The following is a 57,671-nucleotide window of genomic DNA, read 5'->3' on the forward strand; positions in this document are numbered from 1 at the left end:
GTTACGCGGCGTGCCGGCGAAATCCACCGGTTGATTGAGCGGCGTGTCGATCCAGGTGCCCACCGGCGCCAGCAAGGCTGGCCAGTTGTAGGCGCGCAGCACCGGCAGCACGCGGGTATAGAAGCTGGCATAACCGTCATCGAAACTGAGCAGCACCGCTCTCGCCGGCAGCTCCGGGCCACCCTTGCGCGCAGCCATGATCTGGTCGACGGTCACTGGTTTGTAGCCGTTCTCGCGCAGCCAGGCGAGCTGCTCGATCATGCGCTCGGTGCGCACCGCCACCACGGCCTGATCGGGATCACGGTCTTCGACATCGTGGTAGGCAATGCCGAGCACATGGTTTTTTGGCCACGGTTGTTCACTGGCCGCGACCGGGCGCTCGGAGGGCGGCGCGAAGGCCGGGGCTTGCTGGGCGCAGGCGCTGATCAGCAGCGCTCCCAGCAGAAGGATGAAACGCGAGATAAAAGGCATCTTCAAACTCTTCTAGAAGCGGAAAGTGAGGTCGACGAGCAGACGCAGATCAGTTTCCCGATCACCGTCGTAAGGCCGGTTGATCACACTGAACATGCCGCCCACATCGAACACGTCGTTCCAGGCGTACCGTTGGCCGTAACCGAGCAATGCCATGCCGCCGGTGCCGTGGTCGCGCTGGCTATAGGTGCCCGCGCCGGCCTGGAATTGCTGGCTCCAGGAAGTCTCGTAGCGGTGGTAGAGCACGTGATTGACGTTGACCAGCGGCATCACGCTGAAGTCCGACTTGGGGTTGAAGTACGGCACGTCGTCGGATTTCGAGTTGTGGCTGGTGCCGACTTCCAGGCCGGCGTCGACCTGAATGTTCGGCGCGGTATAGATGCCCTCGCGCCCGGTCACCAAGGCTTCGACGCGGTTGTTGCCATCGCTGAAGTGCGACGGGCTGACCGACACTCGCCACTCGCGGCTTTCGTTGGCGCGCCAGCGCAGGAACGCACTGCCGCCATTGGCCTTGATATCGCTGTTGAGCGCGCGCAGCGGGGTTTCCGCCGAGAGGTATTCGAGGCTGCCGCCGTATTGCCAGTGATCGTTGATGTCGCGGGCAATCGCCAGGCGTGCGCCCTGTTTGTCACCGAAGCCGTAATCATGATTCGACACCTCGGCTTCGAGGGTCATGTCACGGGTGCGCCGTTCCAGGCCGACCCGCTGGAAGCGATGGTGACCGGTGCCTTCGGCGAAATCACCGGTGGCATAACCGGCGCCGGCGAACACGCGCCAGTCTTCGTTGATCGGTGGGCTGTAAAGGATGCTCTGGATACCGAAATCACGGCTGCCGCTGACCGCACCGGCATCGCCGCTGTCGCCACCGTTGGCCTTGCCGCCGTAGGCTTCGACACGCAGTTCGGCCATGTCATGCACTTCCCGTTCGCGAGCCAGGCGCTGCACCTGGCGGTTGTCCGGATAGCGCGCGACCACGTCGTCGACCAGCGCATCGTTCTGCCGCCACTCCTGCAACTCCATCGCGGTGCGCGCCTGAGCGACCTCCAGGCCGGCATCGCGCGGGGCCATGCTCTCGGTTTCCTTGAGCTGGTTTTCCGCGCGGCGCGGCATCTGGCGGGCGAGGTAGAGATCGGCCTGGGCCAGACGCAAGCCAAGGTTGCCCGGCGCCTGATCGACCAGCGTCTGCAAGCGCTCTTCGCCGTGCGGAAGATCGGAACCGTAGGTGCCGGCCTGGGCCGCGAGTTGCTGGGCGTCCATCCATTCGTCGTTGGGGTTGCCGATCGGCAAGCCCTTGAGCTCGACGCGCGGACGCTGGGCTTTCGCTGCGTCTTCGGCGACCTTGCGGGCTTCGTCGGCGCGGTCGCTTTCCAGCAGCGAGTAGTACAGCGCAGTGGTGTCTTCGAGGCGATCACCGACATCGGCGTCCGGCGCCGAAAGCACCTGGCGATACAGATCGGTGGCAATCTCAGGCTCGCGCTGATCCAGATAAGACGCCGCCACCCAGCGCAGCGCGTAGGTCGGAATCTCCACGCCTTCGGCTTGCAGTTTCTGGTATTCGCTGATGACGTCGGCGGTGCGCGCACGGGCCTTGAGCGCGCCCATGCGGTCGATGCGCCAGCGCGTCACGTCATCGTGGGCAGTGGCGTCGGGCGTCCAGGTCGCGAGCAATTTGTCGTAATCGGCCAGCGCGCGGTCGGCAATGACGTAGCGTTCCTTCTCGCTGCGGGTGGCCAGTTCGGCGAGGCGCACGCGTTCGGCGGCGAGATCGCCTTCCAGGCGGCGTAAGGTCACCGGATCAATCAGGCCGGGACGTTGACTGGCCAGACGCAGCGCCGGTTCAGGCAGGCGGGCCTTTTGCAGCGCGACCACGTACTCGCGGGCGACTTCCGGTTTGTTGCCGGCGCGGATGAAGGCTTGATCGAATTCAAACAGCGCATCGTATTGTTTGCCGGCGCGGCCGAGGGCATAGCCCAAGGCCAGGCGGCGTGACGGATCGTCGGGTTTGGCGGCGACCAGCGCCTGGGCGCGGGTGACGGCCTGATCGGGCTTGCCGGCATCGGCCTGAGTCAGCGCGAGGCCCAGTTGCAGGTCGGCGTTGTCCGGCTCCAGCGCCAGCGCCTTGTTGTAGACCTGGGTGGCCTGATCCCAGCGCTTGAGGTTGCGATAGGCACGCGCGGCGGCGGTCAGTGCCTGCACCGGCAGGACGCGGTCGCGACCTTGTGTTTCATAGACCTTGACCACTTCGGCATCGAGCCCGGCCCAACTGGCGATTTGCAGGTGATCGCTGACCTGGCCGTCGCTGGCCTGGCCCGGCGGCACCTGACGCAAAACCGTCAGCGCAGGCGTGTAATGCCCGGCGCGGGCATCGCGCACCATCTCGTCGTAGGGTGTGTCGGCCAACGCCAGCACTGGCCAGAGCAACTGGCTGCACAGGGCGAATCGGAACAAAGGGCGCAAACCACGATGTAATACAGGGCCATCAATACGCGGCATTTGTCAGCATCCTTACATGGCCAGCCGGGTCGCAATGCCCTCCTTGCCCATTCGTAACGGTGGCCGACGATGACAGCCCTCGGCCAAGCTTGGTGAGGCAGTCTGCACGCAAGCGTAGTCGAATTTTCACAACGCAATAATTGTTCAGAATCGTCCCGTCTGTACAAAACCCGTACAGCAAAACGCCCGGCGCCTGTTTACACAGGGGCCGGGCGTCTGGAGGGCACGCGGTTGGGTTATTGCTCTTGGGTGACGCCGGCAAACTTGCTCATCAGGAAGCCGATGAACTGCTCGACGGTCATCTTCTGGCCGTTGAATTCGACCTGATTGGCCGCGTAATGCAGTTTGGTCACCACGTTGGTGCCGTCGGCGACAGCCAATTGCGAGCCGACCGCCATGCCGGCGAACATGTCCGCCGCTTCCTTGGACTGATCGACGATGGCTTTGGCGTCAGTCTGGCCATCGAGTTGCGCCTGCACGCTGAGCAGATCGACGAGCATCGGCTTGGACACCTGAATGTTCAGGTCGAGCAGCGCGATCAGTTGCTTGCCGAGTTGATCCGGCGGCAGGTCCATCGATTGCGGCTTGGTCAGGTCGATCACCAGATTGGCGCGGCTTTCACCGTTGGCGGTGTTGAACGACAGATTCTCCAGCGCCAATTGCGGGCCGGCCGCCAGCAACTTCTGCAGATCGGCTTTGACCTGGGCGTTTTCCGCTTCGGTCAGATTCAGCTCCGGTGCCGGCAACCCCTGTGCGGCAGCTTCGGCGGCAGCTTTTTCGTACGGCTGCAGTTTGGTCTGGTAGATCTGCATCAGCGACATGGTCGACGGAATGTCGAGGTTCTTCAGGCTCATGGCCATGGCCGCCGAACCGACTTTCTTGTCGTTGAGCGTCACTTCGCCGATTTTGTAGTCGGCACGCCCCGAGGCGTTGCTGCCGCTTTCTTCGGTGCGGTTCTTCATTTCGAAGTTCTTCACGCCCAGCACCATCGGCTTGGCGCCGAAGGTGGTTTTGCTGCTGGTCACTTCCAGGGTGTTTTCCCCGGTGTAGTAGCCGTAGCTGCTCTTGGCGAGGTTGCTGGCCAGGGTCAGACCGTTGAGCTCGACCTGCACCGGCGCCTGGTCTTCCGACACGGTGACCAGTTTCAGATTGTCCATGTAACCGTCGGCCTTGACCTTCTGCGCCTGGGCGCTGGCGGCGATGTCCATGCTCAGACCGGAAAACTTCAGGCTCGACTGCTCATCCAGCGCAGTTTCGAACGGCACCAGATTCAGAGTGCTGGTGGTCGATTCGTCGTAACCGATGTTGGTCACGCCCTTGAGCGGCGCGGCGCCGTTGGTGGCGGCGAACCATTTTTCCGTGGACGGGCTCTTTTCCAGCTCGTAGTTGCTGGTGGCCATGACCGGCAGCCACTTCAGCGAAACCAGACGCGAGAACGGCAGCGGGCCGTGTTCGATGTGGTCGACGAACAGCAGCTCGACCGGCGCATCGCCGAACATCTCGCCCTCGCCCTTGAGACGATAGTGCGCGGTGCTGGTGAAGGTGTGGCGTTCCAGCGACACCAGTTCCAGCGACGCGGTGCCGTTGGAGCCGGCCATGGCGGTCTGCAACTCTTTGTTGGCATTGGTCACGGCGTTGTTCAGCACGCCTTCGATCTTGGTCCCGGTGTACCAGGCCCCGCCTGCGCTGATCGCGCCAATGGCAACAACAATTCCGAGAAGCACGCCTGCTGATTTATTCATGAATGACCTGATCGGTTTCCGTGGCTGTGGATGAAGTCGTCTTCCTTGAACCCGGGATCGGGTCGCGGCTCGACTGTGCTGAAGTGACGAGAAGGTTAGCATTGCAAAGTCACTTGTTGGCTTGCATTTTTATCCTAATCCAGATTTCGATACTCCAAAGTGGTCGCGACGCTCCCGGCGTAGAAATATTCGCTCCTTTTTCATAAGAATACGACTACAACAGCGCAGAACCGTAAGGTAAGATTCTGCCCCTATATCTCTCCAGACTTTTGCGCTCATAGGGGTTCTATGATGGGTATCATGAATCGCAAAGACCTAAGAACTCTAAAAAATGTATCAAACCATCCAAAGGTCGGAGTGCTCTGCGAAGATCGCGCAGCAATCTTAATTTCGCTGCACCCTAAACACTTAGAAAAAATAATGTTAGGTGTGAAGAAGCTTGAATTCCGCAGGCGTTGGACAAAAAGCGATGCTCGTAAGCTCGTGATATATGCGACAGCGCCAATTCAATCTATCACGATGATTGCGGACATAAAAAAAGTTCATTACTGCAGTATAGCTGAGCTCTGCAACTTAAGCGACGAGATTGGTGGCGGACTTACAAGAGATGATTTGCTTGAATACTTCAAAAATTGCGAGCATGGATACGCTATTGAGTTTGAAAACATACAGCAGCTCATCCCACAAGTTCACCCGAAATCGATTATAAGCACTTTCACCGCACCGCAATCCTTTATGTTTTTGGACAGATTGCACGTTGAGAAGCTCAACGAAGCGATCAACCGCAACCCTAGCTTAATTTTCGTCTCCGGAGCCCATGGGGTAGGAAAGTCTAATTTATGCCACAAGGCTTCGGTTGCTTTGGGAATAAGAAGCTTCAGCGCAAGCGCACTAATCAAATCATTTCCACAAGATGACAAAAGAACATTAGCAATTGCGGACAATCAAGAAATATTGCTTAAAAGCTTGAAGAAAACGAAGACGATCAGAGCACCCTTGATTTTGGATGGGCACTTTGCCCTAATCGACTCAGACAATAACGTAGTCAGAATCCCAATGCAAACTTTCTTAGATATTGCGCCGACGCAAATAATCTTAGTTATTGACAGCCCGGAAGCAATTTTTCAACGAAACCGCAACAGGGGCATCAACCACTTGCACATCGAGCTCATTAAAAAGCTACAAGAAGAAGAGATCGCATACGCACAACAAATTGCGAATAAGCTTGAAATACCTTTGGCATCCGTAAAATCGGGTAATGACATGGACTTTTTAGAAACTATTTCTAAATTCATATTTAACCAAGGATAGAGAATGCGTAGTTTTGCTTTATGGTACACATCCAAAGAGAATTTCACTGAGATCCAAACTGACGACGAGGGCGTTGTCGATCTCCATATAAACCTATGGAAAAAAACCACAAAAAAACGCGAAAACTATTGCTTTGATTTTGGGTTGCGCGTTAAAAACATATCGACCATCAAGAACATTAAGCTTTACTGCCCTTTCCCTTTCGAAAAAAGCAGTATTAGAGATCTTGGATCAGTAATATCTAACAACAAACTTACCAACGCAATTTTCAATGAAAGTTACAAAACTACGGAAGGCGACCCGAAACGGCTAAACGTAAAAAGCTCTGAAAACGAGTTCATTATCTACACGCTTGACACGGGGTCGCAGGTCGAATTGACCCCATGCAAGAGGAGCAATGATAAACCAGGCACGATTATAGATTTAAAAATCGACGACATCAGCGTTGGAGAAATTACTGACTACTACTTTCGTATAAGAGTAGAAATACCGTCATCAGAAGTTCATTTGATCAATGACGAGATCGACGGCATTAGTATTTTTAGCAACCAATTCACCAACACAGAAGTAATAGACTTTAGAATAAATGACATCCGCAGTTGCAGTGATAGCTTACGCGAACAATTTGAAAAAGGTCGCCCACTAAATTTCAGATCAATACACTACTTAATCTTGAGAAACGCGAGCGATCTAGCTATCTTCCACGGCAATAACCCAAGCAGCCGCATGCTTGAAAGCGATCTATGGAAGAACTATATAGATAACGAAAATCAAAACTTGATCGCATATCACTTTAAGAAAAAATGCATAAAAAATAACGTCTCAGGAGAGATAGAATATCTTTCAGATTTCTCTACGCTGGCGCGCTTTCAATACAAGAAAAAAACAGCTAAAATCATATCTGTCTATTTAATTATATTGTTGATATTGGGTGCAGCAGGCGGCGTGACCGGCAACTTTGCAACCAAATATATCGAAAAACTGACAAGTCCAGAAACTTGTTCTCAGTCAGTAGAGGAAAATTGAAAATGTCCAATCTTTTGAAGAGCACTCCATATAGACTTTCTCAGATTTCACCTGAAGAAATTCGAGAGTATCTTATCTATGAGGTTGGTGAAAAAGCGCAGCATAAAATTTATAATCAACTTGTCGACCTAAAGGAAAGTTATCCTGAGTTTGACAAATGGTTTCACAACACCGTCTATCCGGAACTTACCGCATCTCCAGAACAACGAGAAATTATAATCGTTATTAGCACCTTAGAAAAAAAGAAAGTATTGACCGGAATTGCGATACTTAAAAAAACAAGTACAGAGCGAAAAATTTGCACGATACGAATCCACGAGCACTTTCGCGGTAAAGGTATCGGCACAATGTTATTTGAAGAATGCTTTAGCTTTCTAGGAACTCGCCTCCCCGTAATCACGATTTCGGAAAATAGAGAGGCCGACTTTGTTAAACATATAAACAAATTTGGTTTCATTAAAACACAATCTTTGAAAGGGCTCTACAAGCCTGAATGCATTGAATTCATTTATAACGGTGCAATAGATACCTAGAACTCTTGCAAAATTTATAACTCAAATTCAGGAATATTGGACTTCAATTTCATCCAGCTGATGATCAAAGCTCTTCAGCCGCGCGGTCCAGGTATACACCAGCACTTCAAAGTCGCGATCGATCACCGCTCCGCCGGTGGTATCCGCTCGCACATCGCAGAAATCCAGCTGATAGCGTTCACGAGCCATGGCCGTGGCGACGTCGGACAGCTCGCGGGCGTTGTTCAGCCAGTGCCAGCCGTCATCGGCGATCTGCTTGTCGAGTTCCAGGCATTGCTTCTTCAGGGCTTCGAGGCTTTTTTCCAGCGGCGTGCCGGTGAGCTCGCCCATGACTTCGGCGAAGGTTCGCCCGGGCTGCCAGTAGCTGCCCCAGAAATAGCGGTCGAACACGGTTTCGACCCGGCGCAGGGCGACTTTGGTGTCCCAGATCAGCACGAGCATCCTGCCCCGTTCGAGCTGGCGCTTCTTGACCCGTTGCAGCTGAATCGAGGTCCACGCGACGACGACGATCGCCATCACCGCGATCAGCGCAACGGCGCTGTCGAGAAAAACCATCGCCGTATCGATCTGGTGGGCCAGCATGATCCCGTAGAAATACGTGGCCGAGAGCAGCACCAGTGCCACCAGAGCGCACCAGAAGCCGAGAGCGTAAGGGTTTTTCATTATTGGTTTCCCCTGGGCCAGCACGAGCAATGTGCATTGCAGGAGCGCTTGGCATGGGGCGCCCCTCCAACACTTCAAAGCATAGCAACGGCCTCAGGGTTTGCTGGCGCTCGAGGTGTTCGTTCGTCCGCTTTCCCAGCCACCGCCCAGGGCGAGGAACAAATCGATCTGGCTCATCGCGACCTGGGTGTTGGCGGCGGCCAGTTGCGCGGTGACATCGGTGTAGGTGCGGGTTGCTTGCAGGTCGGCAAGGAACGACTCGCGGCCGGCCTGGAAGAAGCGGTGCGTCTGCTCGGCGGCGAGCTTGGCCGACTGCTCGGCTTCGGCCAGCGCATCGCGGCGTTGCAGCAGCGCGCTGTACTGGGCCAGACCGGTCTGCGTTTCGCGGATGGCGTTGAGCACCACGCCGTCGAAATGCGCCAGCGCGCCTTGAGTGTTGGCCTCGGCTTCACGAATGCGCGCACGGGCGCCGTTGGTCGGTACTTTCCAGCTCAGCGACGGGCCAAAGCCCCAGCGGTTGGTCGACGGGTCGCCAAGGTCATCAATGATGCCGACGGTGCCGATGGTCGCGCCGATGCTGATATCCGGGTACAGCTCACCGGTGGCGATGCCGATGCCGGCGGTTGCCGCTGCAAGACGCCGCTCGGCCTGACGAATATCCGGGCGGCGCTTGAGCAGCGCAGCGCCGTCACCGACCGGCACCAGTTGCGCGATCTTCGGCAACTCGGCGCAACTGGCGGTACCTGCCGGCAACTGTTCGACCGGTTTGGCCAGCAGCATCGACAGACGAAACAGCCCGGCCTGACGCGCTGCTTCATAGCGCGGCAAGTCGGCGCGCAGGGATTTGAATTGGGTCTGCGAACGGGTGACCTGAGTCTCGTCACCACGCCCGGCGTCACGCAGACGCTGGATCAGCGTGGTGCTCTGCGATTGCAGTTCGAGAGAATGCTCGGCGATTTCCCGCTCTTCGTTGGCTGCGCAGACCTGGGTGTAAGCACGAACCACGTCCGCCACCAAGGTGATACGCGCCGTATCGGCTGCGGCCTGAGTCGCATCGGCATTGGCTTTGGCCGCTTCGATGCCGCGTTGCAGAGTCCCCCACAGGTCGAACTGGTACGAAGCGCTGATGCCGACATCAGCGATGTTCGCCACCGGGACTTTCTCCGGCAGCAGGAACGCCTGACCGGATTCCTGCAAACGTTGCGCGCCCATTTTCACCCCACCGCTCCAGCCACCAGCGGCCTCGGCTTCATCCACCTGAGCACGTGCCCGCGACAGGTTCGCCGCCGCTACACGCAAATCGGTGTTGGACGCCATGGCCTGCTGCACCAGTTGATCGAGGCGCGGGTCTTTATACAGCCGCCACCAGTCGGTCGGCACCGGCGCTGAGACCACCGGTTTGCCGGCGACTGCCAGCTCACCCTGAATATCCTTGCGCTGCACCGCCGCGTCGGCGGGCACCTGATAATCCGGGCCGACCATCTGACAGGCCGAGAGCATCACGCCCAACCCGGCGATCAACCAGGCCCTGCTCATGGCTGCGACTCCTCATGCTGGTCGTCGATGATCGACACGGTGGCGGTACGCCCGGCGATCATGCGGAAGTCGGCCGGCACCTCGTCAAAAGCGATGCGCACCGGAATCCGCTGCGCCAGGCGTACCCAACTGAACGCCGGGTTGACGTTGGGCAGCAGGTTGCTGCCGCTGGTGCGGTCGCGGTCTTCGATGCCGGCGACGATGCTTTCGACATGCCCGCGCAACCTGGCGCGGTCACCGATCACGCGAATATCCACCGATTGCCCGACATGGATGCCGTCGAGTTTGGTTTCTTCAAAATAGCCATCGATGTGGAAGGAGTTGCTGTCGACCACCGACAACACCGGGCGCCCGGCGGTGACGAATTCCTGCGGACGCGGCGCGCGGTCGTTGACGTAACCGTCGACCGGGCTGCGGATCACCGAGCGATCGAGGTTGAGCTGCGCACTATCGACCGCCACCAAGGCTTCGGCCAATGCCGACTGTGCACGGGCGACGCGCGACTGGCTTTCTTCCAGCTGTTCGGCCGGTACCAGATTGCCGAGGCCACGGTTACGCTTGGCTTCACGCTGCGCCTGGGCGAGGGTTTCCTGGCGATCGGCAACGGCGGCCTTGGCCTGGCGCAGGGCCAGTTTGAAGCGATCCTGGTCGATGCTGAACAGCACCTGGCCACGCTTGATCAACTGGTTGTCCTTTACCTCGACCTGCTGGATCAGCCCGGAAACGTCAGGGGCGATCTGGATGATGTCGGCGCGAATGTGGCCGTCGCGGGTCCACGGCGCGAACATGTAATACATCACCATGCGCCAGACGAGGACAACGGCAAAAGTCACGATCAGCAGGGTCAGGACCACGCGACCGATGGTCAGAAACGGTTTTTTCATGTCATCAGGTATCGACTGAGTGAGTCCACGCCGTACAGCAGCACGGCATAGAGCGCCACGTTGAACAATGCCCGGTGCCAGACCAGACGGTAAAAGTGCAGGCGTTGCAGCACGCCATGCACCAACAAAAACAGCACGTAAGTGATGCCCATCAGCACCAGCAGGGTCGGCAGGAAGATGCCGCTGATATCCAGATCACCGATCATAGGGGCGCTCCATCGGGCAGCGGTTCTTCGGGCTCGACGCTGGAGACGAACTCGACGCCGGGCAGCAAGGCCAGACGCAGACCGCTCAAGGCGTGCAACAGGTGTCGACGGGTTTCATCGTCGCCCTGTCCGTTCAGCGCTCGGCGGGTACGATCAAGGGTCATCAGCAGACCGCTCGGTGCCGGCAGGCGTTCGTCGGCTTTGAGGCACGCGCGAAAATACTCGCCAACCTCGCCCACCACTTGTCGCAACAGGGCGTTTGGCACGCCGCTGACGCGCGGGGTGTAAGCAAGCAAGTCGAGCATATTCAGACCGACGCGCACTTCGCGCATGGCAATGCCGGTGTCCTGACCGGTCAGGGCCAGACGCGGCAGGTGCTGCATCAGCCGATCGAGCAACTGCACGCCCAACTGCCGATGCTCGGCGAGGCTGGCCGGCTCGGTCATGCTGACGATGTCTTTCCAGCTGAACCGGGTCAGACGCTTGGCCGCCAGCTCGGCGCCGAACGGTCGCGCCACCAGCGTCCAGATGAAAGCGAACAACAGACCCAGCGGCCCGGCGAGGTTGGAGTTGGCGAAGGCGAAAAAATCCGCGTCGTAGGCACCCTGAATGCTGATAAACGACGAGGTATTGACCAGCGTCAGCAGCATGCCGAGGTAGAAACGCGGTTGCACCGTCAGCGTGCCGATGCAAATGAACGGCACGGCAAATGCCAGCACCAGCATCGGGAAATCGTGCAGGTTGGGCAGAATCAGAAACAGATAAAGGCTGGCGAACAGCACCGACATCCCGGTCCAGAAAAAGAACCGGTAAATCTGCGGCGCCGGGTCGTCCATCGAGGCGAAGAAGCTGCACGCCACCGCCGCCAGGATCACCGCACTGCCGCCATCCGGCCAGCCAAGCAGAATCCACAATACCGAAGCGACGATGATCGCCAGAATGGTCGAGGTCACCGAGTAGAGCATCAGCCCGCGATCGATGAACGGCGTCAACCGGCCGAGGCGCCAGTGCCGGTACACGGCGCGCCAGCTGTCCTGGCGCTCGCAGAGAATCGCATCCTGCAGACTGCGGCAGTCCTGCCACAGATCGATGAATTCACCGAGGCGGTAGATCGCGTTGGAGAACAGCAGCTGTTTGCGCTCCTCCAGCGCTGCGGCGCTTGGTTGCAACGCGTCGAGTTGATCGCGGAGTGCTTGCCAGCGCTCGAGGTTGGCGTCTGCGTGGCCCAGCCATTCACGGGTCGCGGTCAGCAGCGGCTGAAATTTTTCCACCAGTTCCGGCGTGCGGCGCTCGAGTGCATACAACGAATCCTCGAGCGCATCGATCACCGGCAACAGATGGATCATGCGCCCGCGCAATTCCTTGGTATTGCGCACGGTTTGTGGCCGCGCGCCTTCGTGGGGCAACTGGCCGATCATCAACTCGAGGCTGTTGAAGTTGGCGACCATGGCCATGCGCAGCGCGGTAACTTCTTCCGGCTGCACATCGCGGCTGAGAAACTTCAGGCTGTAGCTCGTCGCGTCGGCGAACCACTTGCTCACCGCATCGTTGAACACCGGCGCCAGCCGTCGCGGCCAGAACATCGCACCGACCACCGCAGCGACGGCGATGCCAAGGAAAATCTCTTCGGTACGCGCCTCGGCCACGTCCCACACCGCCAGCGGATTATCCACCACCGGCAGGGCAATCAGCGGCAAGGTGTAACCGGCCAGCATCAGCGCATAGCTGTTGGCGGTGCGCAGATGCAGCGACATGAACAGCAGAATGCCGGTCCACAACGCAATGACCACCACCAGCACATACGGGCTCTGCACGAACATCGGCACGAACAGCACCGCCGCCGCCGCGCCCAGGAAAGTGCCCGCCGCGCGGTATAGCGCTTTGGAACTGGTCGGGCCGAGAAACGGGCTGGAGACAATGTACACCGTGGCCATCGCCCAATACGGACGCGGCATTTGCATGAGCAAGGCGATGTACAACGCAATCATCGACGCTGCAAAGGTACGGACCCCGTAAAACCAGTCACGGGCCGGCGGCATGCCAGTGAAAAAACCGTTCAAGAATTGACCACCACAGGCGAACTCGCCGCCTCAAAAGCCCTCAGTACCCGAAGCGTAGCTTCCAGATCGCTGCGCTCGATGCCTTCCAGCACTTCGTGGCGCAGGCGCACCAGCTCGGCCTCCACCGCCTGCACCAGCTCGCGGCCGGTATCGGTCAGGCTCAGGCACTTGGCGCGGCGATCCTGAGCGTCTTCGGTGCGACAGACGTAACCGGCATGGCACAACTGATCGAGCAAGCGCACCAGCGAAGGACTCTCCATCCCCGCAGCTTGGGCGACTTGCACCTGACGCACGCCCTCACCCAAACGCCCGATCATCAACAAGGGCACGGCGCAGGCTTCGGAAATTCCATAGTTGACCAGCGTGGTCTGGCAGATCTTTCGCCAATGCCGGGCGGCCACCACCATGGCGCTGCTGATGTTCATCTGGAGACTGTCGAGGGAATCGGACACGGGATAACGGACACTGTTAGTTTGCTAACTATCAATATCGCATTAGAGGGGAATTTCAGTCAAGTTTTGAAACAAATCTCTCCGCTGAAGACCGTCCTATATTTCATCAATCTCGACAGGGCGACCAATTTCTCCTCGGCGCGCCTGAACAACACAAGCCAATTCGAGATCATCGATACGGTCCAGCAAATCCTTAAAATGCTTGGCTGATATCAGGATCGCGATTGCTTGACCCTGATGATCCTGAACGGAAATCGGCCCGAACTGAGCGGTTTCAATAATGGTCTCGGGGCAAACTGTCAGTTGCAAAAGACTCGTCGATTGGATTGGCAAAAAGGATTTCATGCTCAACTCTCCAGCTCTTAGAGCTGCGACACTACTGCAATGCGGTCTCTATCTCTCACACATTCTGTAAGTGGGGTTTGCCTTAGCTCGATGCACCGCGCCCCTTACGCAACATCACATTCAACTGATCCACCACTTCCGCCCAATCCGCATCATCCAGAATCTCCTCGCGCAGAAACTGCGCCTGACCTGCCGTCCAGAAAAACGCGTCAGCCAGATGCAAATCCGGCTTGAGCGGCGAATGGCTGGCGATGAATTGGTCGATGCCGGTCGGATCATCATCGAGGCCGAGTTGTTTGAACAGGGCCGGTAGGCTGTGCTGCGGATTTTCCATGATGCAACTCCTCTGCAATTCAGGTCCGGCGTTGCGCCGTTCGCTGCAGTGGAGTTGATCATAGCTGTCGCTGCGGGTTCAGGGTCTGGCGACGTCAAGTGAGCCTGCGGCCAGTTGCGCTGCCGGATAAACCGACTGCCATCCGCCGCCGAGCGCCTTGTACAACCCGACCATCGCCAGAGAGACGCCGGTCGAGCTTTCCACCCATTGCTCCTGCGTGGCGAGCAAGGCGCTCTGCACGGTGAGGACGTTGATGAAATCGACCACGCCTTCGACGTATTGCTGTTGCGCGGTGCGCAGGGCGATCTGGTTCTGACGCACGGCTTCGGCGAGGCTGTCGCGACGGCGCTGGCTGGCGTTGTACGCAGTCAGTTGATCGTCGATTTCATGCCAGGCGCGCAGCACGGTCTGCTGGTAGGCGATGGCCGCTTCCTGTTGTTGGGCTTCACGCAATTGGAGCATGCCGCGCAGGCGGCCGCCGTCGAACAACGGCAGGCTGAATTGCGGGCCGATGCCGAAGGCACGCGAGCCCCATGAACCGAAATCGCTCAGCTGCATGGCCTGTGAAGCGAGGTTGCCGGACAGGGTAATGCGCGGATAGAAGTCGCCCTTGGCCACGCCGATGTTGGCGGTGGCCGCATGCAGACGCGCTTCGGCCTGGCGGATATCCGGGCGGCGCTCGGCCAATTGCGACGGCAGGCCGATGGCGACTTGCAGTGGCGACTGCGGCACTGCCGCGTCTGTGGACAACTCGCGTGCGAGGGCCTGCGGCGGTTCGCCCATCAGCAGACTGATCGCGTTGATCAGTTGCGCCTGACGCTGCTCGAGCGCCGGCAGCCGTGCTTCGATGGCGGCGACTTGTGCGGCGGCTTCGGCGACGTCCAGGTCGGTGGCCACGCCATCGGCCAGCCGCAACTGCGAGAGTTTCAGGCTGTGGCGAGCGACGTCGAGGTTCTGCTCGGTGACAGCGCGGGTGTTCTGCACCCCGCGCAGCTGAATGTAGTTTTGCGCGGTGTCGGCGAGCACGGTCAGCAGCACACCGCGACGATCATTTTCTGCCACTTCGAGATTGGCATCAGCGGCTTCGGTTTCACGGCGCACGCGCCCCCAGAAATCCAGTTCCCATGACGCCGAGAAACCGGCATCCCACAGGTTGAACGCCTCGTCGCCGTTATTTCCCGATGGATCGTTCAAGCCTTTGCCACTGTTGCGTTTGCGCCCGTAGCTGCCGCTGGCGGTGCTGTTCGGATAACGCTCGGCGGTGATCACCTGACGCGCGGCGCGGCTTTGTTGCAGGCGGCTGCTGGCCAGTTGCAGGTCGAGGTTGCTGTTCAGCGCGCGCTGGGTGAGCGCGGAAAGCTGCGGGTCGTGGAAGATTTCCCACCAGCGTTCGTTCAGGGGTTCGCTGACGGCCTGGCTTGGGGCGGACCGGGCGGGTTTGGCCCAGTCGGCAGGCTGAGGGGCTTCGGGTTTCTGGAAGTCTGGGCCGACGGTGCAGGCGGTGAGACTCATTGTGAGCAAGGCACTGAAGGTTAGCTGCTGCCACTGGCTTTTTCGCGAGCAGGCTCGCTCCCACAGGGGGAACGCATTAAAAAATGTGGGAGCGAGCCTGCTCGCGAAGGCGACAGCCGATTCAACACCGATCATCGCTGCGTCACCTCGCGCCCGGACGCCTTTGAGCTGGCGGTATCAATACTCGCCTCGACGGACATCCCCACCCGCAACCGCTCGGCCAGTGGCTGGCCCGGTTCCAGCATGATCTTCACCGGAATCCGCTGCACAACCTTGGTGAAATTACCGGTGGCGTTATCCGGTTTCACCGCCGCAAAGGTCACGCCAGTTGCCGGCGCAATGCTCTCGACGCGGCCAGTCAGAGCTTCGCCACCGAGACTATCCACTCGGACTTGCACATCCTGCCCGGGCTGCACGTCGGTCAACTGGGTTTCCTGAAAATTGGCCACCACATAGGCCTGCTGCAACGGCACCACCGCCAACAGCTTGCTGCCCGGCGTGACGTAGGCGCCGACGCGCACCGCACGCTCGCCGATCATGCCGTCCTGCGGCGCAGTAATACGCGTGTAAGAGAGGTTGAAACTGGCAATCTCCAGCGCCGCCTGCGCGTGTTTCAAATTGCCTTCGGCGGCGTTGCGCTGGGCGGTGAGAATCTCGACCTGCTTGCGTTCGGCCGCCAGCTTCGCGGTCGCGGTGTCGAGGCGCGCCGAGGCCTGATCAATGCGCGTGCGCGCCTGCTGCGCGTTCTGCACGGTGCCGGCGCCGACACCGGCGAGGTGGTTGTAGCGGTTCAGTTCCTGTTGTGCGAAGGCCATTTCCGCTTTGGCCGAGACCACGGTGGCCTGCGCCTGAGCGATCAGCGAAGCCTGCCGCTCGAGAGTCGCGTTGGCGTTCTGCAACTGCGCCCGCGCGACCAGGGTTTGCGCGTCAGCCGCCTCCGCCGCTGCGCGCAAATCACGGTCATCGATCAGCGCCAGCAACTGCCCGGCCTTGACCTGTTGGTTGTCTTCGACCAGCACCTGCTTGATGAACCCGGCCACGCGCGGCACCACCAGCGTGTAGTCGGCGGAGACGAAGGCGTCGTTGGTGGTTTGCTCGGTGCGTTGGCCGAACAGCCCGGGCATTGCCAGGTACACCAGCACGCCCACCGCCAGCGCGGCAGCCACGGCCACCGCGAGTTTTTGCTTGGATTGAGTCATAAAAAACCTTCAGTTTCAGTACAGCGATCAGGTCGGCGCGCGCGGCGGATAAATCCGCGTCGGCAGCCAGAAAATCAGCAGGATCAACGCCACAGCGACGCCGGCCATGCACAGGTACAAATCGGACGAAGTCAGCACCACCGCCTGCTCATGCACGCGGTGAGCGAGGCCCGGATCGCTGTGATCGGCCAGCGGCGAATTGCCGAGGCTGTCGACCAACATGGTCGAATGGAAATGCAGGCGCGCGGTGGTCAGCGCTTCGATGACGCCGGTGGCAACCACGGCAGCCAGGCCTTTGACGGTGTTGAACCACGCCGACGCGAACGGTCCTTCCATCGGCGTGATGCTGCCGGTCGACAACATCAGCAGCGGCAACACCGCCATCGGCTGGCCGAAAATCTGCAGCCATTGCAGGACGTAGAAATCGTCGCGAATCCACGCCGAAGTCAGGTGCGAACCGCCGAGGCAGGACAGCGCGAGCATGCTCAGACCAATGCCGAGCACCCAGCGGCAATCGACCCAGCGCAAGTTGCATAGCGCCGCCACCAATGGCAGCGCGATCAACTGCGGCAGCGCGGCAATGAGCATGATCGGCGCGGTTTGCGCCGGACGATAACCCTGCACCTGGGCCAGATAACTCGACGGAATCAGCACCACCGCCAGCAGCACGATCAGCACCCCGGCGAGGGTGATCAACGCAAACAGCAGGTTGCGGATGCCGAGCATCTGCAATTTGAAAAACGGAATCGGCTGCGACCATTCATTGATCATAAAAGCCACCAGCAGCAGCGAACCGGCACCGAGTAATCCACAGATCAGATTCGACTCGAACCAGTCCAGCCGATTGCCCTGCAACAGACCGATCACCAGCATGCAGATTGCTGGAAAGCCCAGCAGCAGGCCTTTCCAGTTGAACGCCCTGAGACGTTCCAGCCGCAGCGGATCCTGGGGCAATCCGTAAGCCACTGCGGCCATGGCGATCAGGCACGGCACGATGATCTGCCAGAACGTCCACTGCCAGCCGACGTATTCGGTCCACAGACCGGCCAGCGGCGTGCCGAGTCCCGGGCCGAAAGTCGCGGTCAGGGCGTAGCCGGCCAGTCCGTACAGTTTGATGTTCGCTGGGAGAAAGCGCAGTGCGACGGTCATCAGCATCGGCGGCAATGCACCACCGGCGAGGCCCTGGAGGATGCGCATCAACAACAGGCTTTCGTAATTGGGCGCGAACGGGCACAGCACGCCGAGCACGGTAAAAAGACCGATGGCGCACAGCGTGAAGCGGCGCAGCGAGAAGGTCACTGAGCACCACGGCGCAAAGGCCATGGCCGCGACCGACGTCGCCGTGTAACTGGCGACCAGCCAGGTGCCTTCGTCGTAGCCGATGTGCAGCGCGCCGCGAATATCGGCGAGTGCGACTTTGGTGACCATCTCGTTGAGGCCCGAGACCAGCACGGCCAACAGCACGCCGACCAGACCAATGATGATCCGCGCCCCGAACACCGCAGGCGCAGCCGCCGTCGCCGGGCTGGTCGCGGCGAGAGGTGCCGGGACCGTCAGGGATGTCATGAATGAAAACTCCGGGGGTGAAATACCGGAGCATTTTAGTGGGGCTTGATGCTGACGAAAATTGACTTATTGGCAGGTTATAAGTGCATCAGACACAACGGTGAATGCCTATGTGGGAGCGAGCTTGCTCGCGAAAGCGGTGGACCAGTCGCCATTGAGGTGACTGATCCACCGCTTTCGCGAGCAGGCTCGCTCTCACAGGGATTCGATGGTGCCTGATGATTTACGGCTGTGCCGCCAGCCACGTTTCATCGCAGCAGGTCTTGAGGGTTTCACGCAGCCAGCGGTGGGCCGGGTCCTTGTCGAAGCGCGGGTGCCAGGCCTGGGTCAGCATCAGCATGGGCAGCGGAATCGGCAGGTCGAACGAACGCAGTTTCAGCCCCAGCCGCCGCACGCTGAGCAGGGCTTCTTTAGGCACCGGCAGGATCAGGTCGGAGTCGGGCAGGGCAAACATCGCTGCATGGAAACTCGGCGCGATCACCGCCACTCGACGCTCCAGCCCCAACGCATTCAACGCCGTGTCGATCGGGCCGCGAGCGATGCCACGGCGCGACATGCTGATATGGGAAAAACCGGCGTAGCGCTCGGCCGTGATTTCGCCATCGAGCAATGGATGATTCTCGCGCACCAGGCCAACGAAATGCGTGGAGAACAGGTTCTGTACCTTAACCTCCGGGGTGAGCGGCCGGGTGTTGCTGACGCTCAGATCGATGCGCCCTTCGCGCAGCGCCTCATCGTCGCCATCGCCTTCCGGGACGAAGCGCAATTCGCAATGCGGGGCGAGTTGGTCGAGGGTGTCGAACAGCTTGCCGCCGTAAACGCCGACGAAGAAATCATTGGCGCGGATGCTGAAACGTCGACGCAAGGTGCCCAGTTCGACGCTATCGGCGGAGCGAAACAGCAGCGCCGCCTGCTCGACCACGTCGCGTACCTGCTCGCGCAGTTCGAGGGCTTTGGGGGTCGGTACCAGGCCACGCCCGGCGCGCACCAGAATCGGATCGCCGATGGCTTCGCGAATCCGCGTCAGCGTGCGGCTCATGGCCGCCGGGCTGAGGTTCATCCGCCGCGCCGCGCCGACCACACTGCCCTCGTCGAGCAAGGCATCGAGGGCGACCAGAAGGTTCATGTCCGGGAGTTGCATGTTGAGCACTCTTGGCTGATCTGGATTGATCCATGCGCAATGCTAGCAGATCAAAAGATCGCAGCCTGCGGCAGCTCCTACAGAGGATGGTTTTCCCATGTAGGAGCTGCCGCAGGCTGCGATCTTTTCAGGTCAGCGCTGCATACCCCAGCGCTTGACGGTCACCCGCTCAAGGGTGGCAAACACCAGATTCTCCACCAGCAGACCAATCAGGATCACCACCGCCAACCCGGCGAACACCTTGTCGGTGTACAGCTCATTACGATTCTGAAAGATGTACCAGCCCAGCCCGCCCTTGCCACTGGTCGCGCCAAACACCAGTTCGGCAGCGATCAAGGTGCGCCAGGCGAACGCCCAGCCAATCTTCAAACCGGCGAGAATCGAAGGCAGCGCCGCCGGAATCAGTATGAACAACACAAGGCGCAACCCCTTGAGACCATAATTGCGCCCGGCCATGCGCAGCGTCTCGGAGACGCCGAGAAATCCGGCATAGGTATTCAGCGCCAGCGCCCACAGCACCGAGTGCACCAGCACGAAAATCAGGCTGTTCTGGCCCAATCCGAACCAGAGCAGCGCCAGCGGCAGCAGGGCAATCGCCGGCAACGGGTTGAACATCGAAGTCATGGTGCTGAGCAGATCACGTCCCAACTGGGTCGAGACCGCCAATGTCGTCAGGGCGAACGCGAGGACGATGCCGATCAGGTAGCCCTTGATCAGCACCACCAGAGATATCCACACCTTGGCCAACAACTCGCCACTGAGCACACCGTCAAACAACGCCTGTGCGGTTTGCAGAAAGCTCGGAAGCATCAGGTCGTTGTTCTGAATCCGCGCGACCACTTCCCAGACGATGGCCAATACGATCAGGATCAGGCTTTTGCGCAGCCAGCCCTGTTGCCACAGGCGTGTGCCGAGCGGCAATTCGCGCTCGACCGGCACTGCGGTCAGCGGCTCGAGCACGGTTTCGAATTCTTCACGCACGGATGATGAATGGCTCATCGGGTAGTCCTCCTGGCCGCTCAATAGGCGATGCGAATGTCGTTGAAGTCGTGATCACGTTCGATCTCCGGCGCCTGGCCCTCATCGAACAGCAGACGATGAATGCGCCGCGCCGATTCCTGAAACGCCACGCCGCCGAGGCTGTGCAGGTCGTATTGATGGCTGTGCACTTCGGCGCGCACCCGGCCTGGATGTGGCGACAACAAGAGGATGCGATTGCCGACCACCAAGGCTTCTTCGATCGAATGGGTGACGAACAGCAGGGTGAAGCGCACCTCTTCCCAGAGCAGCAGCAATTCCTCCTGCATCTTGCGGCGAGTCAACGCATCGAGTGCAGCGAAGGGTTCGTCCATCAAGAGGATTTTCGGCTGCATGGCCAACGCCCGGGCAATCGCCACCCGCGCCTTCATGCCGCCGGACAAGGTGTGCGGATAGGCGTCGGCGAACGCCGCCAGGCCGACCTTTTCCAGATAGTGCAGCGCACGCTCTTCGGCTTCTTTCTTGTTCAAGGTGCGCGAGGCGAGCAGCGGGAACATCACGTTCTGCTTCACGGTTTTCCACGGCGGCAACTGGTCGAATTCCTGAAACACCACAATGCGGTCCGGCCCCGGCGCATCGACGCGCTGGCCTTGCAGGCGGATCTCGCCTTCGCAGGGCTGGATGAACCCGGCGACCGCCTTGAGCAAGGTCGATTTCCCGCAACCGGACGGGCCAAGCAGGACGAACCGATCAGCCGGGTCGACGGCGAAACTGACTTGATGAGTGGCGCGCACCACGCGTTGCGGCGTGCGGTATTCAAGGCTGACATGATCGACGGCCAACAACGCTTCGCTGTGGGCGATCGGGTTGCTGGCCGCGTGGCCTGGCAATGGGGCGTTCATGGTCGATCTCCGGCAAATCAGAAAGGCGCGTCGCCCTGGATGGTCGTGCGATACAGCTTGCGGCGCAGATGCGCGGGGCAGCCGGCGGCGAGGTGGATCAGCGAGCGGTTGTCCCAGAACACCAGGTCATGCGGTTCCCACTGATGGCGGTAGATGTTTTGCGGCAGCACGCTGTGGGCGAAGAGTTCGCCGAGCAACTGACGACTTTCGTCTTCCGGCAGACCGACGATGCGCGTGGTGAAGCCTTCGCTGACGAACAAGGCCTTGCGGCCGTTTTCCGGATGAGTGCGCACCACCGGGTGCACCACTTCGGCGACCTGAGCCAACTGTTCAGGAGTCAGGGTCGGGCGCCAGTTACCCTCGAACTTGGTTTCGCTGTAGCGCGCGGTATAGGAATGCGCAGCGCAACGTCCTTCGACCGCAGTGCGCAACGCAGCGGGCAAGTCGTCCCAGGCTTTGTGCATGTCGGCAAACAGCGTGTCGCCGCCCTCGGAGGGCAGCTCCTGGGCGTGCAGCATCGAGCCAAGACTCGGCAGCTCTTTATAGGAAAGATCGGAATGCCAGAACTTGCCGGCGTCACCGAGACCGATGTTCTGCCCGTTCTCGATGATGTTGGAAACGATGAGGATTTCCGGGTGGTTGGCCAGCAGGAACTGCTTGAGCACATGGATCTGCAACACGCCGAAGCGGCGGCTGAAGTCGATTTGCTGTTGCGGGGTGATCTGCTGATCGCGAAAGACCACGACGTGGTGATCCAGATGTGCGCGGTGTATGCGCGCGAAGTCCTGATCATTGACCGGCCGACTGAGGTCAAGGCCAACGATCTCGGCGCCGACGGCACCGCTGAAGGGACGAATTTCGAAAATTTGCGGCGCGGCAGTTGCGGCGCTTTCGGTGGCAGTAGCGGCGGACATCAATCATCTCCCACGCACGGCGCGCTCACGGACGCGCACGTCGATCAGACACTCACGCTGGATTGCGTGTCGGTTCAGGTCGTGCGGCGCGCCGATTGGTCGGCAGGTACGCAGGAGGGTGACTTTATAGCTATAAGAATTGGAAATTAAATACCGTTAATGAATAACGATATGGCGAATGGTGAGGGGGTGGAGTGACGATTTGTGTCACTTACCGACGGATATGCAGCGCCTGAGCGGGCGCCTTCGCGAGCAGGCTCGCTCCCACAGTTGGAATGCAATCTCCTGTGGGAGCGAGCCTGCTCGCGAATAGGCCGTCACCAGCGCCGAAGATCTAGCGCTCGTGCAACGCTTCAGCCCGCGCCCGAATGATCGGCTTGAGCAAATAGCTCAACACCGATTTCTTGCCAGTGATGATGTCCACCGACGCAACCATCCCCGGGATGATCAGCAGTGGCTTTTCATCCGTGCCCAAGTGGCTGCGCTCGGTGCGCACTTTGATCACGTAGTAAGTGGTTTTCTTGTCTTCGTCGGTGATGGTATCCGCACCGATCTGCTCTAGCTGCGCCTTGAGCCCGCCGTAAATGGTGTAGTCATAGGCGGTGAATTTGACGATCGCTTCCTGACCCGGATGCAGGAACGCGATGTCCTGCGGGCGGATCTTGGCTTCGACCAGCAGGGTGTCGTCCAGCGGCACGATTTCAACCATGTCGCTGCCCGGCTGGATCACGCCGCCGATGGTGTTGACCAGCAACTTGTTGACGATACCCCGCACAGGTGAGGTAACCAGCGTACGGCTGACGCGGTCTTCCAGCGCCTTGCCGGTGGCCTGGGCCTTGTTCAGATCGGTGCGCGCTTCGTTGAGTTGGGTCAGCGCTTCGCTGCGGAATTTGCCGCGGGTCTCGTCGATCTTGCGCTGCACTTCCTTGATCGCCGATTCGGCGCGCGGAATGGCCAGCGTGGTCGCGTCGAGCTGGCCACGGGTTTCCACTTCGGCACGCTTGAGGCGCAACACTTCCACCGGCGAGACCGCGCCCTGCGCCACCAGCGGCTCGGACATGTTGATTTCCTGACGCTGCAAGCCGAGTTGCTGACGGTACTGCGCCTGCTTGGAGCTGAACTCACGCAGCTCTTGCTGACGCTGGATCAATTGCTCCTGCAGGCCGCCGATTTCATCGTGCAACTGCTGACGGCGGCTGATGTACAGCGACTCTTCGCTTTTTGCCTGACCCGGCACGGCTTTGAGCACGTCCTCGGGGAAATTCAGCGGACGATCATCGACTTCCGCGCTCAGGCGCTCGACCCGCAGCAGCATCGACAGGCGATCAGCCTCGGTTTCGCCGACGTTGGAGGCAAAACGCGTGTCATCGAGACGAATCAGCGGCGCGCCGGCCTCGACGATCTGGCCTTCCTTGACGAACAGCTCGGAGACGATACCGCCCTCCAGGTTCTGGATTTTCTGGATCTTGGAAGACGGAATCGCCTTGCCGTCGCCCTTGGTCACTTCGTCGATTACGGCGAAGTTGGCCCAGAGCATGAGGAACACGAAGAAGCCGATGATCGCCCAGATGGTCAGGCGCACGACGCGCGGGGCGTCTTCGATCAGCGCCTTGTTGACCTCCGGCAGCGGCTGGCCCTGCAGCGAGGCAGAGCCCTTGAAGTAGCGACGGATCGACTCCTTGACACCGGACTTAAGCAACACTGATCTGCCCCTTCTTCAACGCTTCCATCACGGCGGCTTTCGGGCCGTCGGCGAGAATCTGCCCGCGGTCGATCACCAGTAGGCGATCGACCAGCGACAACAGCGATGCCCGGTGCGTGACCAGCACCACGGTCTTGTTTTCAATCACTGCTGCGAGGCGTTGCTTGAGGCGTTCTTCGCCGGTGTTGTCCATCGCACTGGTTGGCTCATCCATCAGCAGAATCGGTGGATTGAGCAACAAGGCCCGGGCCAGGGCGACGTTCTGCCGCTGGCCGCCGGAAAGGTTCTGCCCGCGCTCGCCGACTTGCAGCTCGTAGCCTTGCGGGTGCAGACGGGCGAACTCGTGCACGCCGGCCAGTTCGGCGGCTTGCAGCACCAGCTCGTCTTCGACGTAACGCGCGCCGGACACCAGGTTGTCACGCAGGGTGCCGGACAGCAGCTGGATGTCCTGCGGCACGTAACCGATGTTGTAGCGCAGTTCGCTGACGTCGATCTGACGGATGTCCACGCCGTCGACCAGCAAGGCACCGTCGTCCGGTTGGTACAGGCCCACCAGCAGTTTCGCCAGCGAACTCTTGCCCGAACCGCTGCGGCCAATGATGCCGATCTTCTCGCCGGGACGGATCACCAGGTTGATGTTCTTCAGCGCCGGGTTCTGCTGGTCCGGATAGGTGAAGCTGAGCTGACGGCATTCGATCGCACCCTGCAGAACCTTGCGGCTCAGCGGGCGCTCCTCGAAGTTGCGCTCCTGAGGCAGCTCCATCATCTGGTCGACCGAAGTCATGGTCACCCGCGCCTGTTGATAGCGCGTGAGCAGGCCGGACAGCGACGCCAGCGGGCTGAGGGCGCGGCCACTGAGCATGTAGCAGGCAATCAGCCCGCCCATGCTCAGGTTGCCGGCGATGATCTGGTACACGCCGAAGACGATCATGATCACCCCGGCCAGTTGCTGGATCAGCAAGGTGATGTTCATCGCCAGGCCGGAGAGCATTTTCACTCGCAGCTCGAGACGGCTGAGGGTGCCGATGGTCTGCTCCCACTGATACTGGCGCTCGCTTTCGGCGTTGTTGACCTTGACCGCATCCAGGCCGGCGAGGGTTTCGATCAGGCTCGACTGGCGCTCGGCGCCCAGCGCCATGGTGCGCTCCATGGTCGCGATCAGCGGCTTCTGCAAGGCGTAGCCGATCAACAGGGCAATCGGGAACGCCAGCACCGGAATCCACACCAGATGCCCGCCGAGAATGGCGATGACGATGAAAATCAGGATGGTGAACGGCAGGTCGATCAGGCTGGTCAGGGTCAGCGAGGCGAGAAAGTCGCGCAGGCTCTGAAACTCATGGATGTTCTGCGCAAAACTGCCGACCCGCGCCGGGCGGTATTTCATCGCCATGCCGACAATGCGCTCGAACAGCGTGGCGGAGATGATCAGGTCGGTTTTCTTCCCGGCCAGATCCAGGCACAGGCTGCGCAGGCTCTTGAGGATCAAGTCGAAGATGTAAGCGCCGGTGATGCCCAGCGCCAGCACCCAAAGGGTTGCTTCGGCCTGGTTCGGCACCACGCGGTCGTAGACGTTCATCACGAACAGCGGCGCGGCCATGGCGATGATGTTGATCAGGAAACTGGCGGCGATCGCATCGGCGTACAGCCAGCGCGAACGCTTGAGGGTGTCACGGAACCACGAGCGTGCGCGCGGGATCAGCGTGCCGTGGTTGACGTCGAATTTGTGCTGCGGCTGGGCGAAGAACACTTTGCCGGTGTAATCGTCGCTCAGCAGTTCGCGGCTGACCACCGATTCGCCGCCATCGCTTTCGCTCAGCAGTACGCGTGCTTCGTTGTCGCCCTGCCAGCCGAGCAGGACGGCACTGCGGCCATCCTTGAGCAGCAACAGCGCGGGCATGGCGATCGCCGGAATTTCTTCGAGCTTGCGCTGCAACACCCGCCCCTGCAGCCCGGCGCGGGCCGCTGCGCGCGGCAGCAACTCGACACTCAAACGTTGTTTGGGCAGCGGCAGGCCGGTGGTCAGCATCGCCGCGCTGGCAGGCTTCTGGTGCAGCATGCACAGGGCGAGCAGACCATCCAGCAACGGATCGTCATGCAACGCGCGTGGATCATGGCTGAGTTGAACTCGACTGACTTCTGATTCCACGCTCGACACTCTTTAACAGTTGAAAGGGATAACTCAGTTCATCCCAGGCAGCTGGACCTTGGGCTTCACGTCGTTCTGCACAACGGATGCCAACGGCGCGACCACTCCCTGGCTTTTGAGCAATTGGCCCATGGTCGCCTTGATTCGATACTGAGTAAATAACTGAATGTTCTTGATTTCCGCCAGACGCCGCGAGGCGGTGAACAGCTCGTTTTCGCTGTCGAGCAAATCCAGCAGGGTGCGTTCGCCGAGGCTGAATTGACGCTGGTAGGCGGTACGCACCGAGGTGCTGCGATCGACGTACTGCTGAGCGATCGGCACCTGAGCGTTGGCGTTGTTCAAAGCGTTCCAGGCCAGGCCGAGCTCTTCATTCAACTGACGCAGGGCGTTGTTGCGGATGTCCAGCGCCTGGTTGGCCAGGTACGACTTGGATTCCAGATCGGCCTTGTTGCTGCCACCGGAATACAGGTTGAAGCGCATGCGCAGCATGGCCTGCCATTCATTGTTGTGGCCGTTCTGGCCGTCGATATCGTTATCGGCGGTACGGCCCAGTTCGGCGTCGAAGCGCGGGTAAAAGGTCGATTTGGCGGTGGCGAACTGCTTCTCGGCAGCGGCAATATCCGACTCGGCGGAACGCAGGATCGGGCTGTTTTCCAGCATCTGCGCGCGGGCTTCATTGAGGTTGGCGGGCATCATCGCCATGAACGGCGCCGGGCGCTCGAGCTGGTCGGGCATCTGGCCGACGGCGCTGAGGAAGTTGGTTTCCGCGTCGGCGAGGTTGGTCTGTTCGGTGATCAGATTGTTGCGGGCCTGGGCCATACGCGCTTCGGCCTGATCAAGGTCGGCACCGCTGCCGACGCCGCGCTGGGTGCGCAGCTGGATCTGATCGTAGATGCGCTGGTGGCTCTTGAGGTTTTCCTCGGCCAGACGGACGAATTCGCGACGGGTCAGCACGTCCAGATACACCTGGGCGACAGTAAGTGCAGTACGCTCGGAAGTGCCAAGCAGTGAGTAAGCGCGGGAGCTGACGTTGGCTTGTTGACGCGCAACTTCGTTGGACGTCGCGAAACCGTCAAAAACCATTTGCGAGAGACGTAAACTTGACTCGCTGCGGTTCAACGTCTCCCAGTGATTGCTTCCACCGTTCGCTCGAGTGGTCACACTGTCGGTGCCTTCACGGCCATAACCGCCGAGCAGATCGACCTTGGGCAGGTATCCCCCTTTCGCAGCCTTTAACTGATAATCCGCCGCCAATCGACTGTTGACCCCCGCCTGAATCTCCGGATGGACATCCAGCGCCTGTTGCATGGCTTCTGGTAAGGATTGTGCTTGTACAAATGAGGCGGCGAGAGCGAAGGGAGCGGCAAGGAGCAAAAGCGAACGCATGGTTGGAATTTTCCCGGAACTTCTTGTCTTGAATCACAGCAGAAACGTGGTGCTGCGTCGGATGATGGCAACCCGAAAGACCGTATGTCGGAAAGTTCAAAACAGGAACTGGATGACAGGCTGAAGGACAGGTCGCCGCGGAAAATATCAATGTGACATTAGTGGGGCGATTGTTTAGGATGGCTCCCAGAAGGTCAATAGTTTGGCATAAAGTTAATCGCGATAATTTATAGCCAGATTATTGACGGAAATACAGCGTCAATAAGTTATCCATTTATAGAAAGTACGTCCAGACTGAAGTGGCGCCGACGCCCGTCAGGTCCATGGAAGTCAACTGAATGTGACACCCCGGAGAGTCTTCAATGAGCAGTGTTGTTGCCGTCGTCAAAAGCATTGTCGGTCAGGTTTTCGTGGTGTCCCCAGAGGGCGTGCGTCGCGTACTCGTTGAAGGCGATCGCCTGTATGTCGGCGACCAGATCGATACCGGTCTGTCCGGCGCGGTGTCGCTGGAACTGGCCGATGGTCGCATGCTCGATCTGGGCCGTGACACCCAGTGGAGCGCCAGCTCGCCTGACTCCAGCACTGACCTGGCCGAAGCCACCGCGCAGGCCGCGCCTTCTGTAGAAGAACTGCAGCAAGCCATCGCCGCCGGTGTCGACCCGACCACCGCACTCGAATCCACCGCGGCCGGCCCGACCGCCGCAGGTACCGGTGGCGCCGCCGGTGGTGGTCACAGCTTTGTCATGCTCGACGCCACCGCTGGCCGCGTCGATCCGACCATTGGCTTTCCGACGGCGGGCATCAATTCTGCCGGCCAAGTCGCGCAGGACACCACCGGCGGCCTGACCACCGACACCACCACCAACGCGCTGCGTGACTCGACCCTGAGCCTCAGCGCCACGCCGACCATCACCGAAGCCGGCGGCGTGCTGGTGTACACCGCGACCCTGACCCAGGCGCCGCTGACCGACCTGACCATCACCCTGTCCAATGGCGCAGTGATCGTCATCCCGGCCGGCGCCACCACCGGCACCGTCAACGTGCCGCTGGCACCGAACGACACGGTCTACAACGACCCGACCCAGATCGACGTGACCGTCACCGGCACCAGCGGCGGCAACGGCATCACCGTGACCCCGCCGACTATCCCGGCGACCACGCAGGTCACCGACACCGTCGATACCACTACCGTCACGCTGACGGCTGGTTCGAGCGTGACCGAAGGCGGCCAGATTACCTACACCGCGACGCTGACTAACCCGGCGCAAACTCCGGTCACCGTCACGCTGTCGAATGGCTCGACCATTACCATTGGCGCTGGCCAGACTACCGGCACTGTTAACGTGCCGACCCCGACCAATGACGTCTACAACAACGGCAGCACCGTTAGCACCACCATCACCGGCGCTACCGGCGGCAACTTCGAAAATCTGGTGCCGAACACCACGCCAGCAGTCACTACGATCACCGACTCGGTCGACAACACCGGCCTGACGCTGACCGCGACCAACAACATTGTTGAAGGCGGTCAGATCACCTACACCGCGACGTTGACCAACCCGGCACAAACCCCGGTAACCGTCACCCTGTCCAACGGTTCGACCATCACCATTGCTGCTGGCGAAACCCTGGGCACCGTCAACGTGCCGACTGCGGCCAACGACGTGTACAACAATGGCAGCACCGTCAGCACGACGATCACCGGGGCTACCGGCGGCAACTTTGAAAACCTGGTGCCAAACACCACGCCAGCCGTTACCACGATCACTGATTCGGTTGATAACACCGGTCTGACGTTGACCGCGACCAACAACATCGTTGAAGGCGGTCAGATCACCTACACCGCGACGCTGACTAATCCAGCGCAGACGCCGGTAACCGTCACTCTGTCGAACGGCTCGACCATTACCATTGCGGCCGGCGAAACCGTCGGCACTGTCAACGTGCCGACTGCGGCCAATGACGTTTACAACAATGGCAGCACCGTCAGCACGACGATCACCGGGGCTACCGGCGGCAACTTTGAAAACCTGGTGCCAAACACCACGCCAGCCGTTACCACGATCACTGATTCGGTTGATAACACCGGTCTGACGTTGACCGCGACCAACAACATCGTTGAAGGCGGTCAGATCACCTACACCGCGACGCTGACTAATCCAGCGCAGACGCCGGTAACCGTCACTCTGTCGAACGGCTCGACCATTACCATTGCGGCCGGCGAGACCGTCGGCACTGTCAACGTGCCGACTGCGGCCAATGACGTCTACAACAATGGCAGCACCGTCAGCACCACCATTACCGGCGCTACCGGCGGCAACTTTGAAAACCTGGTGCCAAGCAACACGCCTGCGGTCACCACGATCACTGATTCGGTCGATGACACTGGCCTGACCCTGACCGCGACCAACAACATCGTTGAAGGTGGCCAGATCACCTACACCGCGACGCTGACTAATCCAGCGCAGACCCCGGTAACTGTCACTCTGTCGAACGGCTCGACCATCACCATTGCTGCCGGCGAAACCGTCGGCACTGTCAACGTGCCGACTGCGGCCAATGACGTCTACAACAATGGCAGCACCGTCAGCACCACCATTACCGGCGCTACCGGCGGCAACTTTGAAAACCTGGTGCCAAGCAACACGCCTGCGGTCACCACGATCACTGATTCGGTCGATGACACTGGCCTGACCCTGACCGCGACCAACAACATCGTTGAAGGTGGCCAGATCACCTACACCGCGACGCTGACTAATCCAGCGCAGACCCCGGTAACCGTCACTCTGTCGAACGGCTCGACCATTACCATTGCGGCCGGCGAAACCGTCGGCACTGTCAACGTGCCGACTGCGGCCAATGACGTTTACAACAATGGCAGCACCGTCAGCACGACGATCACCGGGGCTACCGGCGGCAACTTTGAAAACCTGGTGCCAAACACCACGCCAGCCGTTACCACGATCACTGATTCGGTTGATAACACCGGTCTGACGTTGACCGCGACCAACAACATCGTTGAAGGCGGTCAGATCACCTACACCGCGACGCTGACTAATCCAGCGCAGACGCCGGTAACCGTCACTCTGTCGAACGGCTCGACCATTACCATTGCGGCCGGCGAGACCGTCGGCACCGTCAACGTGCCGACTGCGGCCAACGACGTGTACAACAATGGCAGCACCGTCAGCACCACCATCACCGGCGCTACCGGCGGCAACTTCGAAAATCTGGTGCCGAATCCGACGCCAGCTGTCACCACGATTACCGACTCTGTCGATAACACCGGTTTGACTCTGACCGCGACCAATAACATCGTTGAAGGCGGTCAGATCACTTACACCGCGACCCTGACCAACCCGGCGCAGACCCCGGTAACCGTCACCCTGTCCAACGGCTCGACCATCACCATCGCGGCTGGCGAAACCGTCGGCACCGTCAACGTGCCGACTGCGGCCAACGACGTCTACAACAATGGCAGCACCGTCAGCACGACGATCACCGGGGCTACCGGCGGCAACTTTGAAAACCTGGTGCCAAGCACCACGCCAGCCGTTACCACGATTACCGACTCGGTCGATGACACTGGCCTGAGCCTCAGCGCCACCGGCTCCGTGGCCGAGGGTGGCCAGATCACCTACACCGCCACGCTGACGAATCCGGCCGGCACCCCGGTAACCGTGACCCTGAGCAACGGTTCGGTGATCACCATTGATGCCGGCAAAACCACCGGCACCATTACCGTTCCAGCGCCGGCCGATGACGTCTACAAAGACGCCGGCCAGGTCGAAGTCAGCATCAAGGACGCCACCGGCGGCAACTTCGAAAATCTGGTGCCGAACACTACGCCAGCAGTGACCGAAATCACTGACACCGTCGATACCTCGACGGTGAAGCTGAGCGCAGACACCTCGGTTGCCGAAGGCGGCACCGTGACTTACACCGCCACCGTCGGCGCGCCAGTCACCGGCTCGCCTGTGGTCGTGACGTTGGCCAACGGCCAGAACATCACCATCGTCGTCGGCCAGACCACTGGCTCCGTCACTTACACTGCACCGAACGATGCCTTGACCGGCAACGCTCCGCTGACCAACTCGATCACTGGCGTAAGCGGTGGCAACTTCGAAAATCTGGTGGCGGACAAAACTCCAGTTTCGACCACCGTCACCGACGTGGCCGACACCACCAATCTTTCGCTGAGCGCGACCGCTTCCGTGGCTGAAGGCGGCCAGATCACTTACACCGCGACCTTGACCAATGCAGCTGGCTCGCCAGTAACCGTGACCTTGTCGAACGGCGCCGTCATCACCATCAATGCAGGCGAAACCAGCGGTAATGTGACCTTCCCGGCTCCGTCCGACGACGTCTACAAAGACGCCGGTTCCGTGCAGGCCACAATCACCAGCGCCACCGGCGGCAACTTCGAGAACCTCGTTCCGAGCACCACGCCAGCGGTCACTCAAGTCACCGACACCATCGATACCTCGACGGTCAAATTGACCGCCGACACTTCGGTAGCCGAAGGCGGAACCGTCACCTACACCGCCACTGTCGGCGCGCCCGTCACCGGCACGCCTGTTGTCGTGACCCTGGCCAACGGCCAGAGCATCACCATCGCCGTCGGCCAGACCACCGGCAGCGTCACCGCCCCGGTATCGAATGACGTGCAGATCGGTCACGCACCACTGACCAACTCGATCACCAACGTCAGCGGCGGCAACTTCGAAAATCTGGTCGCCGACAAGACCCCGGTCAGCACCACCGTGACCGACACCGTCGACACCACCAGCATCGCGCTGACTGCCACCGGCAACGTCAATGAAGGCGGGCAGATCACCTACACCGCGACGCTGAGCAACCCGGCCGGTACGCCGGTCACCGTCAACCTGAGCAACGGTTCGGTCATCACCATTGAAGCGGGCAAGACCACCGGCACCGTGACCGTTCCGGCACCTGCCGATGACGTCTACAAAGACGCCGGCAAAGTCGAAGTCACCATCAAGGACGCCACCGGCGGCAACTTCGAAAATCTGGTGCCGAGCACTACGCCTGCGGTGACCAACGTTGCCGACACGGTCAACACCACGCACCTGACCCTCAGCGCAGAAAGCTACGTGCTCGAAGGCTCTTCGATAACTTACACCGCAACGCTGACCAACGCCGCGCAAACGCCGGTAACGGTCAACCTGAGCAACGGCCAGACCATCACCATCGAAGCCGGCAAGACCAGCGGTTCGGTGACAGTTGCCGCACCGAGCGATGACGTCTACAAGGACGTCAGCAAGCTCACCGTAACCATGACCGATGCCAGCGGCGGCAACTTCGAGAAACTCGACGTCAGCAAGACTCCGGTCAGCACCACGGTCAACGACACCGTTGACACAACCGCACTGACCCTGACCGCCAGCGATACCGTCAGCGAAGGTGGCCAGATCACCTACACCGCGACCCTGAGCAACCCGGCCGGCACTGCAATGACCGTAACCCTGGCCAACGGCGCGGTGATCAACATCGCTGCCGGTGCTACCAGCGGTTCGGTGAATTTCCCGGCGCCCGCCAATACGCCGTACATTGATGGCAGCAACGTGCGGACGGCGATCGCCAGCCACAGCGGCGGCAATTTCGAGCGCGTCGAGGCCGATCGTTCGGCTGTGGTGACCAAAGTCACCGACGCCGTCGACACCACCAACATCAGCCTGAGCGCCACCGGCAGCGTTGCCGAGGGCGGCTCGATCGTCTACACGGCGACCCTGAGCAATCCGGCCGGCACCGCCATGAGCGTGACCCTGAGCAACGGCGCGGTGATCAACATTGCCAAGGGTGCGAGCACTGGCACTGCGACCGTAGCCGCGCCTGGCGATGATGTGTACAAGGACGCCGGCAAGGTCGATGCGAGCATCACCAAGACCAGCGGCGGCAACTTTGAAAACCTGGTGATCGACAAGACTCCTGCGGTAACTGATGTCACCGACACCATCGACAACAGCACGGTTTCGCTGACCGCCAGCGCCAGCGCGATAGAAGGCGGCGTGGTTGTCTACACCGCGTCCGTGACCGCCCCGGTCACCGGTTCGCCAGTGCTGGTGACCCTGTCCAACGGCCAGACCATCACCATTCCGGTCGGCGCCAGCAGCGCCAGCGTCAACTTCACCGCGCCGAACGATGCACAGGCCGGCGGCAACACCCTGAGCGTGAAAATCGACGGCGCCAGCGGTGGCAATTACGAAAATCTCGTCGCCGACCAAACCCCGGCGGTGACCTCGGTAACCGACGTTGCCGACACCACCAACCTGTCGCTGTCCGCGACCGGCTCCGTGGCCGAGGGCGGTTCGATTGTCTACACCGCAACCCTGAGCAACCCGGCCGGCACGCCAGTGACCGTGAGCCTGAGCAACGGCGCGGTGATCACCATCGAGGCTGGCAAATCCACCGGCACCGTCACCGTTCCGGCACCTGCCGATGACGTCTACAAAGACGCCGGCAAAGTTGAAGTCACGATCAAGGACGCCACTGGCGGCAACTTCGAAAACCTGGTGCCAAGCACCACGCCAGCGGTTACCGATGTCACCGACACCGTCGACACCTCGACGGTCAAACTGACCGCCACCGAAACCGCGGCCGAAGGTGGCACCGTCACCTACACCGCCACCGTCGGCGCGCCGGTCACCGGCTCGCCTGTGGTCGTGACCCTGGCCAATGGTCAGAACATCACTATTGAAGTCGGCAAGACCAGCGGCAGCGTGAGCACCACCGCGCCGAACGACGTCCTCGCCGGCCACGCGCCGCTGACCAACTCGATCACCAACGTCAGCGGCGGCAACTTCGAAAACCTCGTTGCCGACCAGACCCCGGTCAGCACCACCGTGACCGACACCGTCGACACCACCAACCTGTCGCTCAGCGCGACTGGCGCGGTGAACGAAGGCGGCCAGATCACCTACACCGCGACTTTGAGCAACGCCGCTGGCACACCGGTCACCGTGACCCTGTCGAACGGTGCGACTATCCTCATCGAGGCCGGCAAAACCACCGGCAGCGTGACCGTCGATGCACCGAAAGACGACGTCTATAAAGATGCCGGCAGCGTTGAAGCGACCATCCAGAGCGCAACCGGCGGCAACTTCGAAAACCTCGTCACCAGCACAGCGCCGGCGGTGACCACGGTCAACGACACCATCGACACCACCACCGTGTCGCTGAGCGCCACTGCGAACGTTGCTGAAGGCGAAACCGTGGTTTACACCGCCACCGTGGGCGCGCCAGTGACCGGTTCGCCGGTGATCGTGAGCCTGTCCAACGGTCAGACCATCACCATCGCCGTTGGCGAAACCACCGGCAGCGTCAACTACGTCGCGCCGAACAGCCCGCTGGCGGGCGGCAGCTCGTTGAGCGTGACCATTGATGGCGCCACGGGTGGCAATTACGAAAAACTGGTGGTCGACGGCAAGTCCGCAGACACCGTGGTTTCCGACACCACCGACACCACCAATCTGAACCTGAGCGCCAGCGATTCGGTCGCCGAAGGCGGCCAGATCACCTACACCGCAACCCTGACCAACCCGGCCGGCACACCGGTGATCGTGACCCTGTCGAACGGCGCCACCATCACCATCGACGCAGGCAAAACTACCGGCACCGTGACCGTCGACGCACCGAAAGACGACGTCTATAAAGATGCCGGCAAAGTCGAAGTGACCATCGAGGGTGCGACCGGCGGCAACTTCGAGAACCTGGTGCCAAGCGCGGTTCCAGCGGTGACGAATGTCACCGATACCATCGACATTTCGACGGTCAAACTGACCGCCGATACTTCGGTGGCTGAAGGCGGTACCGTGACTTACACCGCCACCGTCGGCGCTCCGGTTACCGGCTCACCAGTTGTGGTAACTCTGGCCAACGGCCAGACCATCACCATCGGCGTTGGTCAGACTACTGGCACCGCAACCGCTGTTGCTGCGAACGATGCGTTGGCCGGTAATGCGCCGATCACCAACTCGATCACTGGCGTAACCGGTGGCAATTTCGAAGATCTGGTGGCGGACAAAACTCCAGTTTCGACCACTGTTACGGATGTTGCCGACACTACCAATCTGTCGCTCAGCGCCAGCAACACGGTGGCTGAAGGTGGCCAGATCACTTACACCGCGACACTGACCAACGCCGCTGGCTCGCCAGTGACCGTGACCCTGTCGAACGGTGCCGTAATTACCATCAAGGCTGGTGAAACCACCGGCACCGCGACCGTTCCGGCCCCGTCCGATGACGTCTACAAAGACGCCGGTTCCGTCCAGGCGACGATCACCAGTGCCACCGGCGGCAACTTCGAGAACCTGGTACCGAGCACTGCTCCAGCCGTGACGACTGTCACCGACACCATCGACACGTCGACCGTCAAACTGACCGCCGATACGTCGGTGGCTGAAGGCGGCACCGTGACTTACACCGCCACCGTTGGTGCGCCAGTTACTGGCTCGCCTGTGGTCGTGACCCTGGCCAACGGCCAGACCATCACCATCGGCGTCGGTCAGACCACTGGCACCGCAACCGCTGTTGCTGCGAACGATGCGCTGACCGGCAACGCGCCGATCACCAACTCCATCACTGGCGTAACCGGCGGCAATTTCGAAGATCTGGTTGCGGACAAAACTCCCGTTTCGACTTCTGTCACGGACGTTACCGACACTACAAATCTGTCCTTGAGCGCCACCAATTCGGTTGCCGAAGGTGGTCAGATCACTTACACCGCGACACTGACCAACGCCGCTGGCTCGCCAGTGACCGTGACCCTGTCGAACGGTGCCGTAATTACCATCAAGGCTGGTGAAACCACCGGCACCGCGACCGTTCCGGCCCCGTCCGATGACGTCTACAAAGACGCCGGTTCCGTCCAGGCGACGATCACCAGTGCCACCGGTGGCAATTTCGAAAACCTGGTACCGAGCACTGCTCCAGCGGTGACGACAGTCACCGACACCATCGATACCTCGACCGTCAAACTGTCCGCCGATACGTCAGTCGCCGAAGGCGGCACGGTGACTTACACCGCCACCGTCGGTGCACCAGTTACCGGTTCTCCTGTCGTCGTGACATTGGCCAACGGCCAGACCATCACCATTGGCGTCGGTCAGACTACTGGCACTGCAACCGCTGTTGCTCCGAATGATGCGCTGACCGGCAACGCGCCGATCACCAACTCGATCACTGGCGTGAGCGGCGGCAATTTCGAAGATCTGGTGGCCGACAAAACTCCGGTCTCGACTTCTGTTACGGATGTTACCGACACCACCAATCTGTCGCTCAGCGCCAGCAACTCGGTGGCCGAAGGTGGTCAGATCACTTACACCGCGACATTGACCAATGCTGCTGGCTCGCCAGTGACCGTCACCCTGTCGAACGGTGCCGTGATCACCATCAAGGCTGGTGAAACCAGCGGCACTGCGACGGTTCCTGCACCGTCCGATGACGTCTACAAAGATGCCGGCTCTGTGCAGGCGACGATCACCAGTGCCACCGGTGGCAATTTCGAAAACCTGGTACCGAGCACTGCTCCAGCGGTGACGACAGTCACCGACACCATCGATACCTCGACCGTCAAACTGACCGCCGATACGTCGGTCGCCGAAGGCGGCACGGTGACTTACACCGCCACCGTCGGTGCACCAGTTACCGGTTCTCCTGTCGTCGTGACATTGGCCAACGGCCAGACCATCACCATTGGCGTCGGTCAGACTACTGGCACTGCAACCGCTGTTGCTCCGAATGATGCGCTGACCGGCAACGCGCCGATCACCAACTCGATCACTGGCGTGAGCGGCGGCAATTTCGAAGATCTGGTGGCCGACAAAACTCCGGTCTCGACTTCTGTTACGGATGTTACCGACACCACCAATCTGTCGCTCAGCGCCAGCAACTCGGTGGCTGAAGGTGGCCAGATCACTTACACCGCGACACTGACCAACGCCGCTGGCTCGCCAGTGACCGTGACCCTGTCGAACGGTGCCGTAATTACCATCAAGGCTGGTGAAACCACCGGCACCGCGACCGTTCCTGCACCATCCGATGACGTCTACAAAGACGCCGGTTCCGTCCAGGCAACGATCACCAGCGCTACCGGTGGCAATTTCGAAAACCTGGTACCGAGCACTGCTCCAGCGGTGACGACAGTCACCGACACCATCGATACCTCGACCGTCAAACTGACCGCCGATACGTCGGTCGCCGAAGGCGGCACCGTGACTTACACCGCCACCGTCGGTGCACCAGTTACCGGTTCTCCTGTCGTCGTGACATTGGCCAACGGCCAGACCATCACCATTGGCGTCGGCCAGACTACTGGCACTGCAACTGCTGTTGCTGCGAACGATGCGTTGGCCGGTAATGCTCCGATCACCAATTCGATCACCAACGTCAGCGGCGGCAATTTCGAAGATCTGGTGGCGGACAAAACTCCGGTCTCGACTTCTGTCACCGACGTTACCGACACGACAAATCTGTCGCTCAGCGCCAGCAATTCGGTGGCTGAAGGTGGCCAGATCACTTACACCGCGACACTGACCAACGCCGCTGGCTCGCCAGTAACCGTGACCCTGTCGAACGGTGCTGTGATCACCATCACGGCTGGCGAAACCACTGGCACCACAACTGTTCCTGCGCCATCCGATGACGTTTACAAAGACGCCGGTTCCGTCCAGGCGACGATCACCAGTGCCACTGGTGGCAACTTCGAGAACCTGGTACCAAGCACTGCTCCGGCCGTGACGACAGTCACCGACACCATCGATACCTCGACCGTCAAACTGACCGCCGATACGTCGGTCGCCGAAGGCGGCACCGTGACTTACACCGCCACCGTCGGTGCACCAGTTACCGGTTCTCCTGTCGTCGTGACATTGGCCAACGGCCAGACCATCACCATCGGCGTCGGTCAGACTACTGGCACTGCAACTGCGGTTGCTGCGAACGATGCGCTGACCGGCAATGCGCCGATCACCAACTCGATCACTAACGTAACCGGCGGCAACTTCGAAGATCTGGTGGCGGACAAAACTCCAGTTTCGACTTCTGTTACCGACGTTACCGACACCACCAGTCTCTCGCTCAGCGCCAGTAATTCGGTGGCTGAAGGTGGCCAGATCACTTACACCGCGACATTGACCAACGCCGCTGGCTCGCCCGTGACCGTGACCCTGTCGAACGGCGCTGTGATCACCATCGACGCCGGCAAGACCACCGGCACCGTGAACGTTCCTGCGCCGTCCGATGACGTCTACAAAGACGCCGGCTCTGTTCAGGCCACGATCACCAGCGCCACCGGCGGTAACTTCGAAAATCTCGTGCCGAGCACCACGCCAGCGGTCACTCAGGTCACTGACACCATCGATACTTCGACCGTGAAACTGACCGCCGATACGTCGGTGGCTGAGGGCGGGACTATCACCTACACCGCCACCGTTGGTGCGCCAGTTACTGGTTCGCCCGTGGTCGTGACTCTGGCCAACGGCCAGACCATCACCATCGGCGTCGGTCAAACTACTGGCACTGCAACCGCTGTTGCTGCGAACGATGCGTTGGCCGGTAATGCTCCGATCACCAACTCGATCACTGGCGTGAGCGGCGGCAATTTCGAAGATCTGGTGGCGGACAAAACTCCGGTTTCGACTTCTGTTACGGATGTTGCCGACACCACTAACCTGTCGCTGAGTGCGACCGGTTCTGTGGCCGAAGGTGGTTCGATTGTTTACACCGCTACGCTGACCAACGCCGCTGGCTCGCCTGTGACCGTCACCTTGTCGAACGGTGCCGTTATCACCATCAAGGCTGGCGAAATCACCGGCACCGCAACCGTTCCTGCGCCAGCCGATGACGTCTACAAAGACGCCGGCTCTGTTCAGGCCACGATCACCAGCGCCACCGGCGGCAACTTCGAGAACCTGGTACCGAGCACTGCTCCAGCCGTGACGACTGTCACCGACACCATCGACACGTCGACCGTCAAATTGACCGCCGATACTTCGGTGGCTGAAGGCGGTACCGTGACTTACACCGCCACCGTCGGCGCTCCGGTTACCGGCTCACCAGTTGTGGTAACTCTGGCCAACGGCCAGACCATCACCATCGGCGTCGGTCAGACTACCGGCACTGCAACCGCTGTTGCTTCGAACGATGCACTGACCGGCCACGCTCCGATCACCAACTCGATCACTAACGTAACCGGCGGCAACTTCGAAAACCTCGTTGCCGACAAGACCCCGGTCAGCACCGGCGTGACCGACACCGTCGACACCACCAATCTGTCACTGAGCGCAACCGGCTCCGTGGCCGAAGGTGGCCAGATCACCTACACCGCGACACTGACCAACGCCGCTGGCTCGCCTGTGACAGTCACCTTGTCGAACGGTGCCGTGATCACCATCAAGGCTGGCGAAATCACCGGCACCGCAACCGTTCCTGCACCGTCCGATGACGTCTACAAAGACGCCGGTTCCGTCCAGGCAACCATCAGCAAAGCCACCGGCGGCAACTTCGAAAACCTGGTGACCAGCAGCGCACCTGCCGTCACCAGCGTTACGGACACCATCGACACCACCACCGTAAAACTGAGTGCAACCGCCACAGCGGCCGAAGGCGGCAACGTTGTCTACACCGCCACCGTCGGCGCGCCCGTCACCGGTTCGCCAGTTGTCGTGACGTTGGCCAACGGCCAGAACATCACTATCGCGGTCGGACAGACCACCGGTACCGTAACCGCCGTCGCACCGAACGATGCGCTGACCGGCAACGCTCCGCTGACCAACTCGATCACCAACGTCAGCGGCGGCAATTTCGAGAATCTCGTCGCCGACAAGACCCCGGTCAGCACCACCGTGACCGACACCGTCGACACCACCAACCTGTCGCTGAGCGCGACCGGTTCCGTGACTGAAGGTGGCCAGATCACTTACACCGCTACACTGACCAACGCCGCTGGCTCACCAGTGACCGTGACCTTGTCGAACGGCGCCGTGATCACCATCAAGGCTGGCGAAACCACCGGCACCGTGAACGTTCCAGCGCCAGCTGACGACGTCTACAAAGATGCCGGCACCGTGCAGGCGACCATCAGCAGCGCCACCGGTGGCAGCTTCGAAAAACTGGTACAGAGCACCACGCCAGCGGTGACCAGCGTCACCGACACCGTCGACACCACCACCGTCAGCATCACTGGCAGCAGCTCGGTGACCGAAGGCCAGACCGCCAGCTACACCGTCAGCCTCAATCACCCGGCGCAGACCGAAGTGACCCTGAAAATCGTCTACAGCGGCACTGCTGCCGACGGTTCGGACTTCACCGGTGTGTACACCGTGAAGATCCCGGCGGGCGCCAGCAGCGCGCAGTTCAACGTCGCTACCCTCGATGACAAGATCACCGAAGGCACCGAGAACTTCGTGGTCAAGATCGATTCGGCTACCGGCGGCAACTTCGAGAACCTCGCGGTCAGCAGCACCAATGGCAGCGTCAGCACCTCGATCATCGACAACGATGCGCCACCGGTGCTCGATCTGGACGCCAACAACTCCAGCGGTGCGACCGGTGCCGATTACAAGGTGACGTTCACCGAGAACACCCCGGGCGCCGGCGTGTCGATCGCTGACACCGACATCAGCATCACCGACGCGGACAGCACGATGCTGACCGGTGCCACCGTGGTGCTGACCAACCGTCAGGACGGCGATGCGCTGAATCTGGGCAACAGCGTCAACGGCATCACCATCAATGCCAACAGCACCAACGGCACGGTGACCCTGACCCTCTCGGGTAACGCGACCCTGGCCGACTACATGCAGGCCATCAAGAACATCAGCTTCACCAACAGCAGCGAAAACCCGAGCACCGTGCCGCGCGTCATCACCGTGACGGTGACCGATGGCGGCAATTACTCCAACACCGCGACGACCACGGTCAACGTGGTGGCGGTCAACGATGCACCGGTCGCTGCGCCGAGCAATGTCACCGGCACCGAAGACACGCCGCTGGTACTCGGCTGGTCGACCTTCGGCGTCAGCGATGTCGACAGCCCGGCGAGCAGCCTCGGTATCAAGATCACGCAACTGCCGGGCGAGGGCAAACTGCAGTATCTGGACGGCTCGACCTGGAAGGATGTTGCCAACAACCAGACCTTCAGCAAGGCCGACATCGACGCCGGCAAGCTGCGTTTCCTGCCGGATGCCAACGAGTCGGGGACCAATGGTTATGGCGGCACCGGCCTGGGCAACAATCAGGCGGACTACGCGCAGATCAAGTTCCAGCCTACCGATGGCCAGGCGCTGGGCAGCACCGGCACAGTGAAGATCGACATCACGCCAGTGGCGGATGCGCCAACCGTAGCCGTAGCTGACAACAGTGTGAAATCCACCGGCCTGATCAAGGAAGTCTGGACCGGTCTGTCGGGCCTGGGCACCGACGGCAGCGGCGCGAACTCGAACACTCTGAAAAGTGTGATCGATGCGGCCGGCAAGCCGAACTCCAGCGGCAACGTCACCAATGTGCAGTCCGATGGCAGCGTCGCCGCCGGTACGGCTTCGAAGACCTCTGGCCTGATCTATCTGGAAGCCGGCAAGACCTACAGCTTCAGCGGCGTGGCCGATGACAGCCTGCTGATCACCATCGGCGGCAAGAACGTGGCTTCCGGTACCTGGGGCGCAGGCGGTGCGATCAATGGTTCGTTCACCCCGACCACCAGCGGCTACTACACCCTCGACATCTACCACCACAACCAGAGCGGCCCGGGCAGCTACGACGTCAACCTGTCGGTCAACGGCAGCACGCCGATCGATCTGAGCAACGCCGGCGTGCCGATCTACACCGGTGTGCAGGACCTGATCAACTCGGGCGTGACCGTCTCCGATCTGCACGGCACCAATGGCGAAGGCTATTACGACGGCTACAAGCTCAACACCGGCGCCGAAGGCACCACGGTGAAACTGTCGGCGATCAGCACCGCGCTGACCGACACCGACGGCTCGGAAACCCTGAGCGTGAAGATCAGCGGCGCGCCGGTCGGCTCGGTGCTCAGCGATGGCGCGGGTCACACCTTCACCGTCACCGCGAGCAATGGCGAAGCCAACGTCACCGGCTGGAACCTCGGCTCTCTGACCGTGACCCCGCCGACCTACTACAACGGCCAGTTCAACCTGACCGTGACCTCGACGTCTACCGAACAGGTCGGCGGCTCGGCAAGCAGCACCGCGACCATTCCGGTCACGGTGGTGCCTGCGGTGTACAACGCGGTCACCGCCACCTCGGGTGACGACAACGTCACCGGCACCGACGCCAACGACATCATCGTCGCCGACATCGGTGGCCTGACCGTGATACCGGGCACCAACTACAACATTGCGTTCATGGTCGACAGCTCGGGCAGCATGAGCACTTCGTCGCTGAACGCCGCAAAAGACTCGCTGACGTCGGTGTTCAACAGCCTCAAGCAAAGCCTGGGCGGTAGCAACTCGGGTACGGTGAACATCTTCCTGGTGGACTTCGATACCCAGGTCAACAAGTCGGTGTCGGTGAATCTCAACGACCCGAATGCGCTGACCTTGCTCAAAGCCGTACTCAACTCGATGGGCTCTGGCGGCGGTACCAACTACGAGGACGTGTTCAAGACCACGGCCAACTGGTTCCAGAGCGCTGACGCCGTGGCCAACACCGGGGCGAAGAACCTTACGTACTTCATCACCGACGGCGAGCCGACTTACTACCAGAGCGGCGAGCAAGCCAACCCGACGCTGTACGGCAACGTGAAGCTCGATGACGTGGTGAAAACCAGCAACTACAAGCCGGGCGACACCTTCAGCACCTACATCGACAATACCCATGCGTTGACGATCAACAGCGCCGGCACCGTGACTCTGCAGACCTACAGTTCATGGTGGGGCTGGAGCAGCAGTAACCTGGGCACCATCCACGCACAGGGCGACGGCACTTATGAGTTGTCGAACCTGGCCGGTACCGGTAACAGCACCAACTCGTCGACGAGCAGCAACTCGGCCAGTGGCTTTGCCTTGCTCAACGGCCTGTCGAACGTCGAAGCGATTGGCCTGAACAGCGGCGTCACTCTCGATGACCTGAAACCGTACGACTCGGACAAAACGCCGCAAACCAACATCGATCCGAAGGATCTGGCCAACTCGATCATCGGCCATACCGAAGCGACGATGCCGGGTAACGACACCGTCAACGGTGGCGAAGGCAACGACATCCTGTTCGGCGATCTGGTCAGCTTCAACGGCATTGCCGGCGAGGGTTACCAGGCGATGCAGGCGTTCGTCGCCAAGGAAACCGGCGTTGATGTCAGCAAAGTCACCACCAGCAATGTGCACCAGTACATCACCGAGCACTATCAGGCGTTTGATGTATCCGGCGCGCACGATGGCAACGACACGCTGCTGGGTGGCGCAGGCAATGACATCCTGTTCGGCTCGGGCGGCACCGACCTGCTCGACGGCGGCAAAGGCAATGACATCCTGCTCGGCGGCACCGGCAACGACACGCTGATCGGCGGTCAGGGCAACGACATCCTCATCGGCGGTTCCGGTGGCGACACCTTCGTCTGGAAATCGGGCGACACCGGTAACGACGTGATCAAGGATTTCAAAGCCAGCGAAGGCGACCGCATCGACCTGCGCGACCTGTTGCAGGGCGAGACCGGCAGCACGATCGACAACTTCCTGAAGATCACCACGGTGGATGGCACGTCGTCGCTGCAAGTCAGCTCGGCGGGCAAATTCAACTCGGGCGATGCCGCTGCGGCCACGCCGGACGTGACGATCAAACTGGAAGGCAACAACTGGGCGAGCGCCAACCTGCACAACCTGATTGCCGGCAGCGACCCGACCATCAAGGTCGATCACAACAACAGCTGAGGCTGAAACAACGACGGCCGCCTCCTGTGGGGCGGCCGTCGCGTTTGCGGGCAATGCAGCGGTGACGATTTCATCGGCGCCCCGCATACTGGCGCGCAGTTGGCTATGCTGCTGACAGCATGACGCTGTTCATTTGTGAGGGATGCTCAATGTTTTACGTGCAACGCGATGCGCAAGGCCAGTTGATTCGCGTGGAAGCTGCGGCGTACGCCGAGGCCACGGAAACGCTGCCCGCCGATAACCATGAGATTCAGGCGTGGTACGCCAACGAAGCCGTGGAAAACAGCCTCAAACAGCTCAAGCAGAGCGACTTTGAAATGATTCGGGTACTCGACGACCTGATTCAGGTGCTGACCCAGAAAGGCGTGATCCGCGTCACCGACCTGCCAGCGGCGGCCCAGGCCAAACTGATGGACCGCACCCAGGCACGTGAAGCGCTGGGCGGGTTGAGCCAGTTGATCGATGAGGATGAGGGCGGGTTGATCTGATCCTGGATCTTCACCGACTGGACTGGCCCTTTCGCGAGCAGGCTCGCTCCCACACTGGAATGCATTCCAAATGTGGGAGCGAGCCTGCTCGCGAAGGCGGCATCACTGAAGACAAGTTACTTCCAGGGCTTCGGCTCACCGAGCAACTGCCCCTGCACGCCATACAAGCCCATCTCGCGAATCACTGACAGCTCCCCTTCAGTCTCGACCCGTTCGGCAATCAGCGGCAGATCGATGCTGTGCGCCGCGCGCTGGATCGCCTCGATGAACAGGCGCTTGTCGCTCTCCTGATCGATCGCGCGGATGTAGCTGCCGTCGATCTTCAAGTACGCCAGACCCAACCGCGCCAGGTTGCCGATCATGCTGAAGCGCCCGCCGAAGCGCTGCAGGCTCAGCGAGAAACCGAGCTCGCGCAGGCGTCGGGTCAACTGCTCCAGCACCGCCTGTTCAGGCAATTGCTCCTCACCGATTTCCAGAGTCAGACGCGCGCCGAGATTGGAATGCGCGCGCAGAATCTCGAAGACCTTGTTCAACGCCTGCGGGTCGGCCAGCGTCGCCGAGGACAGGTTCAGCGCCAGCGAATCCTCGTGCCCTTTCATCTGTTCCAGCACGCGTTCGAGCATCAGCCGATCGAGCCGCGCGGTCCAGCCGAAGCGCTCCAGCCACGGCAGGAAGCGTCCGGCGGGAATGGTCTGGCCCTGCTCGTCGAGCAGACGCGACAGCACCTTGTAATGCAGCACCAGTTGCGTGTCCTGCGCCGCAACCACCGGCTGGAAATACAACTCGAAACGCTGCTGACTCAAGGCCTGATCCAGCAGTCGATGCCAAGCGTGATGGTCGTCACCGACCTCCGCCACCAGACTCTGATCGATGCATGCCCAATTCTGCTCGCCTTGGCCTTCGGCCTGCGCGAGTGCCTGATCGCCCAGTGTCAGCACCGCTTGCGGAGAGTCACCGTGGGCGAAGGGCGCCAGCCCGATCGAAGCCACCGCTGGCACATCGGTCGCGCCGGTGGCATGCAGGCTGCTCAAGGCATTGTCGAGATTCTGCGCCAGCTGCAGCGCTTCCTCGCGCACCAGCCCCGGCGCCAGCACGGCGAATTCACCGCCGCGAATACGCGTGACCAAGTCCTGGGTTTGTGGATATCTGGCGCACTCGCGGGTCAGTTGCTCGCCGACGGCCTTGAGCAACTGGTCGGTACGCTGGCCGCCGAGACGCTGGTTGAGACCGGCCAGGTCCTTGACCCGCAACAGCAGCAGATAACCGGAACTGGCCTGCTCCGGGTTGCTCACGCGGTTGTTCAATTGCATCTCGAAATAGCGGCGGTTGGCCAGGCCGGTGAGGTTGTCCTGATAGGACTCGGTACGCAGTTTTTCACTGCGCTCGGCCTGCTCCTGGAACAGCGTCTTGAGCTTCTCGACCATCTGATTCATTGCCTGCACCACGCGACGCAATTCAGGCGTGCGCGGCAGATCCGGCAGGCTGAGAAACTCGCGGCGGGCAATCGCATGGGACTGCTGGACCATGTAATCGAGGGGTTTCAACTGCCGACGCAGCAACAGCGCACCGAGCACCGCACTCAATGCGCCGCAGATCAGCAACCAGCCAAGACTGCCCAGTGCGCTCTGCCATAGCTTGGCCACGGCGAACATCGGATGGCTGACCACCTCGACCCGCGCCGCCTGCTCCCAGCCACGGCTGACCAGCGCATCGCCACCGGCCGGCTCGAGGCCGATCAGTTTGACGAACCAGTCCGGCACATTGCTCACCGCCGGGGTACCGCTGCGCTCGACAATGGTCTGCTCGGTCTTCACGTCGACCACGCGGATGCTCGCGTAATAACCGCTGTCGAAAATCGAACTGACCAGCAGCTCGACCATCGCCGGGTCGTCGATATTCGGCGTCAGCGACAATGCCAGCGCCGTCGCCGCGTCCTGTGCGTGGGAGCGCAACTGATTGACGTACTGGGTGCGCGAGCTCTCCAGGCTGACCATGAAGCTGCCGGTGAAGGCCACGACCAGGAACAGACAGATAGCGATCAACAGCTGTTTGAACAAAGACATCTGAGCGCGTGCTCCTAGTTAGTCGTCTCGACCGGAAAACCTTCGGCCTGCATTTTTTTCAGCACATCCTGCCAGCGCGACAGGCGTTTGGTGTCGCCGACCTTTTTATTACCCTTGGCGCCTGGCAGATACAGACCTTCGGCATTGAAAGAATAGACCGGCAGCAAATCGGTCCGCTGCGCCGCCGGCTGGATCGGATCGATCAGGCTGTCGAGCACCAGCGGCATGGCATCGGGGGTCGCATAGTACGTCAACACCATGTGCGCGCGGTTCTGGCGCAGCGCCTTGACGTAGGTGATGCGCAGCTTGTCACTGGAAACGCCGAGATGGCGCAGGCTGAAATACTTGGCGATGGCGTAGTCTTCGCAGTCGCCGGCGCCCTTCCACAGCGCTTCGATAGGGGTTTCCCAATAATCCACTTCGCGCCACAGATCGATGTCTTCGACGTAACGCACCTGCTTGTTGAAAAACAGGTTGACCACCTTGAGCTTGTCCATCTCACTGACCTGCTTCTGCGTGGCCAGCAGATTCTGCCAGGCATCGATGCGCTGCTGCCCGGCACCCAGTGGCCCATAGAGAGCCGTGGCCTTGCGGCTGATCGCGGAAAAATCCCAATCGGCGTGCAGACCGCCCAGCATGACGCCGGCCAGCAGCAATGCGCAGCCAAGCCAGCGCAAGGTCCGAGGGATCGCGAAACGTACCGCCACTGCAGGTTTCCAGAAGGACAGAAAGGAAGCGTTTGATGGTGAAGCTTAGCCCGGCAAAAAACAATGGCACCGTGAGATCATCGAAGACGCGCTAGAGTTAAGATTGCAGCGCTTTGTTTTACAAGGTTTGACAACCTGTAGAGCAATCACTAGTGTCATTTGGATCCAAATATTGCGACCTACAGGGTGTGTTGTCGTGACTCAGAAGCCCAAACCGCTGCACAGCATTAAAGTCGAGGGACCGATTCCTGCGCATCTGGCCCGGTCGGTGATTGAAGAAACCCTGCGCTCGGCCATTCTCGATGGCCGCCTGCCCTGTGGCACTGCGCTGCGCCAGCAGGATCTGGCCGATCTGTTCGGGGTCAGCCGCATGCCGGTGCGCGAAGCCTTGCGCCAGCTCGAAGCGCAGGAGCTGCTCAGCGTCACCACGCACAAAGGCGCCGTGGTCGCCCCGCTGATCCAGGGCGATGCTGCTGAAACCTACGAGTTGCGCATTCTGCTCGAATCCGAGGCATTGCGGCAGTCCATTCCGCTGCTGACTGAGGCCGAGCATCAACTCGCCGCTGGCTACATCGACGAACTGGAAGCGCAGCACGACTACAACGAAATCGGCCGCCTCAACCGTCTCTTTCACATGGCCCTGTATAGCAAGGCGCCCAACCAGCGACTGCTGCGCCTGGTGGAGGACGGGCTGAACGAAGAGGAACGTTTTCTGCGGTTCAATCTGGAAGCCATGGGCTTGGGCAAGCTGTCCCAGGATGACCACCGCGCCATGCTTCAGGCCGTGATCGAGCGGGACATACCGCGCTCGCTCGCAATGCTGGAGCAGCACCTCAACCGCGGCGTTGAGGTCATCACCCGATACCTGGCGACTCCCGCCGCACAGAAGCGTCACACCGCGCGCTGATATCCCGTACGTCGAATAATCCCCTTACAAATCTTCGCGACCGCTCTGCTGCCGGCTCTGGCAGCGGATCGGCGTGCCCGCTGGTGCCCGCCCCGGCCCTGCCGACGCATTTCTGCTGCCCGCCGATGACCAATCGGTAATAGCCGTGACGGCAATTTACCCGCACTCTTCCAGCGCCACCCCTACAGAACGGGGACGCGCCGCCCTGACGGCACAGTCCCCGCAACAGGAACCTACGGAAGGAGCCTTGTCACGGGAAACAGGAAGTCATGGCGCCGGTCCCGGCCAACTTTCGCCCCCTTTGAATTCAATCAATCCCCTTGTTTAAAAGTTGCTTCGAGTGAGGCATTCACTCTTGTTATCGATTTTGGCCGCTATTAGCCGAAAGGAGTAACTACGCCCAAATAAAACTTCGCGTGAAAGTTTTATCGGTAACTCTCATACTCAAAAAACAACCAACTTAAAATAATTGAAAATAAACTTGTTAAATGCATTTGCCCTGTATTAGTTTTTCTCTCGCCAGGTTTGAACGTCGCCGTTCAGCGCGGCATACCTCACGCAACAATCGCAGCACCCGTGGCGCCGCAACGGCGTTACAGCGCAATCAAGCTATTGCCCGGACAAGTTCCTATCCAACTTGCTCGACCATTTACAGCAATTGCAAAGAACCGTGCATTTCATATCAATGATAAAGGACATCATGATGCCTACTAAGCAGCAACTCGCCTTGAAGAAAGCCGAACTGAGTATTCATCCGATCTTTTCCGAGATTACTTCGTTATCGGTATTACGCCGTTTCATGGAAACCCATGTATTTGCCGTATGGGACTTCATGTCGCTGACCAAGCGCCTGCAACAGGAACTGACCTGCACGCGTTTACCCTGGTTGCCGCCGCGCGATCCCCACGCGGCGCGGTTGATCAACGAGATCGTGCTGGGCGAGGAATCGGACGATCGCCTCGATGCAGGCCACTACAGCCACTTCGAGTTGTACCTGGATGCGATGCGCGAAGTCGGCGCGAGCACCACGGCGGTAGAGCGCTTTGTCGCCCTGCAGCAGGAAGGCGTGAGTTATGACGTCGCGTTGCAGAGCGTCGACGTCGACCCGGCGGCCGCGCAGTTTGTCCGCGATACCTTGCGCATTGCCCTGGAGGCGCCGGGACACAGCGTTGCCGCCGCGTTCCTGCATGGTCGCGAGAGCGTCATTCCGACAATGTTCCAGCGCATCCTCGATGACTGGGGCATCGGCATCGAACAGGCACCGACTTTCCGTTACTACCTGCAACGGCATATCGAAGTCGATTCCGAAGATCACGGCCCCGCCGCCGAGCAGTTGCTGGAGCGTCTGGTGGACGGCGATCCGCAGCGCGCAGCCGAGGTTTACGCCAGCGCCATCGCCGCCGTGGACAGCCGCATCGCCTTGTGGGACGGGCTGCGCCTGAGCATGGGCGTGGAAGTTGCCGAGGTGGCCCAATGAACGCTGCCGACTATCAATCCTTCGCCGAGGCCTGGGAAAGCCGCGCGACCATCCGCACCCGTCCACGGCGGCTGCTGGAAGACGATCAGCGCCTGATCTACCCGCTCAGCCGCCAGCCGCTGGTGCTCAGCGAAACCTTCCTGCGTGAATGCCCACAGCAACGTGATTTCGCCCTGGTGCAGACGTTGTACAAATTCATCAACGACGTAGTGATTTTCGAGACGGAAATCGTCGACAAGACCGCCCGCAGCATTGCCAAGAATCGCTTTGCCGTGGCGTTCCCGTTCGCCTGTCGCTACGACGCGATGACCGTGGTGGTCGATGAGGATTACCACGCGCTGGTGGCCATGGACTTCATGCAGCAAACGGTCGCGCTGACCGGTATCGAACCGATTCCGTTGCCCGACGAAATCGAGCTGAGCCGGGCGATTCCCGCCGCTGTTGCGCTGGCGCCGGACCACCTACGCAGCGCGGTGGAACTGATCTGCGTGGCGATCGCCGAAAACACCGTGACCGGTGATGTCGCGGCGTTCGCCCGCGACGATTCGGTCAAGCCGTCGATCAAGGGCCTGATGGCCGACCACTTGCTCGACGAGGGTCGCCACTCGAGTTTCTGGGCGCGGATGGTGCGCATCTATTGGCACACCGCCAGCGACGCGGACCGCGCAACCATCGCGCAGATTCTGCCGGTGTTCATAGGCCATTACCTGACCAACGACATCCAGAAGTCCTTCGATTTGCGCCTGATCGATGCGCTGCCGGTCAGCGAAACCACGCGGTATTCACTGCGCGAAGAAATCGCCGGACTGGCCTTCCCGATCAATCGCCACCACCCGTTGGTAGGCAACATCGTCAGGTTTTTCCACAACAGCTCGCTGCTCGACACACCGTGCGTGCAGCTCGCCCTGCGCGACTATCTGGTTTGAGGAGGCTGACATGAAACGTCTCGACATTTTGCTCACCGGCGCCAGCCAGGCGATGACCGACCTGGCCCGGGAACTCGAACAGCACGGCCATGCACTGACCCGCAGCGGCGCCACTCAAGCGGCGGTGGATCTGATCATCGACGATGGCTTTATCGCTGCCGGCGATTTCTGCGCGATCCCGCATCTGCACCTGCGCCTGGGTATCGCCGCGCAAGACCATGGCGGCCTGCCGACCCTCGACTTGCTATGCTTCCTCGGCTCGTCGCTGATCAGCCGCGTACCCATCGGCGATGAGCCGTCCGGCAACGGTCAGTCGCTACGCCAACGAGCGCTTGCCCATGTGGTCGACGAAGTGGCGTTGCTGGTCAGCCGCTTTTCCCGCGATGCCGATTATTTGAGGCATGCCCCGGTCCTCAAAGCGCCGGATTTCGAACGCCTGGAAGATCTGCTGTTTCTCGACAAACTGGCGTATGTCCACCGTCTCAACGACACGGCAAATCCGGCGCTGCTGGAGCAGGCGCAAATCCCGCTGATCGAGCGTCTGCAACAAAGCCTGATCGAGCATGCGGAACGACCGGCGCTGCACCTCGGCGGACAGTCCATCAGCTACCGCCAATTGCACGCCCACAGCCGGGCGATCCAGCAGCGGTTGCTGCCCTTGCTCGAGCAACATCCGCAGCCGTGGGTGGTCGCTGTCTGTCAAGGCAAAAGCCCGGCACTGTTCGCCTCGATTCTGGCGATTCTCGGCAGCGGCGCGGTGTACTTGCCGCTGGAGCCGAGCCATCCTTTGCAGCGCCAGCAATACATCCTGGAAAACGCCGGCGCGGTGCTGTTGCTTCACGATGGACAACAGGCGCTCAGCGAGTCGATAGCGGGGCTGGATGTCAGTGACATCGAGGCGCCGAACGCCGATCTCGGCCGGCCGCTGATGCTGCACCGGCCCGAGCTCAATGCACCGTGCATGGCGCTCTACACCTCGGGCACCACTGGGCATCCGAAAGGCGTGCTGCTCAGCCAGGCCAATCTCGCCCACTTCACCGCGTGGTACGCCGACTACGTGCAGTTGCACGCCGGAAGCCGGGTGTTGCAGTTCTCTTCGCTAAGCTTCGATTCGTCACTGATCGACATCTTCCCCAGCCTGCTCGCAGGGGCGGAACTGATCGTGCCCGACGACACCCAGCGCCGCGATCCTTTGCAGCTGGTTGCGCTGATTCGCCGGCGGCAACTGACCCACGCCTTCCTGCCGCCGGCGCTGTTGAGCATCCTGCCGCTGGAGCAACTGGAGGGCGTGCAGGTGATGACCGGCGGTGATGTCTGCGAGCCGTACGTCATCGAGCAACTGACCCGCCAAGGCACCCTGCACAACCTGTATGGCCCGACCGAAGCCACCGTGCTGATCACCGCGCGCCAGCTCAAACCGGGCGACAGCAACCGCACGCTGGGAGGGCCGATCGCCAACAGTCGGGTGCTGATTCTCGACGACGATCTGCAACCGGTGCCCGATCAAACCGTCGGTGAGCTGTTCATCGTCGGCCCCGGTGTCTGCCTCGGTTACCTGAACAATCCGCAGCAGACCGCCGAGCGCTATCTGAGCCTGTCACTGCCCGGCGGCGAAACCCTGCGCGCCTACCGCAGCGGCGACATGGCCAAGTGGGGCGAGCACGGTATCGAGCTGTGCGGGCGGCGCGACAATCAGGTGAAAATCCGTGGCTTCCGCGTCGAGCCGGAAGAGATCGAGCGCTGCCTGCGCGAGAGCCGCTTGTATCGGCAGATTGCCGTGGTCATCGACAGTCAGCGGCGCATTCTGGCGTTTATCGCCCAGCCACAGACCGAGACTGCCCGCGACGCATTGAAGGCTCACGCCCGGCAGTTTCTGCCGGACTACATGCAACCGGGAGCGTGGACCGAACTGGCGCAGATGCCGTTCGCCAGTAACGGCAAAGTCGATCGCAAGGCGCTGTTGGCATTGCCGGTGACGGTCCAGGACAGCGCTGCGAAATGCCTGCCGGCCAATGCTGACGAAGCGCTGCTGTTGGAGATCTGGGCAGAATTGCTGGAACTGCCGACCAGCGACATTTCCACTGACGAAAGCTTCTTCAATCTCGGCGGACATTCGATTCTGCTGTCGCGGATGTTGCTGCGCTTGCGTGAGGAATTCGGCCGAAGCATTTCGATCAATCGCTTCATCGAACTGCCCACGATCAGCAAACTGTCGACGCTGGTGCGCGGCACCGATGACAGCGCCGTGCTCAGCGCTCAGGCCATGGCCGACGCCGAGCGCGCGCTGGACATCGAACCGCTGCCGATCAGCCGCATGGGCGATGTGCACAAGGTCATCGTCACCGGTGCCAACAGTTTTGTCGGCGTGCACATCGTCGAAGCGCTGCTCGGTTGGGGCGCCAGCGAAGTGGCCTGTCTGGTGCGCGACGGCGCCGGGCATACGGCGGCGCAACGCTTCGCTCAGGCACTGCGCGAAAACCGGCTGGAGCACCTCGACCTGAGCCGTGTGCGGGTTTACGCAGCTGATATCAGCCGTCCGCAACTGGGCCTGGGCGATGAGGACTATCAGCGCCTGGATCGCGAGTTCGGCGCGCTGGTGCACAACGCCGCCAACGTCAACCACGTGCTCGATTACGAGTCCCTGGCGGCGGACAACGTCGAACCGATATTTGCCCTGCTGAAGCTGTGCGAAGGGCAGCGCAAAAAGGTCTTCAACTTCGTCTCGACCCTGTCGGCATCCAGCACCGTGGACGACACCGGTCGAGTGCTGGAACTGCCCGCCGCCGCGACGCCGCCGATCTATATTCGCAACGGCTACAACCTGTCGAAGTGGGTCGGCGAACGCATCCTCGAACGGGCGCGCGAGCGCGGTGTACGGGTCAACCTTTATCGCCCTGGCAACATCAGTTTCAACAGCCTCAGCGGCGTTTGCCAGCCGCATAAAAACCGTTTGATGCTGATGCTCAAAGGCTCGATCCAGCTCGGACAGGTGCCGGCCTTCGCGCTGAATTTCGACCTGATGCCGGTGGACTTTCTCGCCCGCTTCATCGCCTTCCATGCCAGCCGTTATTCAGCGCAACGCTCAGTGTTCAATCTGCACAATCCCGAGCCGCTGAGCTGGGATGCCTACGTCGCTTCGTTCCGCGAAACCGGCAGCGAGTTTTCGCTGGTCAGCGTCGCCGACTGGCAGCAGCAACTGAACCGAGTCGACGCCGACAACGCGCTGTTCGGCGTGCTCGGCTTCTACCTCAACGGCTTCGAAGAAGACATCGGCGACATCTCCCTTATCGGTCACGCCAACGCCGAGGCCGGCGTGCGGCAGATGGGCGCGCACTACCCACAGAAATCCCCGGCGCTGCTGCGTCGCGGCTGCGACTACCTGAAAGAAATCAACTTCATCTGACTCATCAACAAGGAGCAACACCATGAGCAATCTGCAACCCGACACCCTGATCAAAAACCCGCAAGGCTGCCACGTTGTGTCGTCGGTGGAAGTGCCGGCGGACGCGGCACAAGTCTGGGCGATCGTTGGCGATTTCGCTGGCTTCGAACGATTCATTCCGGCGCTGTCGCACACCGAAATGACCGGCGAGGGCGTGTCATCGCTGCGCAAGAAAATCTTCAAGGACGGCAACGTCGTGGTCGAACAACTCAACTCGCGCGATGAACAGGCGCGGCGCATGACCTGGACGACGATTTACAACACGTTGGGGGTGGCGAACCTGTGGGCGGCGATGCAGGTGGAGTCGCTGAGCGCAGGGAAGTCGCGAGCGACCTGGACGATCATTGCCGAACCGGCTGCGGGTGGGGATGAAGCATTATCGGGGTTCAGGGATTTTGTGCAGGGGTTTGCCGATGATGCGATGGGCAATGTGCTGAAGCTGTTTGTCTAAGGCTTAGGCTTTGCGGTGATCGTCAGACCGCTTTCGCGAGCAGGCTCGCTCCCACATTTGGAATGCATTTCCCTGTGGGAGCGAGCCTGCTCGCGAAGAACGATAACGCGGTCTGCGATCTGTGAATCAGATCTTGAAACTGTCGACCAACTGCTTCAACCGGTTCGCCTGCTGCGACAACGCATCACAATCCTTCAACGTTTCGTTGAGGTTGGCCACGCTCTGCTGGTTCAGCAGGTTGATCTGGTTGACGTCGACGTTCAGCGTTTCCACCACCGCCGTCTGCTCTTCAGTCGCAGCGGCCACCGACTGGTTCATACCGTCGATTTCGCCGATGCGCTGGGTCACGCTGACCAGACGCAGACCGGCCTGATTCGCCACTTCCACGCTCTGCTCGCTGGACGCCTGACTGGCGTTCATCGTGCTCACCGCTTCGCGCGAGCCGACCTGCAGCGAGGTGATCATCTTGTGGATCTCTTCCGCCGATTCCTGGGTGCGATGCGCCAGGTTGCGCACCTCATCGGCGACCACGGCAAAACCGCGCCCGGCTTCACCGGCACGCGCAGCCTCGATGGCAGCGTTGAGCGCCAGCAGGTTGGTCTGCTGCGAGATGCCTTTGATCACATCGAGAATGTGGCCAATGTTGTCGGTGCTCGCGTTCAGGGTTTCGATCTGCGTGCACGACAGGCTGATCTTCTGCGACAGCTCGGTCATCGCCTGAATGGTTTGCTCGACCACCTGACGACCATCATCGGCCTGCTCGGAAGCGCCACTGGCGTGCTGCGAAGCATCCGCGGCGTTGCGCGCGATCTCCTGAGTGGCGGCGCCCAGCTGATTGATCGCCGCCGCGACGCTGTTGGTGCGCGCACTTTGCTCGTCGGAACCGACGATCGAAGCGTTGGACGAAGCCATCACCCGTTGCGACAGGTCATGTACGTGACGGGTCGCCGACGACACTTCGGAAATCGATGCGTGAATCCGTTCAACGAACTGGTTGAACGCGCTGCCCAGCTCACCAAACTCGTCTTTGCTCTCGACCACAAGACGGCGGGTCAGATCGCCCTCGCCCTGGGCGATATCTTTCATCGCGCGGCCCATCGTGGTCAGTGGACGCATCAGGACGTTGATCAACAGGCTCAGCAGCAGCGCAATCGCCGCGACCGCGACAAACATGGCGATCAGCGCCGAGGTGCGGAATTGGCTGAGTGCGGCGTAGGCCTTGTCGCGATCGATCGACAGACCGATGTACCACTGCGCATTCGGCAGATCGCTGACCGGGGTGAACGAGAGAATGCGTTCCTGGCCGTTGAGCACCACGTTCTGGTTGCCCTTCTCGATGCGCACGCTGGTGTTCGGGTAGATGTCCTTGAGGTTTTTCATTACCTGATCTTTGTCCGGGCTGACGATCACCTGACCGTCGGCACTGACCAGAAACGCATGGCCGAGGCCACCGAAGTCCACCGAGTTGATGATCTTCACCAGGGTTTCCAGGCTCAGGTCACCACCGACCACACCGAGCAATTCACCGTCCTTCTTCACCGGCATGGCGATGGTCACCACCAGGCCACCGACGGCCGCCATGTACGGCGGGGTCAGCATGGTTTTATCGGCGGCCACGGCCTGCTTGTACCAAGGCCGCTGACGCGGATCGTAACCGTCCGGCATCTTCGCATCGGGGCGCTGGGTGAAGACACCGTTGGCCTGCCCGACATAAGTGAACTGGAAGTTCGACGTGAAGGCCGGTTGATCGACAAGACCCGGCAAGTCGGCATTCCTGCCTTGATGGGCAACGTTCTGCGCGAGGTTTTCCAGCACCAGAATCCGCCCGCTCATCCAGTTCTGCACGCTGCTGGCGGTGAGGTCACCGGCCTGTTGCACGGAGGACTGCAGGTTCTGTCGAATGGTGTTTCGCTGCAGATAATCGTTGTAGAGCGTGAACAACGCGAACGCCAGGACCACGACGCCCGAAGCGGCCAGGAGGATTTTATGGCTGAACTTGAGATTCATTTCATGGGACTTCTTATGCCAAAAGTGGGGATGCGTTTCCGGATGCAACATTCCATGTACGGCGCAGGCAGCGTTCTTCTGGCCGCTCTACTTTGGTGCACGCATTTCTCACCAGTCTGTCGGCCAGCGGCGGAGAAATCTTAGGGGCGCGTGAGAAATGGACGGGGTTTGTGCAGGATTCCCGCCGAACGGCGTGGCAGAGCGGCTGCGAGGGAATTTTTCGCATCGACATGGGGGGCGACAGTTGCAAAATCTGTAACCCTTGATGACAATGCGACTAATTATCATTTGTGACGTTCGGGCTGGCGTGGTCATGTCTTCTCCTGAGTTGGTCGTACAGGCGCTTTACGGTAGTCATCACGGCTGGCTCAACGCTTGGCTGCGCGCGCGGCTGGGCAACGCAGCGGATGCAGCGGATCTGGCTCAGGACACTTTCCTGCGCCTGCTGCAACGTACCGAACGCCTCGAACTGAAAGCGCCCCGAGCTTTCCTGCGAACCATCGCGCGCGGTCTGGTGATCGATCATTGGCGCCGCGAGGAAATCGAGCGGGCCTATCTGGAGACCATTGCTCACTTGCCTGAAGGCGAAGTACCTGACGCCGAATCGCGCGCGTTGGTCCTGGAACTGCTGGAAAGCATTGCGCGCATGCTCGAAGGACTTAAGCCGAAAGTGTGTCAGGCGTTTCTCCTGGCGCAGTGCGAAGGTTTGACTCACAAACAGATCGCCGAGCAGTTGGGCGTATCGGTACGTTCTGTGGAACGCTACGTCGCCGATGCGCTGTATCACTGCTATGTGTTGC

The 57,671-nt window shown here is 60.5% G+C and carries 35 protein-coding genes and 1 pseudogene (2 of these 36 running past the window's edge); 11 read left to right on the plus strand and 25 right to left on the minus strand.

Annotation, left to right across the window (positions count from 1 at the left end; all coding sequences use genetic code 11):
- From pgaB to AB4N47_RS22205, 3 genes are all read right to left on the minus strand, one after another.
- Positions 1 to 471: the 5' end (the start) of a poly-beta-1,6-N-acetyl-D-glucosamine N-deacetylase PgaB gene (pgaB, locus tag AB4N47_RS22195; RefSeq protein WP_341638324.1), read on the minus strand. Its footprint begins 1,527 nt before the window's first position; the window shows 471 of its 1,998 coding nt (coding positions 1-471); its start codon is at positions 469 to 471; its stop codon lies off the left edge, out of view.
- Positions 472 to 483: 12 nt separating this feature from the next.
- Positions 484 to 2,964: a poly-beta-1,6 N-acetyl-D-glucosamine export porin PgaA gene (pgaA, locus tag AB4N47_RS22200; RefSeq protein ID WP_341638323.1), complete on the minus strand. Its 2,481-nt coding sequence runs from the start codon at positions 2,962 to 2,964 to the stop codon at positions 484 to 486.
- Between the two features lie 236 nt (positions 2,965 to 3,200).
- Entirely contained in the window at positions 3,201 to 4,706 is a 1,506-nt protein-coding gene (locus AB4N47_RS22205) for a YdgA family protein (RefSeq protein WP_016772258.1), read from the minus strand.
- Between the two features lie 300 nt (positions 4,707 to 5,006).
- Between AB4N47_RS22205 and AB4N47_RS22210 the strand changes: the two genes are divergently transcribed.
- The 3 genes from AB4N47_RS22210 to AB4N47_RS22220 are packed head-to-tail and all read left to right on the plus strand — an operon-like array spanning position 5,007 to position 7,576.
- Positions 5,007 to 6,017, plus strand: coding sequence for an AAA family ATPase (locus tag AB4N47_RS22210; RefSeq protein WP_341638322.1), 1,011 nt, complete (start codon positions 5,007 to 5,009; stop codon positions 6,015 to 6,017).
- A 3-nt stretch (positions 6,018 to 6,020) separates the two neighbouring features.
- Positions 6,021 to 7,043: a hypothetical protein gene (locus AB4N47_RS22215; RefSeq protein ID WP_341638321.1), complete on the plus strand. Its 1,023-nt coding sequence runs from the start codon at positions 6,021 to 6,023 to the stop codon at positions 7,041 to 7,043.
- 2 nt (positions 7,044 to 7,045) lie between these two features.
- On the plus strand, positions 7,046 to 7,576 hold the full coding sequence (locus AB4N47_RS22220) for a GNAT family N-acetyltransferase (protein ID WP_341638320.1): 531 nt from the start codon (positions 7,046 to 7,048) through the stop codon (positions 7,574 to 7,576).
- 27 nt (positions 7,577 to 7,603) lie between these two features.
- Here AB4N47_RS22220 and AB4N47_RS22225 read toward each other — a convergent pair whose 3' ends face one another.
- The 18 genes from AB4N47_RS22225 to AB4N47_RS22310 form a co-directional block, all read right to left on the minus strand.
- The gene (locus AB4N47_RS22225) at positions 7,604 to 8,239 is read right to left on the minus strand and encodes an NADH:ubiquinone oxidoreductase subunit N (protein WP_341638319.1); all 636 of its coding nucleotides are present in this window, start codon (positions 8,237 to 8,239) and stop codon (positions 7,604 to 7,606) included.
- 93 nt (positions 8,240 to 8,332) lie between these two features.
- Positions 8,333 to 9,775 (minus strand): TolC family protein, encoded by a 1,443-nt coding sequence (locus AB4N47_RS22230; protein WP_341638318.1) that lies wholly within the window; start codon positions 9,773 to 9,775, stop codon positions 8,333 to 8,335.
- Positions 9,772 to 10,659 carry an efflux RND transporter periplasmic adaptor subunit gene (locus AB4N47_RS22235; RefSeq protein ID WP_122698862.1) on the minus strand — a complete coding sequence of 296 codons (888 nt, stop codon included), beginning with the start codon at positions 10,657 to 10,659 and terminating at the stop codon, positions 9,772 to 9,774. The genes AB4N47_RS22230 and AB4N47_RS22235 overlap by 4 nt, the downstream gene beginning before the upstream one ends.
- Positions 10,656 to 10,865, minus strand: coding sequence for a DUF1656 domain-containing protein (locus AB4N47_RS22240; protein WP_016772264.1), 210 nt, complete (start codon positions 10,863 to 10,865; stop codon positions 10,656 to 10,658). Before AB4N47_RS22240 ends, AB4N47_RS22235 begins: the two co-directional genes overlap by 4 nt.
- Complete coding sequence (locus AB4N47_RS22245; protein WP_460154344.1) at positions 10,862 to 12,925, minus strand: FUSC family protein; 2,064 nt, start codon at positions 12,923 to 12,925, stop codon at positions 10,862 to 10,864. The genes AB4N47_RS22240 and AB4N47_RS22245 overlap by 4 nt, the downstream gene beginning before the upstream one ends.
- A complete protein-coding gene (locus tag AB4N47_RS22250; protein WP_016772266.1) occupies positions 12,922 to 13,350 on the minus strand; it encodes a MarR family winged helix-turn-helix transcriptional regulator in 429 nt (142 codons plus the stop codon). Before AB4N47_RS22250 ends, AB4N47_RS22245 begins: the two co-directional genes overlap by 4 nt.
- Before the next feature lie 123 nt (positions 13,351 to 13,473).
- Entirely contained in the window at positions 13,474 to 13,722 is a 249-nt protein-coding gene (locus AB4N47_RS22255) for a hypothetical protein (protein ID WP_129998389.1), read from the minus strand.
- 82 nt (positions 13,723 to 13,804) lie between these two features.
- Entirely contained in the window at positions 13,805 to 14,056 is a 252-nt protein-coding gene (locus AB4N47_RS22260; RefSeq protein WP_341638316.1) for a DUF2789 domain-containing protein, read from the minus strand.
- 78 nt (positions 14,057 to 14,134) lie between these two features.
- Entirely contained in the window at positions 14,135 to 15,703 is a 1,569-nt protein-coding gene (locus AB4N47_RS22265) for an efflux transporter outer membrane subunit (protein WP_341638315.1), read from the minus strand.
- Entirely contained in the window at positions 15,700 to 16,767 is a 1,068-nt protein-coding gene (locus tag AB4N47_RS22270; protein ID WP_341638314.1) for an HlyD family secretion protein, read from the minus strand. Before AB4N47_RS22270 ends, AB4N47_RS22265 begins: the two co-directional genes overlap by 4 nt.
- A gap of 27 nt (positions 16,768 to 16,794) precedes the next feature.
- Positions 16,795 to 18,333: an MFS transporter gene (locus AB4N47_RS22275; protein ID WP_460154345.1), complete on the minus strand. Its 1,539-nt coding sequence runs from the start codon at positions 18,331 to 18,333 to the stop codon at positions 16,795 to 16,797.
- A gap of 223 nt (positions 18,334 to 18,556) precedes the next feature.
- Positions 18,557 to 19,474 carry a LysR family transcriptional regulator gene (locus AB4N47_RS22280; protein ID WP_016772273.1) on the minus strand — a complete coding sequence of 306 codons (918 nt, stop codon included), beginning with the start codon at positions 19,472 to 19,474 and terminating at the stop codon, positions 18,557 to 18,559.
- Positions 19,475 to 19,606: 132 nt separating this feature from the next.
- Entirely contained in the window at positions 19,607 to 20,473 is an 867-nt protein-coding gene (locus tag AB4N47_RS22285) for an ABC transporter permease (RefSeq protein ID WP_341638312.1), read from the minus strand.
- A gap of 20 nt (positions 20,474 to 20,493) precedes the next feature.
- Entirely contained in the window at positions 20,494 to 21,354 is an 861-nt protein-coding gene (locus AB4N47_RS22290) for an ABC transporter ATP-binding protein (RefSeq protein WP_341638311.1), read from the minus strand.
- Positions 21,355 to 21,371: 17 nt separating this feature from the next.
- Positions 21,372 to 22,268, minus strand: coding sequence for a TauD/TfdA dioxygenase family protein (locus AB4N47_RS22295; RefSeq protein WP_341638310.1), 897 nt, complete (start codon positions 22,266 to 22,268; stop codon positions 21,372 to 21,374).
- 334 nt (positions 22,269 to 22,602) lie between these two features.
- The gene (locus AB4N47_RS22300) at positions 22,603 to 23,970 is read right to left on the minus strand and encodes an HlyD family type I secretion periplasmic adaptor subunit (protein ID WP_024011116.1); all 1,368 of its coding nucleotides are present in this window, start codon (positions 23,968 to 23,970) and stop codon (positions 22,603 to 22,605) included.
- The gene (locus AB4N47_RS22305) at positions 23,960 to 26,116 is read right to left on the minus strand and encodes a type I secretion system permease/ATPase (RefSeq protein WP_051600365.1); all 2,157 of its coding nucleotides are present in this window, start codon (positions 26,114 to 26,116) and stop codon (positions 23,960 to 23,962) included. The genes AB4N47_RS22300 and AB4N47_RS22305 overlap by 11 nt, the downstream gene beginning before the upstream one ends.
- A 33-nt stretch (positions 26,117 to 26,149) precedes the next feature.
- A complete protein-coding gene (locus AB4N47_RS22310; RefSeq protein ID WP_016772278.1) occupies positions 26,150 to 27,502 on the minus strand; it encodes a TolC family outer membrane protein in 1,353 nt (450 codons plus the stop codon).
- A 362-nt stretch (positions 27,503 to 27,864) separates the two neighbouring features.
- Between AB4N47_RS22310 and AB4N47_RS22315 the strand changes: the two genes are divergently transcribed.
- Both AB4N47_RS22315 and AB4N47_RS22320 read left to right on the plus strand, forming a co-directional pair.
- Positions 27,865 to 44,403: a LapA family giant adhesin gene (locus AB4N47_RS22315; RefSeq protein ID WP_460154346.1), complete on the plus strand. Its 16,539-nt coding sequence runs from the start codon at positions 27,865 to 27,867 to the stop codon at positions 44,401 to 44,403.
- A 149-nt stretch (positions 44,404 to 44,552) separates the two neighbouring features.
- Positions 44,553 to 44,891 (plus strand): hypothetical protein, encoded by a 339-nt coding sequence (locus tag AB4N47_RS22320; RefSeq protein ID WP_016772279.1) that lies wholly within the window; start codon positions 44,553 to 44,555, stop codon positions 44,889 to 44,891.
- A gap of 116 nt (positions 44,892 to 45,007) precedes the next feature.
- Here the strand turns inward: AB4N47_RS22320 and lapD are convergent, their stop codons facing one another.
- Together lapD and lapG are read right to left on the minus strand one after the other, a co-directional pair.
- Positions 45,008 to 46,954, minus strand: a complete 1,947-nt coding sequence (lapD, locus tag AB4N47_RS22325) for a cyclic di-GMP receptor LapD (protein ID WP_341638306.1) — start codon at positions 46,952 to 46,954, stop codon at positions 45,008 to 45,010.
- Between the two features lie 14 nt (positions 46,955 to 46,968).
- Entirely contained in the window at positions 46,969 to 47,661 is a 693-nt protein-coding gene (gene lapG, locus AB4N47_RS22330) for a cysteine protease LapG (protein WP_073476740.1), read from the minus strand.
- A gap of 196 nt (positions 47,662 to 47,857) precedes the next feature.
- Here lapG and AB4N47_RS22335 point away from each other — a divergent pair, with 196 nt between their 5' ends.
- The 5 genes from AB4N47_RS22335 to AB4N47_RS22355 all read left to right on the plus strand — a co-directional run bounded on the left by AB4N47_RS22335 (position 47,858) and on the right by AB4N47_RS22355 (position 54,864).
- Entirely contained in the window at positions 47,858 to 48,568 is a 711-nt protein-coding gene (locus AB4N47_RS22335; RefSeq protein ID WP_016772282.1) for a GntR family transcriptional regulator, read from the plus strand.
- A gap of 700 nt (positions 48,569 to 49,268) precedes the next feature.
- On the plus strand, positions 49,269 to 50,045 hold the full coding sequence (locus AB4N47_RS22340; RefSeq protein ID WP_217879111.1) for a DUF3050 domain-containing protein: 777 nt from the start codon (positions 49,269 to 49,271) through the stop codon (positions 50,043 to 50,045).
- Entirely contained in the window at positions 50,042 to 50,971 is a 930-nt protein-coding gene (locus AB4N47_RS22345; RefSeq protein WP_341638305.1) for a diiron oxygenase, read from the plus strand. The genes AB4N47_RS22340 and AB4N47_RS22345 overlap by 4 nt, the downstream gene beginning before the upstream one ends.
- 10 nt (positions 50,972 to 50,981) lie before the next feature.
- Positions 50,982 to 54,374, plus strand: coding sequence for an amino acid adenylation domain-containing protein (locus tag AB4N47_RS22350; RefSeq protein ID WP_341638304.1), 3,393 nt, complete (start codon positions 50,982 to 50,984; stop codon positions 54,372 to 54,374).
- A gap of 22 nt (positions 54,375 to 54,396) precedes the next feature.
- Entirely contained in the window at positions 54,397 to 54,864 is a 468-nt protein-coding gene (locus AB4N47_RS22355) for an SRPBCC family protein (RefSeq protein WP_341638303.1), read from the plus strand.
- A 126-nt stretch (positions 54,865 to 54,990) separates the two neighbouring features.
- On the opposite strand, the gene AB4N47_RS22360 is transcribed toward AB4N47_RS22355, so the two are convergent.
- Together AB4N47_RS22360 and AB4N47_RS22365 are read right to left on the minus strand one after the other, a co-directional pair.
- A complete protein-coding gene (locus AB4N47_RS22360; RefSeq protein ID WP_370593577.1) occupies positions 54,991 to 55,776 on the minus strand; it encodes a methyl-accepting chemotaxis protein in 786 nt (261 codons plus the stop codon).
- Positions 55,777 to 55,845: 69 nt separating this feature from the next.
- Positions 55,846 to 56,922 (minus strand): annotated as a pseudogene (locus AB4N47_RS22365) (HAMP domain-containing protein); the annotation flags it as partial.
- A 262-nt stretch (positions 56,923 to 57,184) separates the two neighbouring features.
- Between AB4N47_RS22365 and AB4N47_RS22370 the strand changes: the two are divergent.
- Positions 57,185 to 57,671, plus strand: partial view of a sigma-70 family RNA polymerase sigma factor gene (locus AB4N47_RS22370; protein ID WP_341638302.1) — the 5' portion only. Its footprint extends 14 nt past the window's final position; the window shows 487 of its 501 coding nt (coding positions 1-487); its start codon is at positions 57,185 to 57,187; its stop codon lies off the right edge, out of view.

Source organism: Pseudomonas sp. S3_G06, assembly GCF_054667565.1.

What these genes read in the sequence shown, in the direction of transcription:
- pgaA (WP_341638323.1), bottom strand. Translation starts at nt 2,964, where the DNA reads ATGCCGCGTATTGATGGCCCTGTATTACATCGTGGTTTGCGCCCTTTG.
- AB4N47_RS22205 (WP_016772258.1), bottom strand. Translation starts at nt 4,706, where the DNA reads ATGAATAAATCAGCAGGCGTGCTTCTCGGAATTGTTGTTGCCATTGGC.
- AB4N47_RS22210 (WP_341638322.1), top strand. Translation starts at nt 5,007, where the DNA reads ATGAATCGCAAAGACCTAAGAACTCTAAAAAATGTATCAAACCATCCA.
- AB4N47_RS22215 (WP_341638321.1), top strand. Translation starts at nt 6,021, where the DNA reads ATGCGTAGTTTTGCTTTATGGTACACATCCAAAGAGAATTTCACTGAG.
- AB4N47_RS22220 (WP_341638320.1), top strand. Translation starts at nt 7,046, where the DNA reads ATGTCCAATCTTTTGAAGAGCACTCCATATAGACTTTCTCAGATTTCA.
- AB4N47_RS22225 (WP_341638319.1), bottom strand. Translation starts at nt 8,239, where the DNA reads ATGAAAAACCCTTACGCTCTCGGCTTCTGGTGCGCTCTGGTGGCACTG.
- AB4N47_RS22230 (WP_341638318.1), bottom strand. Translation starts at nt 9,775, where the DNA reads ATGAGCAGGGCCTGGTTGATCGCCGGGTTGGGCGTGATGCTCTCGGCC.
- AB4N47_RS22235 (WP_122698862.1), bottom strand. Translation starts at nt 10,659, where the DNA reads ATGAAAAAACCGTTTCTGACCATCGGTCGCGTGGTCCTGACCCTGCTG.
- AB4N47_RS22240 (WP_016772264.1), bottom strand. Translation starts at nt 10,865, where the DNA reads ATGATCGGTGATCTGGATATCAGCGGCATCTTCCTGCCGACCCTGCTG.
- AB4N47_RS22250 (WP_016772266.1), bottom strand. Translation starts at nt 13,350, where the DNA reads ATGAACATCAGCAGCGCCATGGTGGTGGCCGCCCGGCATTGGCGAAAG.
- AB4N47_RS22255 (WP_129998389.1), bottom strand. Translation starts at nt 13,722, where the DNA reads ATGAAATCCTTTTTGCCAATCCAATCGACGAGTCTTTTGCAACTGACA.
- AB4N47_RS22260 (WP_341638316.1), bottom strand. Translation starts at nt 14,056, where the DNA reads ATGGAAAATCCGCAGCACAGCCTACCGGCCCTGTTCAAACAACTCGGC.
- AB4N47_RS22265 (WP_341638315.1), bottom strand. Translation starts at nt 15,703, where the DNA reads ATGATCGGTGTTGAATCGGCTGTCGCCTTCGCGAGCAGGCTCGCTCCC.
- AB4N47_RS22270 (WP_341638314.1), bottom strand. Translation starts at nt 16,767, where the DNA reads ATGACTCAATCCAAGCAAAAACTCGCGGTGGCCGTGGCTGCCGCGCTG.
- AB4N47_RS22275 (WP_460154345.1), bottom strand. Translation starts at nt 18,333, where the DNA reads ATGACATCCCTGACGGTCCCGGCACCTCTCGCCGCGACCAGCCCGGCG.
- AB4N47_RS22280 (WP_016772273.1), bottom strand. Translation starts at nt 19,474, where the DNA reads ATGCAACTCCCGGACATGAACCTTCTGGTCGCCCTCGATGCCTTGCTC.
- AB4N47_RS22285 (WP_341638312.1), bottom strand. Translation starts at nt 20,473, where the DNA reads ATGAGCCATTCATCATCCGTGCGTGAAGAATTCGAAACCGTGCTCGAG.
- AB4N47_RS22290 (WP_341638311.1), bottom strand. Translation starts at nt 21,354, where the DNA reads ATGAACGCCCCATTGCCAGGCCACGCGGCCAGCAACCCGATCGCCCAC.
- AB4N47_RS22295 (WP_341638310.1), bottom strand. Translation starts at nt 22,268, where the DNA reads ATGTCCGCCGCTACTGCCACCGAAAGCGCCGCAACTGCCGCGCCGCAA.
- AB4N47_RS22310 (WP_016772278.1), bottom strand. Translation starts at nt 27,502, where the DNA reads ATGCGTTCGCTTTTGCTCCTTGCCGCTCCCTTCGCTCTCGCCGCCTCA.
- AB4N47_RS22315 (WP_460154346.1), top strand. Translation starts at nt 27,865, where the DNA reads ATGAGCAGTGTTGTTGCCGTCGTCAAAAGCATTGTCGGTCAGGTTTTC.
- AB4N47_RS22320 (WP_016772279.1), top strand. Translation starts at nt 44,553, where the DNA reads ATGTTTTACGTGCAACGCGATGCGCAAGGCCAGTTGATTCGCGTGGAA.
- lapD (WP_341638306.1), bottom strand. Translation starts at nt 46,954, where the DNA reads ATGTCTTTGTTCAAACAGCTGTTGATCGCTATCTGTCTGTTCCTGGTC.
- AB4N47_RS22340 (WP_217879111.1), top strand. Translation starts at nt 49,269, where the DNA reads ATGATGCCTACTAAGCAGCAACTCGCCTTGAAGAAAGCCGAACTGAGT.
- AB4N47_RS22345 (WP_341638305.1), top strand. Translation starts at nt 50,042, where the DNA reads ATGAACGCTGCCGACTATCAATCCTTCGCCGAGGCCTGGGAAAGCCGC.
- AB4N47_RS22350 (WP_341638304.1), top strand. Translation starts at nt 50,982, where the DNA reads ATGAAACGTCTCGACATTTTGCTCACCGGCGCCAGCCAGGCGATGACC.
- AB4N47_RS22355 (WP_341638303.1), top strand. Translation starts at nt 54,397, where the DNA reads ATGAGCAATCTGCAACCCGACACCCTGATCAAAAACCCGCAAGGCTGC.
- AB4N47_RS22360 (WP_370593577.1), bottom strand. Translation starts at nt 55,776, where the DNA reads ATGGCTTCGTCCAACGCTTCGATCGTCGGTTCCGACGAGCAAAGTGCG.